General features: G+C 62.3%; 53 protein-coding genes and 1 other RNA gene (1 of these 54 only partly in view). 42 read left to right on the top strand and 12 right to left on the bottom strand.

Annotated features, from left to right (window positions below; genetic code table 11):
- Nucleotides 1-271: 271 nt before the first annotated feature.
- Nucleotides 272-643 carry a YraN family protein gene (locus tag AB7D48_RS11005; protein ID WP_427978895.1) on the top strand — a complete coding sequence of 124 codons (372 nt, stop codon included), beginning with the start codon at nt 272-274 and terminating at the stop codon, nt 641-643.
- A 79-nt stretch (nt 644-722) separates the two neighbouring features.
- Here the strand turns inward: AB7D48_RS11005 and AB7D48_RS11010 are convergent, their stop codons facing one another.
- On the bottom strand, nt 723-2,099 hold the full coding sequence (locus tag AB7D48_RS11010; RefSeq protein WP_427978897.1) for a dipeptidase: 1,377 nt from the start codon (nt 2,097-2,099) through the stop codon (nt 723-725).
- Between the two features lie 79 nt (nt 2,100-2,178).
- On the opposite strand from AB7D48_RS11010, the gene cysS reads away from it, so the two are divergent.
- From cysS to AB7D48_RS11030, 4 genes are all read left to right on the top strand, one after another.
- On the top strand, nt 2,179-3,528 hold the full coding sequence (gene cysS / locus AB7D48_RS11015; RefSeq protein ID WP_427978900.1) for a cysteine--tRNA ligase: 1,350 nt from the start codon (nt 2,179-2,181) through the stop codon (nt 3,526-3,528).
- 2 nt (nt 3,529-3,530) lie between these two features.
- On the top strand, nt 3,531-4,298 hold the full coding sequence (locus tag AB7D48_RS11020) for an RNA methyltransferase (RefSeq protein WP_427978903.1): 768 nt from the start codon (nt 3,531-3,533) through the stop codon (nt 4,296-4,298).
- Between the two features lie 182 nt (nt 4,299-4,480).
- Complete coding sequence (locus AB7D48_RS11025) at nt 4,481-4,690, top strand: cold-shock protein (RefSeq protein ID WP_427978905.1); 210 nt, start codon at nt 4,481-4,483, stop codon at nt 4,688-4,690.
- 151 nt (nt 4,691-4,841) lie between these two features.
- Nucleotides 4,842-5,891: an aldo/keto reductase gene (locus AB7D48_RS11030; RefSeq protein ID WP_427978908.1), complete on the top strand. Its 1,050-nt coding sequence runs from the start codon at nt 4,842-4,844 to the stop codon at nt 5,889-5,891.
- Nucleotides 5,892-6,045: 154 nt separating this feature from the next.
- Here the strand turns inward: AB7D48_RS11030 and AB7D48_RS11035 are convergent, their stop codons facing one another.
- Nucleotides 6,046-8,874, bottom strand: a complete 2,829-nt coding sequence (locus AB7D48_RS11035) for an AsmA family protein (RefSeq protein ID WP_427978911.1) — start codon at nt 8,872-8,874, stop codon at nt 6,046-6,048.
- Nucleotides 8,875-8,995: 121 nt separating this feature from the next.
- Here AB7D48_RS11035 and AB7D48_RS11040 point away from each other — a divergent pair, with 121 nt between their 5' ends.
- The 22 genes from AB7D48_RS11040 (at nt 8,996) to eno (ending at nt 32,848) form a co-directional block, all read left to right on the top strand.
- Entirely contained in the window at nt 8,996-9,784 is a 789-nt protein-coding gene (locus AB7D48_RS11040; RefSeq protein WP_427978913.1) for a TerB family tellurite resistance protein, read from the top strand.
- A gap of 12 nt (nt 9,785-9,796) precedes the next feature.
- Nucleotides 9,797-10,429, top strand: a complete 633-nt coding sequence (locus AB7D48_RS11045; protein ID WP_427978915.1) for a LysE family translocator — start codon at nt 9,797-9,799, stop codon at nt 10,427-10,429.
- A gap of 8 nt (nt 10,430-10,437) precedes the next feature.
- Nucleotides 10,438-11,112, top strand: a complete 675-nt coding sequence (locus AB7D48_RS11050) for an N-acetylmuramoyl-L-alanine amidase (protein ID WP_427978918.1) — start codon at nt 10,438-10,440, stop codon at nt 11,110-11,112.
- Nucleotides 11,113-11,125: 13 nt separating this feature from the next.
- Nucleotides 11,126-11,514, top strand: an RNA gene (rnpB, locus tag AB7D48_RS11055) — RNase P RNA component class A.
- Between the two features lie 152 nt (nt 11,515-11,666).
- The gene (locus AB7D48_RS11060) at nt 11,667-12,167 is read left to right on the top strand and encodes a division/cell wall cluster transcriptional repressor MraZ (protein ID WP_427978920.1); all 501 of its coding nucleotides are present in this window, start codon (nt 11,667-11,669) and stop codon (nt 12,165-12,167) included.
- Nucleotides 12,164-13,099: a 16S rRNA (cytosine(1402)-N(4))-methyltransferase RsmH gene (gene rsmH / locus AB7D48_RS11065; protein WP_427978923.1), complete on the top strand. Its 936-nt coding sequence runs from the start codon at nt 12,164-12,166 to the stop codon at nt 13,097-13,099. The genes AB7D48_RS11060 and rsmH overlap by 4 nt, the downstream gene beginning before the upstream one ends.
- Nucleotides 13,096-13,908, top strand: coding sequence for a cell division protein FtsL (ftsL, locus tag AB7D48_RS11070; RefSeq protein WP_427978926.1), 813 nt, complete (start codon nt 13,096-13,098; stop codon nt 13,906-13,908). Before rsmH ends, ftsL begins: the two co-directional genes overlap by 4 nt.
- A 77-nt stretch (nt 13,909-13,985) precedes the next feature.
- Nucleotides 13,986-15,953: a peptidoglycan D,D-transpeptidase FtsI family protein gene (locus AB7D48_RS11075; RefSeq protein ID WP_427978929.1), complete on the top strand. Its 1,968-nt coding sequence runs from the start codon at nt 13,986-13,988 to the stop codon at nt 15,951-15,953.
- Nucleotides 15,940-17,322: a UDP-N-acetylmuramoyl-L-alanyl-D-glutamate--2,6-diaminopimelate ligase gene (locus tag AB7D48_RS11080; RefSeq protein ID WP_427978931.1), complete on the top strand. Its 1,383-nt coding sequence runs from the start codon at nt 15,940-15,942 to the stop codon at nt 17,320-17,322. The genes AB7D48_RS11075 and AB7D48_RS11080 overlap by 14 nt, the downstream gene beginning before the upstream one ends.
- The gene (locus AB7D48_RS11085) at nt 17,319-18,653 is read left to right on the top strand and encodes a UDP-N-acetylmuramoyl-tripeptide--D-alanyl-D-alanine ligase (RefSeq protein WP_427978933.1); all 1,335 of its coding nucleotides are present in this window, start codon (nt 17,319-17,321) and stop codon (nt 18,651-18,653) included. The genes AB7D48_RS11080 and AB7D48_RS11085 overlap by 4 nt, the downstream gene beginning before the upstream one ends.
- Nucleotides 18,653-19,741 carry a phospho-N-acetylmuramoyl-pentapeptide-transferase gene (gene mraY, locus AB7D48_RS11090; RefSeq protein ID WP_427978936.1) on the top strand — a complete coding sequence of 363 codons (1,089 nt, stop codon included), beginning with the start codon at nt 18,653-18,655 and terminating at the stop codon, nt 19,739-19,741. The genes AB7D48_RS11085 and mraY overlap by 1 nt, the downstream gene beginning before the upstream one ends.
- A complete protein-coding gene (murD, locus tag AB7D48_RS11095; protein ID WP_427978939.1) occupies nt 19,738-21,027 on the top strand; it encodes a UDP-N-acetylmuramoyl-L-alanine--D-glutamate ligase in 1,290 nt (429 codons plus the stop codon). The genes mraY and murD overlap by 4 nt, the downstream gene beginning before the upstream one ends.
- Nucleotides 21,027-22,142: an FtsW/RodA/SpoVE family cell cycle protein gene (locus AB7D48_RS11100; protein ID WP_427978942.1), complete on the top strand. Its 1,116-nt coding sequence runs from the start codon at nt 21,027-21,029 to the stop codon at nt 22,140-22,142. Before murD ends, AB7D48_RS11100 begins: the two co-directional genes overlap by 1 nt.
- Complete coding sequence (gene murG, locus AB7D48_RS11105) at nt 22,139-23,245, top strand: undecaprenyldiphospho-muramoylpentapeptide beta-N-acetylglucosaminyltransferase (RefSeq protein WP_427978945.1); 1,107 nt, start codon at nt 22,139-22,141, stop codon at nt 23,243-23,245. Before AB7D48_RS11100 ends, murG begins: the two co-directional genes overlap by 4 nt.
- Nucleotides 23,242-24,678, top strand: coding sequence for a UDP-N-acetylmuramate--L-alanine ligase (gene murC / locus AB7D48_RS11110; RefSeq protein WP_427978947.1), 1,437 nt, complete (start codon nt 23,242-23,244; stop codon nt 24,676-24,678). Before murG ends, murC begins: the two co-directional genes overlap by 4 nt.
- On the top strand, nt 24,675-25,568 hold the full coding sequence (gene murB / locus AB7D48_RS11115; RefSeq protein WP_427978949.1) for a UDP-N-acetylmuramate dehydrogenase: 894 nt from the start codon (nt 24,675-24,677) through the stop codon (nt 25,566-25,568). The genes murC and murB overlap by 4 nt, the downstream gene beginning before the upstream one ends.
- Complete coding sequence (locus tag AB7D48_RS11120) at nt 25,568-26,470, top strand: D-alanine--D-alanine ligase (RefSeq protein WP_427979141.1); 903 nt, start codon at nt 25,568-25,570, stop codon at nt 26,468-26,470. Before murB ends, AB7D48_RS11120 begins: the two co-directional genes overlap by 1 nt.
- Nucleotides 26,458-27,477 carry a cell division protein FtsQ/DivIB gene (locus tag AB7D48_RS11125; RefSeq protein ID WP_427978952.1) on the top strand — a complete coding sequence of 340 codons (1,020 nt, stop codon included), beginning with the start codon at nt 26,458-26,460 and terminating at the stop codon, nt 27,475-27,477. Before AB7D48_RS11120 ends, AB7D48_RS11125 begins: the two co-directional genes overlap by 13 nt.
- Entirely contained in the window at nt 27,474-28,784 is a 1,311-nt protein-coding gene (ftsA, locus tag AB7D48_RS11130) for a cell division protein FtsA (protein ID WP_427978955.1), read from the top strand. Before AB7D48_RS11125 ends, ftsA begins: the two co-directional genes overlap by 4 nt.
- A 50-nt stretch (nt 28,785-28,834) precedes the next feature.
- Nucleotides 28,835-30,346 carry a cell division protein FtsZ gene (gene ftsZ, locus AB7D48_RS11135; protein WP_427978957.1) on the top strand — a complete coding sequence of 504 codons (1,512 nt, stop codon included), beginning with the start codon at nt 28,835-28,837 and terminating at the stop codon, nt 30,344-30,346.
- Nucleotides 30,347-30,597: 251 nt separating this feature from the next.
- Nucleotides 30,598-31,506, top strand: a complete 909-nt coding sequence (gene lpxC / locus AB7D48_RS11140) for a UDP-3-O-acyl-N-acetylglucosamine deacetylase (RefSeq protein ID WP_427978960.1) — start codon at nt 30,598-30,600, stop codon at nt 31,504-31,506.
- A 64-nt stretch (nt 31,507-31,570) separates the two neighbouring features.
- Nucleotides 31,571-32,848, top strand: a complete 1,278-nt coding sequence (gene eno / locus AB7D48_RS11145; protein ID WP_427978963.1) for a phosphopyruvate hydratase — start codon at nt 31,571-31,573, stop codon at nt 32,846-32,848.
- A gap of 41 nt (nt 32,849-32,889) precedes the next feature.
- On the opposite strand, the gene AB7D48_RS11150 is transcribed toward eno, so the two are convergent.
- Nucleotides 32,890-33,666, bottom strand: a complete 777-nt coding sequence (locus AB7D48_RS11150) for a tetratricopeptide repeat protein (protein WP_427978965.1) — start codon at nt 33,664-33,666, stop codon at nt 32,890-32,892.
- 221 nt (nt 33,667-33,887) lie between these two features.
- Between AB7D48_RS11150 and AB7D48_RS11155 the strand changes: the two genes are divergently transcribed.
- The 5 genes from AB7D48_RS11155 to AB7D48_RS11175 all read left to right on the top strand — a co-directional run bounded on the left by AB7D48_RS11155 (nt 33,888) and on the right by AB7D48_RS11175 (nt 37,595).
- Nucleotides 33,888-34,397, top strand: a complete 510-nt coding sequence (locus AB7D48_RS11155; protein WP_427978968.1) for a YbjN domain-containing protein — start codon at nt 33,888-33,890, stop codon at nt 34,395-34,397.
- Nucleotides 34,398-34,469: 72 nt separating this feature from the next.
- Nucleotides 34,470-35,276, top strand: a complete 807-nt coding sequence (gene proC / locus AB7D48_RS11160) for a pyrroline-5-carboxylate reductase (RefSeq protein WP_427978970.1) — start codon at nt 34,470-34,472, stop codon at nt 35,274-35,276.
- Nucleotides 35,277-35,337: 61 nt separating this feature from the next.
- The gene (locus AB7D48_RS11165; protein ID WP_427978973.1) at nt 35,338-36,270 is read left to right on the top strand and encodes a ribose-phosphate pyrophosphokinase; all 933 of its coding nucleotides are present in this window, start codon (nt 35,338-35,340) and stop codon (nt 36,268-36,270) included.
- A gap of 142 nt (nt 36,271-36,412) precedes the next feature.
- On the top strand, nt 36,413-37,030 hold the full coding sequence (locus AB7D48_RS11170; RefSeq protein ID WP_427978975.1) for a glutathione S-transferase N-terminal domain-containing protein: 618 nt from the start codon (nt 36,413-36,415) through the stop codon (nt 37,028-37,030).
- Between the two features lies 1 nt (nt 37,031).
- Nucleotides 37,032-37,595: a histidine phosphatase family protein gene (locus AB7D48_RS11175; protein ID WP_427978977.1), complete on the top strand. Its 564-nt coding sequence runs from the start codon at nt 37,032-37,034 to the stop codon at nt 37,593-37,595.
- A 159-nt stretch (nt 37,596-37,754) separates the two neighbouring features.
- Here AB7D48_RS11175 and xth read toward each other — a convergent pair whose 3' ends face one another.
- From xth to AB7D48_RS11215, 8 genes are all read right to left on the bottom strand, one after another.
- Nucleotides 37,755-38,564 carry an exodeoxyribonuclease III gene (xth, locus tag AB7D48_RS11180; protein ID WP_427978980.1) on the bottom strand — a complete coding sequence of 270 codons (810 nt, stop codon included), beginning with the start codon at nt 38,562-38,564 and terminating at the stop codon, nt 37,755-37,757.
- A 31-nt stretch (nt 38,565-38,595) separates the two neighbouring features.
- Complete coding sequence (locus AB7D48_RS11185) at nt 38,596-39,297, bottom strand: LolA family protein (protein ID WP_427978983.1); 702 nt, start codon at nt 39,295-39,297, stop codon at nt 38,596-38,598.
- Nucleotides 39,245-39,625 carry a MarR family transcriptional regulator gene (locus tag AB7D48_RS11190; RefSeq protein WP_427978985.1) on the bottom strand — a complete coding sequence of 127 codons (381 nt, stop codon included), beginning with the start codon at nt 39,623-39,625 and terminating at the stop codon, nt 39,245-39,247. Before AB7D48_RS11190 ends, AB7D48_RS11185 begins: the two co-directional genes overlap by 53 nt.
- A gap of 320 nt (nt 39,626-39,945) precedes the next feature.
- Nucleotides 39,946-41,343, bottom strand: coding sequence for a leucyl aminopeptidase family protein (locus AB7D48_RS11195; protein WP_427978987.1), 1,398 nt, complete (start codon nt 41,341-41,343; stop codon nt 39,946-39,948).
- Between the two features lie 189 nt (nt 41,344-41,532).
- A complete protein-coding gene (locus AB7D48_RS11200; protein WP_427978990.1) occupies nt 41,533-41,781 on the bottom strand; it encodes a cold-shock protein in 249 nt (82 codons plus the stop codon).
- Nucleotides 41,782-41,974: 193 nt separating this feature from the next.
- Entirely contained in the window at nt 41,975-42,424 is a 450-nt protein-coding gene (locus AB7D48_RS11205) for a GcrA family cell cycle regulator (protein ID WP_427978992.1), read from the bottom strand.
- Nucleotides 42,425-42,538: 114 nt separating this feature from the next.
- Nucleotides 42,539-43,111: an SH3 domain-containing protein gene (locus tag AB7D48_RS11210; RefSeq protein ID WP_427978993.1), complete on the bottom strand. Its 573-nt coding sequence runs from the start codon at nt 43,109-43,111 to the stop codon at nt 42,539-42,541.
- A complete protein-coding gene (locus AB7D48_RS11215; protein WP_427978997.1) occupies nt 43,093-43,848 on the bottom strand; it encodes a HesA/MoeB/ThiF family protein in 756 nt (251 codons plus the stop codon). Before AB7D48_RS11215 ends, AB7D48_RS11210 begins: the two co-directional genes overlap by 19 nt.
- A 137-nt stretch (nt 43,849-43,985) precedes the next feature.
- On the opposite strand from AB7D48_RS11215, the gene AB7D48_RS11220 reads away from it, so the two are divergent.
- Complete coding sequence (locus AB7D48_RS11220; protein ID WP_427979000.1) at nt 43,986-45,401, top strand: NAD(P)H-dependent flavin oxidoreductase; 1,416 nt, start codon at nt 43,986-43,988, stop codon at nt 45,399-45,401.
- A 6-nt stretch (nt 45,402-45,407) separates the two neighbouring features.
- Here AB7D48_RS11220 and AB7D48_RS11225 read toward each other — a convergent pair whose 3' ends face one another.
- Entirely contained in the window at nt 45,408-46,196 is a 789-nt protein-coding gene (locus tag AB7D48_RS11225; protein ID WP_427979002.1) for an AraC family transcriptional regulator, read from the bottom strand.
- A gap of 126 nt (nt 46,197-46,322) precedes the next feature.
- On the opposite strand from AB7D48_RS11225, the gene AB7D48_RS11230 reads away from it, so the two are divergent.
- The 9 genes from AB7D48_RS11230 to AB7D48_RS11270 all read left to right on the top strand — a co-directional run.
- Nucleotides 46,323-47,522 carry an MFS transporter gene (locus AB7D48_RS11230; protein WP_427979005.1) on the top strand — a complete coding sequence of 400 codons (1,200 nt, stop codon included), beginning with the start codon at nt 46,323-46,325 and terminating at the stop codon, nt 47,520-47,522.
- A 67-nt stretch (nt 47,523-47,589) separates the two neighbouring features.
- On the top strand, nt 47,590-48,444 hold the full coding sequence (locus AB7D48_RS11235) for a division plane positioning ATPase MipZ (RefSeq protein WP_427979008.1): 855 nt from the start codon (nt 47,590-47,592) through the stop codon (nt 48,442-48,444).
- 197 nt (nt 48,445-48,641) lie between these two features.
- On the top strand, nt 48,642-49,352 hold the full coding sequence (cobA, locus tag AB7D48_RS11240) for a uroporphyrinogen-III C-methyltransferase (RefSeq protein WP_427979010.1): 711 nt from the start codon (nt 48,642-48,644) through the stop codon (nt 49,350-49,352).
- Between the two features lie 307 nt (nt 49,353-49,659).
- Nucleotides 49,660-51,648: a methyl-accepting chemotaxis protein gene (locus tag AB7D48_RS11245; protein WP_427979013.1), complete on the top strand. Its 1,989-nt coding sequence runs from the start codon at nt 49,660-49,662 to the stop codon at nt 51,646-51,648.
- Nucleotides 51,649-51,696: 48 nt separating this feature from the next.
- Entirely contained in the window at nt 51,697-51,996 is a 300-nt protein-coding gene (locus AB7D48_RS11250) for an STAS domain-containing protein (RefSeq protein WP_427979015.1), read from the top strand.
- Nucleotides 51,993-52,358 carry a response regulator gene (locus AB7D48_RS11255; RefSeq protein ID WP_427979018.1) on the top strand — a complete coding sequence of 122 codons (366 nt, stop codon included), beginning with the start codon at nt 51,993-51,995 and terminating at the stop codon, nt 52,356-52,358. Before AB7D48_RS11250 ends, AB7D48_RS11255 begins: the two co-directional genes overlap by 4 nt.
- Nucleotides 52,359-52,375: 17 nt before the next feature.
- The gene (locus AB7D48_RS11260) at nt 52,376-54,544 is read left to right on the top strand and encodes a chemotaxis protein CheA (protein ID WP_427979020.1); all 2,169 of its coding nucleotides are present in this window, start codon (nt 52,376-52,378) and stop codon (nt 54,542-54,544) included.
- Nucleotides 54,541-55,005, top strand: a complete 465-nt coding sequence (locus AB7D48_RS11265; protein WP_427979022.1) for a chemotaxis protein CheW — start codon at nt 54,541-54,543, stop codon at nt 55,003-55,005. The genes AB7D48_RS11260 and AB7D48_RS11265 overlap by 4 nt, the downstream gene beginning before the upstream one ends.
- Nucleotides 55,005-55,740 carry the 5' portion of a CheR family methyltransferase gene (locus AB7D48_RS11270; RefSeq protein ID WP_427979023.1) on the top strand. It continues 152 nt past the right edge of the window, so only the first 736 of its 888 coding nucleotides appear in the window; it begins with the start codon at nt 55,005-55,007; its stop codon lies off the right edge, out of view. The genes AB7D48_RS11265 and AB7D48_RS11270 overlap by 1 nt, the downstream gene beginning before the upstream one ends.

Consider the following 55,740-nt stretch of genomic DNA (forward strand, 5'->3'; position numbering starts at 1 on the left):
CGCGTCGTTGCCTTATGCGGTTACGCTGGTCGGTGTGCTGGGCGGTGCGCTGGCATTTGGCGCGTTGGGAATATTCCTGGGACCGGTATTGCTGGCACTAGGTATTGCCATGGCCGAGGAATATGCCGGCCAGCCGCGTGGCACATGGCGGCAGCCATAAGAAATTTGGAAAAAATTAACTATTTTCTGGTGAAATCCCGGGATGCCGATACATCGACAACCCCTTCGCCAAGCGAGCCTCCCGGAGGCTTGTCTTCCGCTTTCCGTTCCGGTGTCTCCTCCCAGCCGGGCGCGGCGCCGTATCGCGGAAATATTGGGGCGGCGGGCGGAGGAAGAAGTTGCCACCCTGCTGCGGAGCAGGGGGTACGACATATTGGCGACGAGGCTGAAAACTGGAGCGGGCGAGATCGACATCGTGGCGGCGGATGCGCGCTGTCTTGTCTTCGTTGAGGTCAAGGCCAGGCATAGTCTTTCGGAGGCCGCTTATGCGCTTTCGCCTCGTCAGCAAGCCCGGTTGATCCAAGCCGCCTCTGTCGCCTTGGCTCAGCATCAGGCATGGGCGCGCCCGGAGATGCGTTTCGATGCCGCCCTGGTCGCAAATGGCGGCATCCAGTTCATCGAGGACGCCATCCGGATCAATTGACGGAAAGATCGGTCCGGTTATCAATCCAGTTATTTGGTGGTCTACTTGGCCATGGGGCGGGCGGCTTTGGAAGGCCGGGTCACCCCGCGAAGGCGCTGAGCAGCCGGGCATGCGCCCTGCTGCCGCGATGAAAGCAGGAGAGCTCGAATTTCTCATTCGGCGAATGAATGCAGTCGTCGTCCAGGCCAAATCCGGCCAGCAACGTGTCCAACCCCAATATGCTCTTGAACGCCTCCACAACCGGGATCGAGGCGCCAGAACCGATCAAGGCGGCTTCCTTGCCGAATTCGGCTTGCAGGGCCCCTTGGGCGGCTTTCAGGAATCGTGCGCTGGAATCCAGCCCGTAGCCGGGGGCGGCGCCGCCCCGGGTAAATTCCGCGCGCGCGTCGGGCGGCAGGCGCTCGGTCACGAAACGTTCGAACGCATTCAGGATTTTCACCGGATCCTGGCCCGCCACTAGCCGGAAGGTGAGCTTGGCCGTGGCGTGGGCGGGGATCACGGTTTTACTGCCATCTCCCTGATAGCCGCCATAAATGCCATTCAGCTCCGCCGTCGGCCGAGCCCAGAGCTGCGCGAGGGGGATTTGGTCCTGTTCGCCCGCTGGATGGTGCAGGCCGACATCGCCCAGGAACGCGTCGGCATTGAAACCGAGACCCGCCCAAGCCTTCTCCTGCTCCGGCGAGACAGGCGCGATGCCGTCATAAAAACCGGGGATCTGGATGCGGCCCTGCTCGTCCTTCATCTGGCCGAGAATATGCGCCAGCGCGTAGATCGGGTTGAGCGCGATGCCGCCGAACAGGCCGGAATGCAGATCGCGCGAGGGGCCATGCAGCCGCACGTCGATGGCCGCCAGCCCGCGCAGGCTCGCGGTGATGGCGGGGGTTTCGAAATTCCACATGTTGGTGTCGGCCACGAGCACGAAATCGGCTTGCAGGGTGTCGCGCTCATTGGTCAGCAATTCGGCGAGAGAGGGGCTGCCATTTTCCTCCTCGCCTTCCAGCAGGATGGTCAGGCGCACGGGCAGTTTGCCGTTCACCGCCAGATGGGCGCGGCAGGCTTCCATGAAGCTGACGACCTGCCCCTTATCATCGACCGCTCCGCGCGCGACGATGCGCTTGCCGCGCGGCCCCTCGACGAGTTGCGGTTCGAACGGGTCCGAGTGCCATAGCTCCAGCGGGTCGGCGGGCTGCACATCGTAATGGCCGTAGAACAAGACATGCGGCGCATCGGCGCCAGCGGAAAAATTCTGCGCGATGACACCGGGGTGCCCCTTGGTTTCCGAAAGCCGGGCGGTGAACCCCATCTCGGCCAGCGTGCCGCGTGCCCATTCGGCGGCTTTACGGCAATCTCCCGCATGGGCCGGCTGGGCGCTGATGGAGGGAATGCGCAGGAAGGCGAAGAGTCGCTCCAGAGAGGCGGGCAGGGCGGTATCCACCGCGTGCAGGATCTTTTCCATGGCAGGTATCAGAAACCCCGGCGCAGAAAAAATCAATGCGGCTTGATTTGACGTTAAAACAGGCCAAAAGAGCCGCATCATGACCCATTTGACGCTGTACAACACCCGCACCCGCGCCAAGGCGCCTTTCGTTCCGCTCGATCCGGCCAATGTGCGGGCCTATTTGTGCGGCCCCACCGTGTATGACCGCGCCCATATCGGCAATGCCCGTAACGTGGTGATTTTCGACGTGCTGATCCGCCTGCTGCGGCGGCTTTACCCGAACGTCACCTATGTACGGAACATCACGGACGTGGATGACAAGATCAATGTCCGCGCCAAGGAGCGCGGGGTTTCCATCGAGGAGGTCACGCAAGGGCCGATCCGCTGGTATCACGAGGATATGGGCGCGCTGTACACGTTGCCACCCGACATCGAGCCGCGCGCCACCGCGCATATCGGCGAGATTATCGCCATCATCGAAAAATTGATCCTGAACGGCCACGCTTACGCGGCGGAGGGGCATGTGCTGTTTTCCGTTGCCTCCGACCCCGATTACGGTAAATTTTCCGGCCGGACGCCCGACGAATTGATCGCCGGCGCGCGGGTGGATGTGGCCCCCTACAAGCGCGAGGCCGGGGATTTCGTGCTTTGGAAACCCTCCACCCCGGATCTGCCGGGTTGGGAGAGCCCCTGGGGCCGTGGGCGGCCGGGTTGGCATATCGAATGTTCGGCGATGAGCCATAAGCATCTGGGCGAGAATTTCGATATTCATGGCGGCGGGGACGATCTGATTTTCCCGCATCATGAGAATGAGCTTGCCCAAAGCTGCTGTGCCTTTCCTGGCTCGCATTACGCCAATGTATGGGTGCATAACCGCATGCTGCTGGTGAATGGCGAGAAGATGAGCAAGTCGCTCGGCAATTTTCTGGTGTTGCACGAGGTTCTTGAGAAGGCGCCGGGCGAGGCGGTGCGGTTCATGCTGATGCGCGCCCATTACCGGCAGACGCTGGATTTCTCCGATGCCGGGCTGATCGAGGCGCGCAAGGAGCTGGACAGATTCTATCGGGCGCTGGAGGCGCATCCCGGAACGGTTGCGGCGAAAATGGTGCCCGAAGAGGTGATGGACCCGTTGCTGGACGATCTCAATACACCCGGTGCCATCGCCGGGCTGCATGCGCTGGCGGACCAGGCCATCGCCGGCGACGCCGAAGCCGCGGCGGAGATGCGCGCGGCGGGGCAAGTTCTGGGGCTGTTCAACATGACACCGGAGGAATGGTTCGCGGGGGGAATCGACGAGGCGGTGAAAACCCTGGCCGAGGGGCGCATGGCCGCGCGCAAGGCCAAGGATTTCGCTGAATCGGACCGCATCCGCGACCTGTTGCTGAAAGAACATGGCGTGATCATCGAGGATGGCCCCGGCGGCACCTATAAGCTGCGGAAGGCCTGAACGTGACCGGCCGCAATGGGGGGGCGGAGCTGACGCCCCTGGACCCCTCGCCAGTGGTGATTCTGGTGCGCCCGCAAATGGCCGAGAATATCGGTTCCGTGGCGCGGGCCATGGGCAATGGCGGGCTGTTCCATTTACGCCTCGTCGCCCCGCGCGATGGCTGGCCGTTGCCCCGCGCCTGGATCACCGGATCCGGCGCGCACCGGATTTTGGACAATGCCGGGGTTTTTGAAACGGTGGCGGAAGCGGTGGCGGATCTGCACCGCGTCTTCGCCACCTGCCCGCGCCCGCGCCATATCATCAAGCCGGTGCTCACCGCGCGCGGTGGGGCGAATGAAATTGTCGCGGCGGGGGCGCGAGGGCTAAAAACCGGTATCCTCTTCGGCCCGGAGCGCACGGGGCTGGATAATGACGACATCGCGCAGGCGGATAGTCTGATCCGCTACGACCTCAATCCTGATTTCATGTCTCTCAATCTCGCCCAGGCGGTGATGGTGATGGGGTATGAATGGTGGCTGGCCCGGGGCCCGGAACAGCCGGCGCGTGAATTGCAGGTGAACGAGACCCTCCCCGCCACGAAGGGCGAGCTGGATAATTTCATGGCGCACCTCATCCGCGCCTGCGATGAGAGCGGTTTTTTACGCAATGAACAGAAGCGCCCTGGCATGGTGCGTAATTTGCGGCATTTCTTCCAACGCGGTGAGGTGACACGTCAGGAGCTGAACACGCTGCATGGGGTGATCACGGAGTTGCGGCGTGGACCAAGATAATCGCCCGGCCACTTGGTCATTTGCATCCCTCGCCAATCTGCACTATGCCTGGGCAATCGATCTTGCTGCTGAAATAGTGTTGCGTTTACGGCGCAGTCGCGGTCCCACGGAAAAATCGAATGGCTCCATTGCAGGGAATTGTCTTTGCGGTTGGGCGAACTGGAATGATTAGGAATTCTCTCATGGCTATCGGAACTGTTAAATTTTTCAACGCGACCAAGGGTTATGGCTTCATCAGCCCGGAAGAGGGCGGGCAGGACGTGTTCGTGCATATCTCCGCCGTTGAGCGTGCCGGGATGCGCACCTTGAACGAGGGCCAGAAGGTGAAGTTTGAAGTGGTGCAGGACCGCCGCAGCGGCAAGAACGCCGCCGACAACCTCGAAGCGGCATAAGCCAGCTTCAGGCGGTTACTGCCTTGCTAGGGCGGCCTCATGGCCGCCTTTTTCGTTATCGGGCGGGTACGTCAGACCGGAATGAAGCGGTTTCGCGCTTGCCCGAAGGGCTCGGCTTTCCCATATCTCCGCCGTTCAGGAGATTAATGGCATGAAATATAAGCAATTTGGCCGGACAGGCCTGTATGTCTCTGAGATCTGTCTCGGCACCATGACATTCGGGGGCAATGCGGATGCCGGGTGGTGGAAGGCCATTGGCCAGCTCCGTCAGGACGAGGTGGATGCGATCGTCGCCCGGGCGCTGGAAGCCGGGGTGAATTTCATCGACACGGCGGATGTCTATTCCATGGGGCAATCCGAGCGTCTGGTCGGCCAGGCGCTCAAAAATCTCGGCGTGAAACGCAAGGACGTGGTGCTCGCCACCAAGGTGTTTGGCGAGGTGGGGCCGGGGCCGAACGACCGCGGCGCCTCGCGCGGGCATATCATGGATGGGGTGAAGGAGAGCCTGGAACGGTTGCAGACCGACCATATCGATCTCTATCAGATCCATGGCGACGATACGATCACTCCCATCGACGAGACGTTGCGCGCATTGGACGATCTCGTGAGCCAGGGGCTGGTGCGCTATGTCGGCGTGTCCAACTGGGCGGCCTGGAAGATCGCCAAGGCGCTGGGGCTGTCAGAGGCCAAGGGGTATGCGCGGTTCGAGGCGTTGCAGGCTTACTATTCCATCGCCGGGCGTGACCTGGAACGTGAGCTGGTGCCTCTGATGAATGCAGAGACGCTGGGTCTGCTGGTCTGGTCGCCGCTGGCGGGCGGGTATCTGTCCGGCAAATACGGGCCGGGGGGCGAGCGGGCGAATGATTCGCGGCGCCTGACCTTCGATTTCCCGCCGGTGAATATCGAGCGCGCGGATGCCTGCATCGCCGCGATGCGCGAGGTGGGGGCGGCACATGGCGTTTCGGTGGCGCGGGTGGCCCTGGCCTGGCTGTTGGCGAAACCGCATGTGACCAGTGTGATCATCGGCGCCAAGACCACGGCGCAGCTCGATGATAACCTGGCGGCGGCGGCATTGATGCTTTCGCCAGAGGAGATCGCCCGGCTAGACGCGGTGAGCGCGCTTCCGGCGGAATATCCGGGCTGGATGCTGGCTCGCCAGTCGAGCCGTCGCGTGCCGGAGCCCTTTACGCCAGCTTCCTGATATTCCGCCCCTGAAATCAGGTGGAGTTCAGATTCGAGGGGCCAGGGCCGTTTCCCCTCGCATTGGTTCACGAGGAATGCCCTGGATTGCCGTTTAGCGCGCGATCTGTCCGGTCAGAAGCCGGCTGAACGGATGTCATTCTGAACGCCACCGGTCATTTCGCCGCGGGCGTCCAGCCATAAACGGGTTTGAGGTCGATGTCGCGGCGGGGATGGTCCCATGGCCCGATCAACCTGACGGTCAGGTCGAGAGGGGGCTTCACGGCGGGGCGTATATCGAGCTTCAGGGCCAGGGTGGAATCGAACAAATCGATCCCGCCGCTGGCGGCAAGAGTCCCCGCCGGAGCGGTCAGTTGCGCCTGGTTCAGCGTGCAGTTGCCCTGCGCGATGCGGCCTGCCAGGGTCAGTGTCGTAAATGGCGTGGTGCCATCGGTGAGCTTCCTGGCCAGGGGCGGGCGCTTCGCCAAGCCCAGCGCCGCCGTCAGCCCAGGCAGGTCCATGCCGTTCAATGTTCCGTCGCGGGCGGTGATGGTGGCGCTGCCGCCTAATGTCGCGGCCCAGGCCTTGGCGGTGTAGCCCGTGGCGTGAAGGCTGGCGGTGGCGCTGATCATGCCGGTGGAAAGGGTCAGGGGAAAAGTCTGCGGCAGGGTGAGGGCGCTGGCATCCACCCCCTCCGCCAGCAGCTTGGCGGTGAGGGCGGGCGGCGCGCTGGCGGAAAGCCGCAGGCTGGCACTGCCGGAGATGGCGCCATGGCCGATGCTGGCCTTGGTGAGTTTCAAGCTGGCTTCGCTGGGGGTGAAGGTCAGCGTTCCCTCGCTCTTTCCAAGGATGGGCAGCCCGGCATAGAGCACCCGCGCCGCCTTGAGCGTGAGGCTGCCGGACAATGGCAGGACGGACGGCATTTGCAGATTCATGGGCAAGGGCGGCATGGCGAACGTGCCGGAATCGATCAGCCCGGTCAGGCGGCCATGTTTTTCCAGCACTTGGCCAGAAGCGTTCAGCAGCCCGGCGCTGAGCACGAAATCGTTCAGCCCGCTCTCATCCGCCGACAAGGTGAAGCGGGCGCGCAGCGCCAGCACGCCCGGGCCGGGAAAGGCCAGAGCCGGATCGTTCGCGCTGGCGATGCAAGGCAGGCTGACTTTTTGAAACGGATAGCCGGGCAGAGGCGCCATGCTGGTGCAGCCGCCGCCGAAGCCGAGCAGTTTAAGCGCCGCGACGGCATTGGGATGGCGCAAGGAGACCGCGCCGCTGGCGCTGGATTTCACGAGGTTGATAACCGGCGCCGTGGTGAAGGTGAAATCCCCCAATCTGGCCACGGCGCTCGCGGCGAGCGCGTCCGGCGGTCCGGCGGCGGCCATCATCAGGTTCAGATGCGCCTTCAACAATTCGGGCGGTGGTTTGATGCTGGCGGGCAGCAGGGGGGCCAGTGGTTCGGCCGAGGGCAGGTCCAGGAAGGCATGGGCGGAGCTGACCGTGAAATTTTTATCCAGCGTGGCACTGCCGCCCGCGATGCCGCCATAAAGATCGGCGGTGGCGCGGCGAATGTTGAGCGTGTCGTCCAGGGCGGCGTCGATGAACAGATTGCTCAGCTTCACGGGGCCGGCATCGGCCTGCGCGGCGGTCAGCTCACCCGATGCGGTGAAAACCCCGCCTAGGGGGCGCTGCCCGAGCCAAGTCGCCAGTGGGGCCAGGGCGAGATGGTTGAAGCCGAGCCGGAACGCGGCATGCCCGGCGGAAAGCGCCACGAGCCCGTCGACATGATCCGTCCCCAACGTACCAGAGAGGGATTTGAAGACCGGGGCCGTGCGAGTGCCCGCGAGATCGGCCTGCAGGGACGCGGAGGACCAGCCGCTTTCAGCTGGCAGGCCAAGCCCCGTGGCGAGGGCCGTGAGGTCCGGCGCGGACAGGCTGAGATGGCCGGAGAGGTTGGCATCCGGCGTCAGGGCGAAATCGCCTTCCAGGCTGGCGCCGCCGGGCAGGCCGAGCGTCAGGTCATGCACGGCGAGGCCTTTTTTCCCGGTTTCCAGCTTGGCCTGCACGGCGGGCAATGTCTTGCCCGCGAATATCGGGTTCGTGGCGGACAGCGCGATGCTGGCTTTCAGATCCTGCGGCCAGATCGCCAGCAGCGCGCCGGATTTGCTGAAATCGACGTTCTGGCCGGTCAGATCGGCTTGCAGGGCCAGGGGGCTGAAGGAGAGGTTGGCCGTGCCGCCCAGGTTGGCCTTGCCCTGGGTTAGGGCCAGTTTGGTGGCGTTGAGACCATTGGCGTCGGCGTTGATTTGCGCCGTGCCCGCGATGCCGCCGGAAAGCTGAAACTGGAGTTGCCCGTCCAGCCGGCTGCGTGTGTCCAGCGTGCCGGAGAGGTTCGCCTTGCCGCCCTCGAACGTGGATTGGATGGAGATGGGCGCGGACCCGTCATCGGCGGTTTCACCGGCGGCGATGCTCAGCGATATGGGTTTGGCCGCCAGCTTGCCGTTGCCGGACACGCTGACGCTGCCGCCCGGGCCGGTGAACAGGTCGGCGTTGACACCGGTGAAATCCACGGAGCCGAACCGGATGAGGCCGTTTTCGATATGGGCATGCAAGGCTGCCAGCCAGGGGGGGGGCGCGACGGCGCCGATGCCCCCTGGCAAGGGCCAGGGATAGGAGATCGACGGCGTGTCGAGGTCGAGCGTGCGCACTTCAAGCTGCCCGCGCAGCAAGGAGGGCCAGGCCAGATTGAGGGACAAGGCCTTGGCCTTGATGGTTTCCTTGTGTGGGCCGGTGATGGTGATGCCCGAGGCGATGATCTCAGGCTGCGGCAGATAAGAAAGTGAAAGCCGGCCGCTGATATGCACATCCCGCCCGGTGAGCCGGGAGGCGAAGCTTTCCACCGCGGCGCGGTGCGAGGGGGAGGCCACGAAGTCCGGCAAGGCCAGCAGCAATGCGGCGGCGGCGAGCACGAGCGCCAGCGGCGCCGCCCAGAGGAGATGTTTTCGTCTCAAGATATGCCGCCGCCCCGACCCGTCCAGAACCGCCTGTTCATGTTTCCGCCTTACATGCTGCCCTGGTGAATGTCCCATTGTGTGGTTGGGTTCAAGGGCGCGGCTGTGCTAGGCAGATATCATGAGCTATTGGGGCAAGTTTATCGGAGGCATGGCGGGTTTCGCCATGGGTGGTCCCGTCGGTGCCCTGTTCGGGGCGGCGTTGGGTCATGCGGCGGACGAAGGCAAGCTGAACGCCTTCAAATCCGGTGTTTCCGGCTTTGCCGGGCGGGCGATGCCATTCGACCCGTTGAAGATGGCCTCGATGCTGGGACGGCGTGATCAGATTTTCGCCGTCGGGGTCACGGTGCTGGCGGCCAAGCTGTGCAAATGCGACGGGCCGGTAAGCCGGGCCGAGATCGACGCCTTCAAGCGCAGCTTCGCGATTCCGCAGGCAAGCATGTCCGAGGTGGCGCGGCTATTCGACAGTGCCCGGGAAAACGCCGCGGGATTCGAGACTTATGCCGCGCAGCTCGGCCAGGCTTTTTCCGACGATAAGACCGCCCTGGAGCAGGTGCTGGCCGGTCTGTACCAGATCGCCCGGGCCGATGGCCCGGTGAATGCGGCGGAGGCGGCGTTTCTCTCCCGCGTTGCCTTCGGTTTCGGGCTGCCGGAGGTGGCGGCCAGGCGGGCCGGGCAGGGGGTGCCGCCGCCAGCCCGGCCGGCGGAGGATCCGTATCTCGTGCTGGGCGTGGCACCTCAGGCGAGCAGTGAGGAGATCAGGGCGCGCTGGAAGCAATTGATGCGTGAAAGCCACCCGGACAGCATGGCGGCCAAGGGGGCCTCCGCCGCGGCGATCAAGGCGGCGTCTGAAAAAGTGGCGCGGATCAACGCCGCTTACGATGCCATCAAGCGCGAGCGGCGTTTATAGGGGGAGGGGCGCGTGTTCCAGCATTTGGGGGTGTTTTTCGCGGCGTCCGTGATGCTCGCATTGTTGCCGGGGCCGGGCATGACCTATGTGGTCAGCCGCAGCCTGGCCGGTGGCGTGCGTGAGGGGCTGGCCTCCAGCCTGGGTACGGGCACGGGCGGCCTGTTGCAGGTGGTGCTGGGCGCGGCGGGGCTTTCAGCCCTGGTGATGGCCAGCGCGGAACTCTTCACGATGCTGAAACTGGCGGGCGCGGTGTATCTGATCTGGCTCGGTATTGGCACGATCCTGCGGGCCAAGGCGGATGAGGCCACGCCGCTGGCGCCGCGCCGGGCGGGCATGCGCCGCGCTTGGCGGGATGGGATGGCGGTTGCCTTGTTCAACCCGAAAACGGCGGCGTTCTTCATCGCGTTTCTGCCGCAATTCATCAACCCCGGCGCGGGTCGGGTCGGGCTGCAATTCCTGGCGCTCGGCGCGGTGGCGGTGTGCGTTTATGCATTGTCCGACGCGATGATGGCCCTGCTGGCGGCCAGACTGAAGCGGTGTCTCGCCGGCCAGGGCGCCATGGCGGCGCGGATCCGCCAGCTTGCCGGTGGAATGATGATCTGCCTGGGGGTTGGATTGTTGTTCGCGCGCCGCCCCGCCGCATGAACGATCCCATGATCTGGGAGCCGTCGCCAAACGCCGATGAGCGGGACGGCCCGGTCTCCATGCTGGTGATGCATTATACCGGCATGCCGACGGCCCGCTCGGCGATCGACCTGCTAACATCGCCCCGCTCCAAGGTTTCCGCCCATTATGTCGTGGACGAGGATGGCGCGGTTTATCGCCTGGTGGCGGAAACGCGCCGCGCCTGGCATGCCGGTCTTTCCTGTTGGCGTGGCCGGCGGATGCTCAATGATGCCTCGGTCGGGATCGAGATCGTCAATCCCGGTCATGAATGGGGCTACAGACCGTTTCCGCCGGCGCAGATGCGCGCGGTGCTGGAGCTCTCCCAGGGCATTCTCGCCCGGCATGGCATAGAGGCACGCAACGTGGTGGCGCATTCGGACATCGCGCCCAACCGCAAGCAGGATCCGGGCGAGCTGTTCGACTGGCCCTGGTTGGCGGCGCATGGCGTGGGGATCTGGACGGAAGGGTTTGGCCCGCCGGGAGATTTGCGGGCGGATCTGGCCGCCATCGGGTACGACATGGAGCTTGCTGAAAAAGATGTCATCCTGGCCTTCCAGCGGCATTTTTTGCCAACGCATCTCAGCGGCTTGGCGGATGCCCCCACGGTGCGCCGCGCCGCCGCCTTGCGGGGGCTGGTTGACGGGGCGGGCAATCGGCCTTAGGCACCGCGCCGATCCAGACGGCTGGACGGCCGCTGGCGGGTAACCGCTGGAGGAAAGTCCGGGCTCCACGGAAATACGGTGCCGGCTAACGGCCGGCGGGGGCGACCCCAGGGATAGTGCCACAGAAAGCAAACCGCCGCGGCTTGCCGCGGCAAGGGTGAAAGGGTGCGGTAAGAGCGCACCGCCTCGCCGGTAACGGAGAGGGCATGGAAAACCCCACCGGGAGCAAAACCGAATAGGGGCGGCCGGCGTCCTGCCTCGCGGCAGGGACGCGAAGCTTATTCCGGCTTGCCGCCCGGGTTGGTTGCTAGAGGCGGGTGGTGACACCCGTCCCAGATGAATGGCCGTCCAGCGCCCGCTCGCGGGTGTGGACAGAACCCGGCTTACAGGCCGTCTGGATCCTTGGTTTCAAAACCCAAACGGGTTTTGAACACACCGGGAACGGATGAAGAAAAATCCATGAAAACCATCGAGCGTCCGGTCCGCCAGCAAGGCGGAAACGGCCCGATTCTCTTTGACGGGGGGATGGTGGCGTGATAGTGGATGTTAAACCCATGTTTTCCCATGAAGTGGTGGAAAAAGGGGGTGAGAGGTGTTTTGGCCTGGGGGCAATGAAGCAGTTCTTCGGCAGTCACGAGAACAAGCGCGACGCGAAGGGGCGGGTATCCGTTCCGGCGTCGTTTCGTGCTGCCTGGAAGGCTCATCAGGACATGACGCTGATCCTGCGCCCCTCCTTCATCGAGGGGTGCGTGGAAGCTTGGCCGTTGCCGAATTACGAGCGTTTCCAGGCCAAGGTGGATGCGATGCCGGAAATGAGCCGCGAGCAGGTCGGGCTGCAAACGCAAGTCTATTCCGACGCCGAGGAGGTGGAGCTGGACGGGCAGGGGCGCATTCTCATCACCGGCTATCTGGCCGAATGCGCGCGGCTTTCGGATTCAGTGTTCTTCATGGGCCGGGGCGATCATTTCCTGATCTGGGAGCCGGGTGCTGGCAAGGCGTTCCGCGAGGCCTCCCGCGCCATGGCGCCGAGACTTTCCTTTGGCGCGGCGTCATGACGGAATATTCACATATTTCCGTTCTGCGTGACGAGGCTGTGGCGGCGTTGGAGCCGGTGGATGGCGGCGTGTATCTGGATGGTACGTTCGGCGGTGGCGGCTATTCGCGGGTCGTTCTGGAGCGCGCGGCCTGCTGTCTTTACGCCATAGACCGCGACCCCGATGCCGTCGCCAGGGGGCGGGATCTGGCTGGGGCATACCCGGGCAGGTTTGAGATCATGCAAGGCAGGATCAGCGAGCTTTCCGTTCTGCTGGCGGCGCGCGCGGTCGTGGCGCTGGATGGGGCGGTGTTCGATCTGGGGTTGTCTTCTTATCAGATCGACGATCCGGCGCGTGGGTTTTCCTTTCGCCAGGACGGCCCTTTGGACATGAGGATGGGGGGCGAGGGGCGCGATGCGGCAACGCTCGTGAATCTTTGCGCCGAATCCGAACTTGCCGATATTTTCTTTAAATATGGTGAAGAAAAAGCCGCCCGGCGGGTCGCCAGGGCCATCGTTGAGCGGCGCAAGACTCAAAAATTTACGACGACGGCGGATTTGGCTGGCGTGATACGGAGTGTCGTGAGACCGGATAAATCGGGCATCGACCCGGCGACGAGAAGTTTTCAGGCGCTGCGCATCGCCGTGAATGAGGAATTGAGCGATATCGAAGCGGCCTTGGAGCAGGCCGCGGCGCTGTTGAGGCCGGGCGGGCGGCTTGTCGTCGTGAGCTTCCATTCGCTGGAGGACCGGATCGTGAAGCATTTTTTCGCGGGCTGTGCCGGGCGTTTGCCGGCGGCTTCCCGCCATGACCCGGCGGGGCTCGTTCCGGTCGCGGCGCCGCGTTTCAAGCTGGTCACCAAATCTCCCATTCTGCCCAGTGCGGCGGAAATCGGCTCCAATCCCCGTGCGCGCAGCGCCAAGCTGCGGACGATGGAAAGGCTCGCGGCATGATCGTCCGGCCCTTTACCTTTCTGACCGGTGTGCTGTTCGCGCTCTCCGGCGCTTATTTGTTCGTGGTCAAGCATCACAGCCAGTCGCTGGAGGACCAGCTTGAGCAGGTGGCCGAGACCACCCGGCAGGATGAGCAGGCCATCCGGGTGTTGAAGGCGCAATGGGCGCTGGAGGCGGATCCTTCCCGCATCGCCGCGTTGGCCGCGCAATTCACCGGTTTGCAGCCGATGAAGCCGGGGCAGCTCGTCACGCTGGCCTCGCTGGAAAGCCATTTGCCCGCTCCTGGCAGCGCGCCGCCATTCAGCAATCCGCAGGATGCCGTGCCGGCGATGCCGGTTGGCGGCGCCGGTCCGGCTGAACCTTCCGGCCCGGCGATCGAGGTTCAGGGCCATCTCGCCGATGCGGGGCAGGCCGGACAGACGGTTGCGGCCGCCGCCACGGAGCAGGTGGCGGATAATGCCTTGCCGCTGCCGTTGCCCCCGCCGAGCCGCCCCTCTCCGCCGGTGGCGGTCGAGCGTCTCGCCAGCGCGGGCGGCGTTCATGTCAGCCGGCCCGCGCCGCATCCGCAGCCTCGGCCGCAATCCCGGCCGGCTTCCTCCTTGTATGAGGAAGCCGCCGCGCGGACGGAGGTGCCGCCCCCACCCGTGCCGCCCAAGCACCAGGACAAGCTGGTTCCCATGGGCGCGCAGGTTGTGCGGGTACGCGCGGTGGCGGTGCCCCGGCCGGCGCCCTCGCCGCCGGTTTCGTCCAGGGCGCCCCTGGGCGGTGGTTCACTTCTTGGCATGGCGCAGACCGGGAGCCAGAATTGACCTTAAATCTGCGGCCTGACGGACCGCCCCCTTCCCGCAGGAAGGGTGGCGGCGGCCGCGATTCTGAGAAATCCTCCATGGAGACCGTGCGTGTCACCGGCCCCGATCTGATCCGGCGTGGCGCGATCGAGCGCGCGCGTGGCCGCATGGTGATCGCCGCGTTTCTGTTCATCGGGCTCTATAGCCTGGTGGCGCTGAAGCTGATCTGGGCCACGGTGGTCAACCCCATCCATCCCAGCCCGGCGCAGATCGCCGCGCTGACGCCCAAGCTGAGCGTGGCCCTGCCCCCGCCGGACAGGGCGGACATCGTCGACCGAAACGGCACCATTCTCGCGGTTTCGCTACCCGGCGCGTCGCTTTACGCCGATCCGAAGCAAGTGCCGGACCCGCAGGCGGCGGCGGCGATGTTGACCAATGCCCTGCCAGGCTCCAACGAGGCTTGGCTCGCCCACGCGCTGGGCGCCGGTGTGCCCAGGGAAAAGCGCAAGGAATTCGTCTATCTCGACCGCCGCTTGACCCCGCAGGAGGAGCTGGCGGTCAATTCACTCGGGATTCCGGGTATCTATTTCGAAAATCGCGAGGAACGCCATTATCCGGATGGCGATCTGGCGGCGCATATTCTGGGTGGCGTGAATATTGATTCCACCGGATTGGCGGGGGTCGAGAAATATTTCAACAAGCGGCTGGAGACCGACCCGCAGTCCCTGCAACTTTCGATCGATGCGGGCATTCAAAGCATCGTGCATGACGAGCTGGCCGCGGCGGTGAAGGAGTTCCAGGCGCCCGGGGCCTGCGCCATCGTGATGAACGTGCATACCGGTGAGGTGATGGCGATGGCCAGCCTGCCGGATTACGATGTGAACGATTACCGCTCGGCGACATCGAATCAGCAGTTCAACCGTTGTGTCAGCGGCCTTTACGAGCCCGGATCGGTCTTCAAGCTGCAAACCGTGGCCATGGGGCTGGATAGCGGCATGATCCATTGGTGGGATTATTTCGACACCACCCATCCCTTAAAGGTCGGGCGGTTCCGCATCACCGATTTCGAGCCGGTGCATAGCTGGATGGCGGTGCCGGAGATTCTCAACGTGTCCTCCAATATCGGCGCCTCGCGCATCGCCACCATATTGGGGCCGAAGATCGAGCAGGCCTGGTACCAGAAGCAGGGGTTGTTCGCGCCGCTGGATGTTCAGCTTCCCGGTCCGCCGATGCCGCTCTTTCCCTCGCCGAGCAATTGGGGGCTGGCGACGACGATGACGGTGTCCTTCGGCGCCGGCATCGCGATCTCCCCCTTGCAGCTCGTCACCGCCACGGCGCCCGTCGTCAATGGTGGCATACGGTACGACGCGACCCTGCTGAAGGTGGACCCGGATGGACCGCAACCCCAGGGCGTGCGGGTCATGAAGCAGAGCACGTCCGACACCATGCGGAAGCTGATGACCAACGTGGTGCTGTTTGGCACCGGCAAGAACGCCGCCGTGCCGGGCTATGTGGTTGGCGGCAAGACGGGCACGGCGCAGGTGGTGGGACCGAATGGCCGTTACCTGAAACATACCAACAACGCCTCCTTCATGGCGGCGTTCCCGATGCAGGATCCGCAATACATAGTTTATGTGCTGGTGATGCAGCCCAAGCCGGACAAGACCACGTTCGGCTTCACCACGGGCGGTTTCATCGCGGCGCCGACCGTGTCGCGCATCATTGCCCGGATCGGGCCGATGCTGGGCGTCATGCCTTCCACCGGGGATCAGCTCGCGCAGCTCGATGCTTCGTTGACCGTGCCGCTCAGCCCCACCACCCCGCCCGGTCAGAGCGCGTTGGGGCCGGGCAATCCGCTGCCGCCGGGCGCCAATGGCTTTGCTTATCTGCTGATGGGCAAGAAACCGCCCGCTTCGGCGTCGGCCGCGCAGCCAGCCAAGGGCGCGAAGGCCGAGCCGGCTGTCTCACGGGGGGCCAGCACGCGCCACGATGGGGTCATGGCGCCGGTTTCCCCGATGATGGGCAGCCACATGACCGCGCGGGACACTGGCAATGAACAAGGCTGAGATGCAAGGTGTGCTTGGCATAACGGCGGATAGCCGGGCGGTTGGGCCGGGTTATCTGTTTGCCGCCCTGCCGGGGGTCAAGGCCGATGGGCGGCGTTTCATCGGCGAGGCGGTGGCGCGCGGCGCCATCGCGGTGCTGGCGCCGGAGGGTACGGTCTGGCCGCCGGGCGTGCCGCCGCGCCGTTTGATCACGGCGGTGGATGCGCGGGCCAGGCTGGCTGAACTGGCGGTGGAGTTTTATGGCGTCCTGCCGGAACGGCTGGTGGCGGTGACGGGCACCAATGGCAAAACCAGCACCGTGGATTTTTTGCGGCAGATTTTCACGCTCGCCGGGCGCAAGGCGGCTTCCGTCGGCACGCTGGGGGTCATCGCGCCGGGGCATGAGCCCAGCGGCAGCTTGACCACGCCGGACCCGGTGGCGCTGGCGCGCACCCTCGCCGGGCTGGCGCGCGAGGGGGTGAGCGACGTGGCGATGGAAGCCTCCAGCCATGGGCTCGACCAGCACCGGCTGGATGGTCTGCGTTTCACGGCGGCGGGTTTCACCAATCTGACGCGCGACCATCTGGATTATCACGGCACCATGGAAGCCTATGGGCTCGCCAAGCTGCGCCTGTTCGAGGGGTTGTTGAAGCGCGGCGGCGCGGCGCGGGCCATGGCGGATCTGGACCCCGCCATTATGGCCAGGTTGCGGGCATTGGCCGCCGCTCAAGGGCAGGATTTCAGGGTGGTCGCGGTGGAGCGGGTGGAGCCGAGCCCGGGCGGGCAACGCCTATATGTGAATGGCCGGGCGGCGGAACTGCATCTGCCGGGGCGTTTCCAGGCCGATAACGCGGCGCTGGCCGCCAGTTTGGCGGAAGCGGCGGGGGTGAATGACCCGCTCGCATACCTGCCGCGTCTCACCGGTGTGCGCGGGCGGCTGGAGCGTGCCTTGGTGCTGCCCAACGGTGCCGCGGCCTATGTCGATTACGCCCATACGCCGGATGCCATTGCCCGGGTGCTGGCGGCGTTGCGCCCGCACGCCAGCGGCCGGCTGCATATCGTCTTTGGCGCGGGTGGAGACCGTGACCCCGGCAAACGTCCGTTGATGGGCGCGGCCGCCATGATAGGCGCGGACGTGGTTATCATAACCGATGATAACCCCCGCAACGAGGATCCGGCGCCGATCCGCCAGGCCATTCTGGCCGCTTGCCCGGGCGCGGTCGAAATAGCCGACCGCCGGGCCGCGATCGCCGCCGCCCTTGAGGGCTTGCGCGCGGGCGATGTGCTGGTGGTGGCGGGCAAGGGGCACGAGCAGGGGCAGATTGTGAAGGGCGAGGTGATTCCGTTCGACGATGTCTCGGTCATCCGTGAGCTGGGAGGGGCGCTATGAGCGTTCTCTGGAGCGCTGACGAATTGAAGGCCTTGTTCGGCGTGGGGTGGGATGTGTCCGGCATTTCCATCGACACGCGCAGCCTGCGGCCGGGCGATCTGTTCGTGGCGCTGCAAGGCGCGCGCGATGGACATGAGTTCGTGGAGGCCGCTTTCGCCAAGGGGGCGGCGGCGGCGCTGGTCTCGCGCCCGATGGCGGGCAATGCCATCCTGGTGACGGATGTGCTGAAGGCGCTGGAGGCGCTGGGGCAGGCGGCGCGAGCGCGCTCAGGCGCCAAGGCGGTGGCGGTGACCGGCTCGGTCGGCAAGACCACGGTCAAGGAGATGCTGCGGCGCACGCTCGCGGCCTTTGGCAAGGTGCATGCGGCGGAGGCGAGCTTCAACAACCATATCGGCGTCCCGCTGACCCTGGCGCGGATGCCGCGCGAGACGGATTTCGGCATATTCGAAATCGGCATGAACCACCCCGGCGAGATCGCGCCGCTGGCGGCGCTGGTGCGGCCGGATGTGGGTATCGTCACCTGTGTGGACCGGGCGCATCTGGGGCTGATGGGTTCGGAGCTGGCGATCGCCAAGGAGAAAGCCGGCATCTACGCGGCGCTCGCGCCGGCGGGCAAGGCGGTGATTCCGGGTGAGAGCGCCTATTTGCAGGTATTGCGCGAGGCGGTGCCGCCCGGCCATTGCGCGCTATTGTTCAACGGGCCCGAGGCCAGGCTGCTGGATATGCTGAGCGGGCCGGAGAATGCCGAGATCGCGGCGGAGGTTCTGGAGCGGAAGGTTTATTTCCGGCTCGCGGCGCCAGGGCGGCACATGGCCAGCAATGCGCTCGCGGTGCTGACCGCCGCCGCCGCGCTGGGGCTGGATGTGGAGGCGGCCGCCAGCGCGCTTTCGGGGTTCGCGCCTTATGCGGGGCGCGGGGCGCGGCGGATGCTGGCCCTGCCGGAAGGGGGGCGGGTTTTGCTGCTGGATGAAAGCTATAACGCTTCGGGCGCCTCCATGCGGGCGGCGTTTTCGGTGCTGAAGCTACAGCCCGGGCGGCATGTGGCGGTGCTGGGAGACATGCTGGAGCTGGGAGAGCACGCGCAGGGCGAGCATCTGGCCCTCGCGCCCGCGTTGCGGGAGAGCGCGGATGTGGTTTTTGCCGCCGGGCCGCATTGCGGGGCCTTGTTCGACTCGTTGCCGCGCGCCATGCAGGGCGCGCATGCGCCTGACGCGGCGGCGCTGGCACCCATGGTCAAGGCCGCATTGCGGGATGGCGACGCGGTGCTGGTGAAAGGCAGCCTCGGCAGCCGCATGCGCGATGTGATCTCTGCCCTGGAAAGTCCCGGCTGATGTTTTACTGGCTCCTGCTCCCGCTTGCCGGGCATATCCATGTTTTCAACCTGTTCCGGTACATCACCTTCCGGGCGGGCGGGGCATGCCTGACCGCGCTGATCATCAGCTTTTGGCTCGGCCCCAAGCTGATCCGCAAGCTGCGCGCCCTGCAACGCCATGGCCAGCCCATTCGCGCGGATGGGCCAGAGCGGCATCTGATCGAGAAAAAAGGCACGCCCACCATGGGGGGCACCTTGATTCTGCTGGCGCTTGGCGCCTCCACCTTGCTCTGGGCGGATCTGTCCAACGGGTATGTCTGGGCCACGCTGATGGTGACCTTTGGCTATGGCGCCATCGGTTTCGCGGATGATTTTCTGAAGCTGACCAAGCGCAACACCAAGGGTGTGTCGGGCCGCGCGCGGCTATTGGGCGAGGCGGCGATCGGGCTGGTGGCGGCCTTGTGGATGGCGCATCTGATGCCGCCGGCCATCGCCGATGGGGTGGCGCTGCCTTTCTTCAAGAATCTGCTGATTCCGCTGGGCTTCATGTTTCCCGTGTTCGGGTTGCTGGTGATGATGGGCTCGGCCAACGCGGTGAATTTCACCGATGGGCTGGATGGTCTCGCCACGGTGCCGACGATGATCGCCGCCGCCGTGTTCGGGTTGATCGCCTATCTCGTCGGCAACCGGATTTTCGCGGGGTATCTGGAAATCCATTTCGTGCCCGGCGTGGGGGAGCTGACCGTGTTCCTCTCGGCGCTGATCGGGGCGGGGATGGGGTTTCTGTGGTTTAACGCGCCGCCGGCGGCGGTGTTCATGGGGGATACGGGCTCGCTCTCGCTGGGCGGCGCGCTGGGCGCGGTGGCGGTGGCGACCAAGAACGAGATCGTGCTGGCCATCGTGGGCGGGCTGTTCGTGGTGGAGACCATTTCCGTCATCGTGCAGGTCTTCTGGTTCAAGCGCACCGGGCGGCGGGTGTTCCTGATGGCGCCGCTGCATCATCATTTCGAGAAGAAAGGTTGGGCGGAGCCGACGATCGTGATCCGTTTCTGGATCATCTCCATGATTCTGGGGCTGGTGGGGCTGGCCACCTTGAAGATAAGATGAGCGTTTTTTCCGGAAAATCCTTCGCGCTGGTCGGGCTGGGGCGAGCGGGGCTGCCCGCCGCGCGGCGCCTGCGCGAATTTGGCGCGCGGGTGCTGGTCTGGGACGATGGCGAGGCCAGCCGCGCGGCGGCGGCGGATGAGGGGTTTGAAGTGGGCCAGCCGTCCGAGGCCGGGCGCGCGTTCGACGCGCTGGTGCTCTCGCCGGGCATTCCCCATTGTCTGCCCAGGGCGCATCCGCAGGCCGCCTGGGCGGCGGCGCGGGGCATCGCCATCGTCACGGATGCCGAACTGCTCTACCAGGCTGTGCGGGGGCTGGGCTCCAGGGCGCGCTTTGCCGGTATCACCGGCACCAACGGCAAATCCACCACCACCGCGTTGCTGGCGCATATCCTCGACCAGGCGGGCATTCCCAACGCGGCGGGGGCGAATCTTGGCCCGGCGGCGCTTTCCCTGCCCATTCTGCCTGACGATGGCGTTTATGTGCTCGAAATGTCCAGCTATATGTTGGAGAGACTCGAAAGCCTGCGCTTCGATGCAGCGGCAATGCTGAATCTTTCGCCCGACCATCTGGACCGTCATGGCGACATGGCCGGCTATGAGGCCGCGAAGCGGGAGATTTTCGCGCGGCAGGATGAACGTTGCGTTGCCGTCATTGGCATGGACGACGCGCCCTCCCGCCGGATGGCGGCTTGGCTGCATACGCGCCCGGCCACGGTGATCGAAATTTCCGGCAAGGGGCATGAGACGGGCGCCAAGGCGCTGCGCGGGGAGCATAATGCCCAGAATGCGCTGGCCGCCGCGGCGCTGGCGCTGGCGCTGGGGGCAAGCGAGGAGGCCATCGCCAAGGGGATTTTGAGTTTCCCCGGGCTTGCCCATCGTGCCCAGGAGGTGGCGGTGCGCGAGGGGGTGCGCTTCGTCAATGACAGCAAGGCCACCAATGCGGACGCGGCGGCGCGGGCGATGGGCGTGTACGACCATTTTGTCTGGATCGCGGGGGGGGTTGCCAAGGCGGGCGGCATTGAGGATCTGGCGCCGCTGTTTCCGCGTATCGAGAAAGCCTTTCTGATCGGCCAGGATGGCGAGGCCTTCGCCAGGCGGCTGAGCGCCGCAGGAGTGGCGAACGACTATGTCGGCACGCTGGAAAATGCGGTGCCGGCGGCCTTCGCGGCGGCGAAGGCGGGCAGTGGGGTGGTTTTGTTCTCCCCCGCCACGGCGAGTTTCGACCAGTTTCCGAATTTCGAGGTGCGGGGCCAGCGTTTCGCCGCCCTGGCGAAAGGGGGTGCGTGATGCCGCAGCTTTCCCGGGCGGATACATCCCTCGTCGGCCGTTGGTGGTGGAGCGTGGACCGCGTGGCGCTGATGGCGCTCGCCGTGCTGCTGGGGGTTGGCTATGTGCTGGCGCTGGCGGCTTCCCCAGGGCTTTCGGCCCATATCACGGACCCGCGCACGCTGGCGATGATCAAGCAGATCATCTTTCTGCTGACCGGCGGGGTGATCATGTTGGGGCTTTCCATGCTCTCGCTGCGGCAGGTGAAGCTGGCGGCGCTGGGGCTTGGAATCGTGTTTTACCTGCTGACCGCTTTCACCCTGCTTCATGGCACCGAGGTGGATGGCGCCAAGCGCTGGCTCTCCCTGCCGGGATTCACCGTTCAGCCTTCGGAGTTCCTGCGCCCGGCTTATATCATCGTCACGGGCTGGTGCATCGCGGAATCGCGGCGCACGCCAGGGTTTCCGGGGCGGCGCGCGGCGGTTTGCGTTTTTCTCGCCACCGCGGCCTTGCTGAAAATGCAGCCCGACATCGGCATGACCTTTTTGTTCACCATGGTCGTGCTGTCGCAGTTCTATCTCGATGGGCTAGACATGAAATGGCTGCTCGTCGCGGGGGTGCTGCTGGTGTTGGCGGGGCTTTATGCCTTCTTCTTCATCAGCCATGTGCATACGCGCGTGATGATGTTCATCGACCCGCCCAAGGGCAGCCAGGCGCAGACGGCGCTGATGGCCTTCGGCAATGGCGGGATGTTCGGGCTTGGGCCGGGCGAGGGGCAGGTGAAGCAGTTTCTGCCCGATGCGCGGGCGGATTTCGTGTTCGCCGTGGCGGGTGAGGAGTTTGGGCTGTTCTTCTGCGCGTTCATCATCGCCGTGTTCGCCGCCATCGTGCTGCGCGCGCTGGTGCGGCTGCTGGCGGAGCCCAATTTGTTCGTCGTGCTTGCCGGCGGGGGCCTGGTGATCGCCTTTGGCTTGCAGGCCTTCGTCAACATGGCTTCCTCATTGTCGTTGATCCCCACGAAGGGGATGACGCTGCCCTTCATTTCCTATGGCGGTAGCGCGGTGCTGGCGACTTCGATCCAGATGGGGTTCCTGCTGGCTCTTACCCGCAAGCGACATGCGGGGGATGTGTCGTGAGGGCGCGGGCGCATCAGCCGATCATCATCGCCGCGGGCGGCACGGGGGGGCATTTCTTCCCGGCCGAGGCGCTGGCGGCGGAGTTGCAGGAGCGGGGCGAGCAGGTGGTGCTGCTGACCGATGCGCGTTCCGGCGGGTTGGCCTCGCCCGTTTTCGCGCGCACGCAGACGCATGTGGTGGCCGGCGCCGGGCTGGCCGGGCGCGGTTTCGCCCGTGCGGCCAAGGGGGCGCTGGTCCTGGCGCGCGGCGTGGTGCAAGCGCGTGGGATTTTACGCGGGCTGAAGCCTGGGGTGGTGGTGGCGTTTGGCGGTTATCCTTCCGTGCCGCCGGTGCTGGCCGCGGCGACGATGGGCGGGATGAAACCGCTGGTGGTTCTGCACGAGCAGAACGCGGTGCTGGGCCGGGCCAACCGGTTTCTTAGCCGTTTCGCCGATCTTCTGGCCTTGAATTTTGCCGATACGCGGCGTCTGCCGGAGACAGGGGAGAGGGTTGTGGTGGGAAATCCCGTCCGCCCCGTCATCGCGGCGCTTCATGGCCAGGGTTATGCGGCGCCGGCGCGGACGATTGAATTGCTGGTGGTTGGTGGCTCGCTGGGGGCGAAGGTGTTTTCGACATTGGTGCCGCAGGCCTTGGCGCAATTGCCGGCGGCCCTGCGCGCGCGCCTGCATGTGACGCAGCAATGCCGGGCCGATGACATTGAAACCGTCCGGCAAGTATTCGCGCAAGCGGGAATCGAGGCGGAGCTTTCGCCTTTTTTTACGGATATGGCGGCGCTTTTGACGCGCGCGCATCTGATCGTCGCCCGGGCCGGTGCGTCGACGGTGGCGGAGATCGCGGTGGCGGGACGACCGGCCATCTTCATTCCGCTGCCGGGCGCCATCGACGATCATCAACGCGCCAATGCCGATGCGCTGGCGATGCAAGGCGGTGCGCTGCGGCTCGATCAGGCGGGGCTGACATCTGAAATTTTAGCTGGGAAGATCGAGACTTTACTGATGGACTCTGAAGTTTTGACGAAAATGGCGGTGGCGGCGGCGCGGCTGGGAGAGCCGGCGGCGGCGGTGCGGCTGGCGAATCTGGTGATGGAAAGGGCGCGGGCATGAGGGCGCTGCCGCTTTCCATCGGGCCGATTCATTTCGTCGGTATCGGCGGTATCGGCATGTCCGGCATCGCCGAGGTGTTGCACGAGCTGGGGTATCAGGTGCAGGGGTCGGATCTATCGGAGAACGCCAATGTGCAGCGCCTGCGCGCCGCCGGGATTTCCGTGGCGGTGGGGCATGAGGCGAAAAATCTCGGCAATGCCCAGGTGGTGGTGATTTCCACCGCCGTGCCGAGGGATAATCCTGAGGTTGTCGCCGCGCGGGCCAAGCTGATCCCGGTTGTGCGCCGGGCGGAGATGCTGGCCGAATTGATGCGGCTGAAATGGTCCGTCGCCATCGCGGGCACGCATGGCAAGACCACCACCACCTCGCTGGTGGCGGCGGTGCTGGAGGGGGCCGGTTTTGACCCCACCGTGATCAATGGCGGCATCATCAATGCCTATGGCTCCAACACGCGTCTGGGCTCGGGCGATTGGATGGTGGTGGAGGCCGATGAATCGGATGGCAGCTTCCTGCGTTTGCCGGCGGTGATCGGCATCGTCACCAACATGGATCCGGAGCATCTGGACCATTGGGGGAGCAAGGAGGCGATGGAAGCCGGGTACCGGCAGTTCATTTCCAATATCCCGTTTTACGGTTTCGCGGTTTTGTGCATCGACCATCCAGCGGTACAGCAGATGATCCCCGATCTTTCGGATCATCGTCTGATCACCTACGGGTTTTCGCCGCAGGCGGATGTGCGCGCGGAGCGGATCATCTCCTCCAAGGACGGCGCGACCTTCGAGGTGCGCCTATCGGACCGCATCACCGGCCGGGCACGGCGCTTGGGGCCTTTCAAGCTGCCGATGCTGGGCAACCATAATGTCCAGAACGCGCTGGCGGCCATCACCGTGGCGCTGGAGATGGAGGTCGACGAGCCGCGCATCAAGGCGGCGCTTGCCAATTTCGCCGGTGTGAAGCGGCGTTTCACCAAGACCGGCGAAGCGGGCGGCATTACCGTGATCGATGATTACGGGCATCATCCGGTGGAGATCGCGGCGGTGCTGAAGGCGGCGCGTCAGGCGGGGGCGCGCGATGTGATCGCCGTGGTGCAACCGCACCGTTATACGCGGCTGCAAAGCCTGTTCGAGGAATTTTGCGCCTGCATGAACGATGCGGGCACGGTGATCGTCGCGGATGTGTATCCGGCGGGCGAACAGCCCATCGAAGGGGTGGACAAGGAAGCCCTGGTGGAGGGGCTGCGCGCGCGCGGGCACCGTTCCGTGGTGGCGATGGCCGATCCCGCGCATCTGCCCGAGATGGTGCATGCCATCGCCCGGCATGGGGATTATGTGGTTTGCCTGGGAGCGGGCAACATCACCCAATGGGCGGCGGCACTTCCACAGCAGCTTGCCGCGTTGCAGGCCCAGGCCTGGGCGGCGGGAGCGCGGCGATGATGACCGGCACGATCCCGGCCGCGCGCGGGCGCCTGAAGGAACATGAGGTGTTGGCGCCGTTCACGTGGTTTCGTGTCGGCGGGCCGGCGGAGTTCCTGCTACGCCCCGCGGATATAGAGGATCTGTGCGCGTTTCTGCGCGATTTGCCGTTGGAGATGCCGGTGACGGTGATCGGCGCGGCGTCCAATCTGATCGTGCGCGATGGCGGCCTCAATGGCGTCGTTATCAAGCTGGCCCGCGGGTTTGGCGATGTGGAGATCGAGGCGGATGGTTTGGTGGCGGGCGCGGCGGCCCTGGATGTGAGCGTGTCGGAGCATGCGGCCGCGGCGGGGTTGAGCGGGCTTGAGTTTCTCTCGGGCATTCCTGGCACCATTGGCGGCGCGGTGGCAATGAATGCGGGCGCCTATGGCGGGGACATGGCGGGGGTGCTGGACTGGGTGGATATCGCCACGCGGTCGGGCGAGTTGAAGCGGCTTTCCGTGCATGATCTCGGGCTGTCTTATCGCCATTCCAACCTGCCGGCCGATGCGGTGGTGGTGCGCGCGCGGCTGCGCGCGCGCCCTGGCGAGGCATCGCTGATCGGCGCGCGCATGGCTGAGATCAAATCCCGGCGCGAGGCCACCCAGCCGGTGCGCGCGCGCACCGGCGGCTCGACCTTCGCCAACCCGGAAGGGCAGAAGGCCTGGGAGCTGGTGGATGCAGCGGGCTGCCGGGGGCTCAAGCGTGGGAATGCCCAGGTTTCGGAACTGCATTGCAATTTTCTTCTGAATCTCGGCGGTGCCACGGCGGCCGAGCTGGAAGGGCTGGGGGAGGAGGTGCGCAGGCGGGTGCGGGAGAAATCCGGTGTTTCGCTGCGCTGGGAAATCAAACGGATCGGAGTGCCGGCGTGATGCGTGTTGCGGTGTTGATGGGGGGCATGTCCTCCGAACGCGAAGTGTCGTTGAATACCGGCGCGCAGGTTTCCGACGCGTTGCGCAAGGCTGGGTTCGATGTGCGCGAGATCGTTGTCACCGAGGATCTGGAAGCGTTGCTGACGGCGCTGAAGCCCCGGCCGGACGTGGTGTTCAACGCGTTGCATGGGCGTTTCGGCGAGGATGGCGTCATTCAGGGCGTGCTGGATTATCTGGGCCTGCCTTACACGCATTCCGGTGTGCGGGCCTCGGCCCTGGCGATGGACAAGGGGGCCGCGAAGGCGCTTTTCGCCGCCGCGGGATTGCCGGTGGCCGCGCATAGGATCATCGATGTTTCAGAATTGCTGGAGCGCCACCCGATTTCGCCGCCTTATGTGGTGAAGCCGGTGAATGAGGGGTCGTCCGTCGGTGTGTCCATTGTGAAGGAGGGCGATAATCATCGCGCTGAGATCGCCGCCAACTGGCATTTCGGCCCGGCGATGGTCGAGCAATATATTCCGGGACGGGAACTGACCGTGGGCGTGCTGGAGGACCGGGCGCTGACCGTGACGGAGATTCTGCCGGCCGAGACATTTTACGATTACCACGCCAAATACGCGGCCGGGGGCTCGCGCCATGAATTGCCCGCGAACGTGCCCGCCGAGATCGCCAAAAGCGCGCAGGAGATCGCGGTGGCGGCGCACAAGGCGCTGGGGTGCCGGGGCGCCTCGCGCGCGGATTTGCGCTATGACGAGGAAACCGGACGGTTGATTCTGCTGGAGGTGAATACGCAGCCGGGCATGACCGCGACCTCGCTGTTGCCGGAGCAGGCCGCGTATGAGGGCATGGATTTCCCCTCGCTTTGCGCTTGGATGGTGGAGAGGGCGGCATGTCGCGTGTAGAGACGCTGGAACGCCCCGCCAAGGCGCCGGCACGCGCGCGCTCCCGCACCGCGCGTGCGCGCAAGCCGGCCCCGCCGCAGGACCGGCTGACCCAGCGGACGCTGTTTTTTCGCCGTCTCAGGAAAAATCTGAGGCCAGGGCTCTGGATTTTGGGGACCGGCGCGGTTGTGCTGCTGGGTGTGGAACTGGTGCGCAGCCTGCCGAGCGCGCCGCAATCCGTGCCGGCTGCGCCCAGTGCCGCCAGTTCCGCCTTGCCGCCGCCCGTGGCGGCGCCAGCCCCGGTGGTGCAGCCGGGCTTGCTGGCCGATGCGCTGGCCAGTGTCGGTTTCCGGATCACTCAAGTCGTGACGCATGGCGCCGGGGCCACCGACGCGGCGGCCTTGGCCCAGGCCATCGGCGTGAAGGATGGCGACCCGACTTTTGGTTTTTCCTTACGGGGCATTCAGCAGCGGGTTGGGGCGCTGGGGCCGGTGCAGGCCGTGACCGTGGAGCGCATTCTGCCCGGCACGCTGGTGGTGAACATCACCGAGCGCGATGTCTATGCGATCTGGCAGACGATTCAGAATGGCAAGGTCGTGTTTGAGCTGATCGACAAGAAAGGCAATGTCATCGCTGACCAGGATGCCGCGGCGGCGAAGCGGCGCCAGCCTTCCTTGCTGCTGCTCTCGGGCGCGGGCGCGCCCGAGCAGGCGAATTTGTTGATACCCGAGCTGAAAGCGCAGCCCAGCGTGCTCTCGCATGTGGCGGCGGCGGAACGCGTGGACGGACTGCGTTGGAACCTGATCCTGAAGAACCAAACGGTGGTGAAGCTGCCGGCGCAGGATGAGGCCGGGGCGCTGGCGCAGCTTGCCTCGTTGCAGAAATCCATGCAGTTGCTCGACAGGCCGGTGGAGGCGATCGATCTGCGCCAGGCGGGGCGGATGGTCGTGCGCCCATATGATACCGCGCCACAGCCGGCCGATGCGCAGAAGAAGAACAAACCCGATAGACGGCAGGAGGGACAATGAACAGCATGACGCGCCGCCCGCCTATGTTGGATGGTGGGACGAAACCGCCGCCGGAGGAGATGTTGCGAAGCCGCAATGTCAAGTCTGGCCCGTTCGGGGTGCTGGATATTGGGTCCACCAAGATCGCCTGTCTTATCGGGCGGGGGGAATCCGACGGCAGGCTCCGCGCCTTGGGGTTTGGCTGGCAGAAGAGCCGGGGGATCAAATCCGGCGGGATCGTCGATCTCGACGAGGCCGAGCGCGCGATCCGCGCCGCTGTTGGTCAGGCCGAGGATATGGCGGATATGCGCCTGAAATCCGTGTATGTGAATCTGTCCTGCGGCCAGCCGGAATCGCGTTTGTTCAATGTGCAATGGCCCGTCGATGGCCGGGCGGTCAATACCGACGATATTCGCCGCGTGGTGCGTGAGGCGCGCATGCGCGCCGCCATGGAAGGGCGGGTGACGATCCATGCCTTGCCGTTGAATTTCTCCGCCGACGAGACGCCGGGGGTGACCGATCCACGGGGCTTGTTCTGCGACACGCTGACGGCGCAGCTGCATGTCGTGGATGCCAGCACGACGGCGCTGCGCACGCTGGCGGCCTGCCTATCGCGCTGCGAGCTGGATATTGCCGCGCTGGTTTCGGCACCTTATGCGGCGGGGTTGGTCTCGCTGGTGGGCGATGAGCGTGAGTTGGGCGCCACGGTTATCGACATGGGAGGCGGCACCACCACCATGGCGGTGTTTTTCGAAGGGCAGGTGGTGCATACCGCGCAACTTCCCGTTGGAGGCAACCATGTCACGACCGATATCGCGATGGGGCTGTCCACGCCGATTGCCCATGCGGAAAGGTTGAAGGCGCTTTATGGCAATTGCCATTCCTCGCCGGACGATGCGCGCGAGCTTTTGCCGGTGCCGTCCGTGGGGGAGGCGGAGCATCAAATCGCTCAGGTGCCGCGTTCGCATCTCATTTCCTGCATCAAGCCACGGCTTGAGGAAATTTTCGAAATGACGAAAGACAGGTTGGAGACGGCGGGGTTGGGCCGCGCCGGAAATGGCCGCGTGGTGCTGACGGGAGGCGCTTCCCAGCTTGGCGGCGTGCGGGATCTGGCCTCGCAAATTCTCGAAAGGCCGGTGCGGCTGGGGCGGCCCGGTGGCATGATCGGCCTGCCCGATTCGGCGAATGCGCCGAATTTCGCCACACTTATGGGCTTGTTGGCCTTCGCCTCCGGAGATGGCCAGACGATGCAGGACATAAATTTCGAGGCGGAGCGGCATTCCGGCTGGTTCAGCCGGTTTGTCGATTTTTTAAAAAATCGTGTTTGACATGAAAACGACGCGTTCTTTACCGATGCTGTTCAAGGAGAGAGAATCACATGGTTTTGCATTTGTCGGTCGATAAGCCCACGCATACGGATTTCACACCCCGCATCACCGTGTTCGGCGTCGGCGGCGGTGGGTGCAATGCCGTCAACAACATGATCGAGATGAATCTCCCCGGTGTGGAGTTTGTCGTCGCCAATACGGATGCGCAGCAATTGCAGCGCTCCCTGGCGGAAAAACGGATTCAGCTCGGGCCGCACCTCACCCAGGGCAATGGCGCGGGTGGGCGCCCTGACATCGGTAAACTCTCCGCCGATGAAGCCGCCGACGATCTGGCGCGGCATCTTGAGAACACGCACATGGTCTTCATCACCGCCGGCATGGGGGGAGGCACAGGCACGGGGGCCGCGCCGGTCATCGCGCGTATGGCCCGCGAGCGTGACATTCTCACGGTCGGTGTGGTGACCAAGCCGTTCGCCTTCGAAGGCAAGCGGCGCATGCGCGCGGCCGAGGAAGGCATCGTCGAGATGCAGGCCTATGTCGACACGCTGATCGTGATCCCGAACCAGAATCTCTTCAAGGTCGCCAATGAGCGCACCGGCTGGAAAGAAGCGTTCGAGATGGCCGACAACGTGCTCTATATGGGCGTGCGCGGCGTGACCGACCTGATGGTGATGCCCGGTATCGTGAATCTGGATTTTGCCGATGTCCGCTCCGTGATGCGCGAGATGGGCAAGGCGATGATGGGCACTGGCGAGGCCGAGGGCGAGGATCGCGCGATCCGCGCCGCCGAGGCCGCGATCAGCAACCCGTTGCTCGAAGACACCAACATGAAGGGCGCGCGCGGTCTGTTGATCAACATCACCGGCGGTTCCGACGTGACGTTGTTCGAGATCGATCAGGCCGCCAACCGCGTGAGCGAGGAGGTCGACACCGACGCCAATATCATGTTCGGCATGTCGCTCGACGAAACGATGTCCGGACGTATCCGCGTGTCGGTGGTGGCAACGGGCATTGATTCGATGCCCGTTGCCGTGCCGAACCTCAAGGTTGTGAATGGCGGCGCCGAAAACAATAATTTCGTGCAGGCCGTGGCGACGCAGAACGCGCAGCAGCCTGCGGCCATGGGAACCGGGGCTGGAGCTGGCGGGCGCCCCGCTGGCTATGTGCCCGAGCCGCCCGCCGCGCCGCTGGTCGCCAAGGCCTATGCCGAGCGTGGACAGGAAATGCCCGTGGCCCAGCAGGCCCCGGTCATGGAAGCAGCGCCGGTGATGGAAGCCCCGGCCCCGCGCCCGGCGGCCACGCTGCGCCCGGCCATGACGCAAGCACCGGCCCCCACGCCGGTGCGCGCGCCCGAGCCGCCGAAGAGCACGAGCATCTTTAAATCCGTGTTCGGGTTTGGCGCCCATAAGGCCGCGGCACCGGCGCCGCAGCCCCACCGCCAGGAGCCCGCGATGCGCGCGGACGAGACCGCCCAACCCGAAGCGCCCCGTGCGGCCGTGCGGCCCGCGCAGATGGATGAGGTCGGGTTGGAAATTCCGGCTTTCCTGCGCCGCAATCAGTAAGTTTCGCCTCATATTCATGCTGCAACCCCAGGCCTGGTGCCTGGGGTTTTTTGTTGCCGCGATAAAAGCGCGTCTTGACATGAAGGCGGGAATAAACGGGATATTTTCTGGGTAACATTGTTTAAAAACAAAAGGTTGTAACGAAATAATCAGAAATAATGATTTATTGGCCGTGTTGCGGTGCGGCGATTAAGTTTAATGCGTGATAAACGGACTGGATTCTCATGTCGTCTTTGCGTGACAGGTACAGCATGATTCAGCGTGACGCTGTTCCCCGCCGGACCTTGAAAGCCCCCATTTCCGCCGTGGGAAAGGGATTGCATAGCGGCGCGGATGTGCGGATCGTACTGCGCCCGGCGCCGTTGAATGCGGGAATTTTGTTCCGCCGGACGGATCTAGGCGCCGATATTCCGGCGCGGTTCGACAATGTCACCGATACGCGGCTTTGCACGCTGGTTTCGCGCGGTGAGGCCAAGGTGGGCACCATTGAGCATCTGATGGCCGCTCTGGCCGCCGCCGCCGTGGACGACCTGATAATCGAGGTGGATGCGCCGGAATTGCCGGTGTTCGATGGCTCCGCCGCATCGTTCCTGTTTCTGGTCGAGAGTGCTGGAACCGTGGAGCATGGCGGAGCCCGCCCGGTTCTGGATATTCTGCGCCCCGTGCGTGTCGAGCAAAACGGTGCGTTTGCCGAGCTGCGCCCACACCAGGATGGCGGGGATGGGTTCGATTTGTCGCTCTCCATCGAGTTTCAGGCCAAGGCCATCGGCGCGCAGGCTTATCATTTCCACCTTTCGGAAGCCGGGTTCGCTACGGAAATCGCCCGGGCGCGGACCTTCACCCTGCGCGGGGAGATCGAGGCATTGCACAAGGCTGGGCTGGCCCGGGGTGGGTCGCTTGCCAATGCCGTGGTGGTGGATGACGAAAAAATCATGAATCCCGAGGGGCTGCGCTATGACGATGAATTCGTCCGGCACAAGCTGCTGGATGTGATCGGCGATTTATATCTGGCTGGCGCGCCGATTCATGGCCGCTTCATTGGCAACCGGACCGGCCATGGTCTGAACAACCAGCTTTTGCGGGCGGTTTTCGCCGATCAGGCCAATTACCGTCTGGCGACCGGAGCGCTGGAAGCGCCATTGCAACTGACGGCCGCCTGACGGGGGCGTCTTGCACCGAGGCGGGGGCTGGTCTACCTCGCGGCAGCAACTTCAGGAGCTGCCCATGACCGCCATTGCTGACATTGTCGCCCGTGAAATTCTCGATAGCCGGGGCAACCCGACCGTGGAGGTTGATGTGCTGCTGGAATCCGGCGCCTTTGGCCGGGCGGCCGTGCCCTCCGGCGCCTCCACCGGTGCGCATGAGGCGGTGGAGCTGCGCGATGGCGATAAATCCCGCTATGGCGGCAAGGGCGTGCTGAAGGCCGTGCAGGCTGTCGAAGGCGAGATTCTGGATACGATCGGCGGGTTGGATGCCGAGGATCAGATCGGCATCGACAATATTCTGATCGATCTGGACGGCACGCCGAACAAGGCCCGTCTGGGCGCGAATGCCATTCTCGGTGTCTCCCTGGCGCTGGCCAAGGCGGCCGCGGTGGATAACGGGCTGCCGCTTTACCGTTATATCGGCGGTGTGTCCGCCCGGACCCTGCCGGTGCCGATGATGAATATCGTCAATGGGGGCAAGCATGCCGACAACCCGATCGATATTCAGGAATTCATGATCCAGCCCGTGGGCGCTGCGTCCGTCGCCGAGGCGGTGCGGATCGGCGCGGAAATCTTCCATACGCTGAAGAAGCTGCTGGCCGAGGGGGGACATAACACCAATGTCGGCGATGAGGGCGGTTTCGCGCCGAACCTGAAATCCGCCGACGAGGCACTGAGCTTCATCGCCAAGGCCTGCGAGATGGCTGGCTACAAGCCGGGTGAGGACATCACCTTCGCGCTGGATTGTGCCTCCACTGAATTCTTCAAGGATGGCGTTTATGACCTCGAGGGCGAGGGCAAGCGCTTCGATGCCGGGCAGATGATCGATTATCTGGCCGATCTGTGCGGGCGCTACCCCATTGCTTCCATCGAGGATGGCTGTGCCGAGGATGATTGGGAGGGCTGGAAGGCGCTGACCGACCGGCTCGGCGGTAAGTTGCAACTGGTGGGAGATGATCTGTTCGTCACCAACCCTGTGCGTCTGCGCCGGGGCATCGAGGCGGGCACGGGTAATTCCATTCTGGTGAAGGTCAATCAGATCGGCACGCTGACCGAGACGCTGGAAGCGGTCGAAATCGCGCATCGCGCGGGTTATACCGCCGTGATGTCTCATCGTTCTGGTGAGACGGAAGATTCGACCATCGCCGATCTCGCGGTGGCGACGAATTGCGGGCAGATCAAGACCGGTTCGCTGGCCCGCTCCGACCGGACGGCGAAATATAACCAACTGATCCGCATCGAGGCGGAGCTGGGTGGCACGGGCCGCTATTACGGCCCGATGATGCGCAAGGCCTAAGACGGCCATGCCCGGCGGGATCTGTCCCGCCGGGCATGATTTTACCAGCTATTATCGTTCAGATCGTCGCCACCGCTGTCGCCCCAGCCTGGGTCGCCGAGCAACCCGTCATCTTGATCGGGGGTGAAATCCTGCTGGGGAGGCGCGGCCTGGGCCTCGTGGCCCCCCATCAGCCCATCCACCACCCGTTCCCCGGCGGCAAAGCCAGCCCCCGCCGCAAGGCCGGTCATGATGGAACTGCCCAAGCCGCCGCCCATCGGCCCGTAGCCGGTGGGGCCGTAAGGGGGTTGACCGTTCGGGCCATAGGCGCCGTAAGGCGCGTTCGGGTTGCCTGGATAACGGCGATAGGCCGGGTTCATCGCGCCGCGGCGGAAGCCGGAGAACAGACGCAGCAGCACGAACAGCAGCACCAGCCCGCCTATGACCAGCAGCACCGGGCTGAAACCGCCGCCCGCGTGGCCCATGCCGGCGTTTTTCAGCCCGCCATTGATATGGGCGCGCAGGGCCTCGGCTTTCTGCTGATTGGCGAAGGGCAGGCCCGGCGCATATTGCTCGGCCTTGGCCAGAGCCTGGGCGGCGGCGTTTTCATTGCCGCGCGCATCCTGCGCCTCGGCCATCAGATACCAGGCCGTGCCGCTGTCGGGATGGTGCTGCAATACGCCATTCAGCGCTTGCGTGGCGCTGCCGGCCTGACCGTTATCGATCATGCTCTGGATCTGGCGTGGTGTCGGCCCTTCGGTTTGGGCGAAGGCGGGCAGGGCGGGAGCCAGCAGAAGGCCGCCGGCCAGCGCCATGGGGATGAGGGAAAAACGTGTCATATTCAGGAGTCCTTTAGGCTTCCTATTATAATCTGGTGAGGCCCGGGCCGAAAGTCCATTGCGGCTTATAGGGCACAGGCAGGAGAAACAAAGCGTAACGGAGCATTATTAATATACGCGGCGCACAAAATTGAATAAAATCCGATTCGTGGGGAGAAACACTGCGCGGGAGGCCAGAATCGTCTCACCCAGTCTCAAATGGTGACAAGGAGGCCCCTTGCATGCCCAGTCTGGCTCACGCCGAGGATGACGTAACCACAGTCTCCAACCCGCTCGATCTGGTGGAACAGGTCGTTTCCGCGAATGAATGGATGTTTGACCGCCGTTCCGAATCCGACCTCGCCGCCGAGGCGCAAGGCAAATGGTGCGATTACGGGATGTATTTTTGCTGGTCGGATGAGATTTCGGTCATGCATTTCACAGCCGCGTTCGACATGAAGGCGCCGGTGAAGCAGCGCGGCGCGCTGTATGAGCTGCTGGCCAAGGCCAATGAACGGCTCTGGATCGGCCATTTCGGCATGGATGAGGAAACGGGCATGCCGGTCTACCGCCACGCCATGTTGTTGCGTGGCACACCCAGCGCCGCGGCGGAATCGATCGAGGATCTGATCGATATCGCCATCACCGAATGCGAGCGGTTTTTTCCGGCGTTCCAGTTCGTGATTTGGGGTGGCAAGAGCGCCGAGGAAGCCCTGGATGCCGCCATGCTGGAATGTGCCGGCGAGGCCTGAGGCCGGTTTGCGCGGGTAAGTTTATCCGGCCGGATGATTTCATTCGGCCGGATGTTGCTCTAGAGCGGTGTCATGACCGCTCTTCCTTCCCTTCTGCTCATCGGCGGTGGCCGCATGGGCAGCGCCTTGCTCGCCGGATGGCGTGAGCAAGGCCTCTCCCAGGCTTTTGTCATCGACCCTTCGCCGGGCGCGCAATCCCTGGCCGGGCCGGGCGTGACGGTACTGAAGGATGCCTCCCAACTGCCAGCGGGGTTCATGCCGGAGGCGGTGGTGCTTGCGGTGAAGCCGCAAATGGCCGACGGCGCCTTGCCGGCCTATGGCCGTTTCGCGGCGACGGCCTTGTTCATCTCCATCATGGCGGGAAAGACCGTGCGGGGCGTGGCCGGGCTTCTGGGAGGCGCGCCCGCCATTGTGCGCGCCATGCCCAACACGCCGGCCGCCGTGCGCCAGGGCATTACCGTGGCGTTTGCCGGTGCCGAGGTTTCCTCCGCGCGGCGCGATCTCGCGGCGCGGCTGCTCGCCGCCGTGGGAGAGGTGGCCTGGGTGGAGGAAGAGGCCATGCTGGACCCGGTGACCGCCATTTCCGGCGGTGGCCCGGCTTATGTATTTTTGCTTACGGAGCTTCTGGAACAAGCGGGGCTGGACCAGGGGCTGCCCGCGGGGTTGGCCCGAATCATGGCCCGGCAAACCGTTATTGGCTCGGCGGGGCTGCTGGCGGCTTCTTCCGAGACGCCCGAGGCGCTGCGCGTGGCCGTGACCTCCCCCGGTGGCACCACCGCCGAGGCGTTAAAACTGTTGCGCGCGGATGACGCCTTGCCGAAAATTTTCAAGGCAGCCATTCAGGCGGCCACTGAACGCTCACGGGAGCTCTCCGCTTAATTTACTTTGCCCCCCCCCGGTTGCTACACCGCGCCCCAGCAGAACCCTGGGAAGACCTAGCATGAAAATTGTCGCCTGCAACAGCAACCGCCCCCTGGCTGAGGCTGTCGCTGCTGGTTTGAACCTGCCATTGGCGAAAGCCTCCATCCGGCGCTTCGCGGATATGGAAGTGTTCGTGGAGATTCACGAGAATGTGCGTGGCGAGGATGTGTTCGTCATCCAGTCCACCTCTTACCCGACCAATGACAATCTGATGGAGTTGCTGATCACGCTGGATGCGCTGCGGCGCGGTTCGGCCCGGCGGGTCACGGCCGTCATACCGTATTTCGGCTATGCGCGGCAGGATCGCAAATCCGGGCCGCGCACGCCGATTTCGGCGAAGCTGGTGGCCAATATCATTACCGAGGCGGGTGCGAGCCGCGTACTGACCATGGATCTCCATGCGGGGCAGATTCAGGGCTTCTTCGATATTCCGGTGGATAATTTGCCGGCCGCTCCGCTCTTTTCGCGCGATATTCAGGAGCGTTTCGAGGGGCGGACGCCGATGATCGTGTCGCCGGACGTGGGCGGTGTGTTGCGCGCGCGCATTATCGCCCGGCGGCTGAACACGGATCTGGCGATTATCGATAAGCGCCGGGAGCGTGCCGGTGTGTCCGAGGTGATGAACATCATCGGCGATGTGAAGGACCGCCACTGCATTCTGGTCGATGACATTGTCGATTCTGGCGGCACGCTTTGCAACGCCGCCGAGGCGCTGCTGGCCAATGGCGCCAAATCCGTCGAGGTTTATGTCTCGCACGGGGTGCTGTCCGGTGGCGCGGTGGCGCGGATCGCCGCTTCGCCGATCGAGATGATGACCATTACCGATTCCATCATGGCGACAGAGGCCGTGCGTCTGGCCCATAATATCCGCCAGCTCTCCATTGCGCCGTTGTTGGCCGAGGCGATGCGCCGCATCTCCACGGAAAGCTCCGTCAGCTCGTTGTTCGATTAACGGTGCGCCTCCCCATTGCCGGGGGGTAGAGCCATCTGATCTGGATCTGAGACCGCGTTCCGCCCTGGGCTGGACGCGGTTTTTAATTGTCTTAAACTCTCCTGGCGGCGCGCATGGCGCCATGAAAACGCCGGGAGCCACAATGAAACTTTTCTATTTCCCCAATGCCTGTTCGCTCGGTATCCATGTTCTGCTGGAGGAAATCGGCAAGCCGTTCGAATTGGTGAAGGTCGATTTCACGTCTGGCGCCCAGTATAAGGAGGCTTATGTCTCGTTAAACCCGAAATCCAAGGTGCCAGCCCTGGCCCTGGATGATGGTACGCTGGTGACCGAGTGGCCGGCCATCGCCTGGTATCTGGCCAAGACCAACCCCGAAGCGCATTTGCTGCCGGCGAGCATCGAGGGGGAGGTTCGTGTGCTGGAACTGCTCGATTATATGATCGCCACCCTGCATATGCGCGGCTTTACCCGTATTTTTCGCCCCGGCGCCTTTACCCCCACCAATTCCGACGAACCCGCCGTGCAGCGCACCGGGCGTGAGACGGCGGAGGCGGGGTTTAAGCTGCTGGCCCAGACTTTAGGCGCGAAGGCCTATCTGCTGGGGGATTTCTCCATTGCGGATGCGGCCTTGTTCTTCCTGACCTATTGGGCCGCGTACCGGGCCGATATGACCCTGCCGCAGCCTTTGGCCGCGCATCTTGAGCGGATGCGCGCCCGCCCGGCCGTGCAACGGGCCCTGGCCAGCGAGGAGTTGGCCTGAGATGGCGTTGCCGCGTGTTCCGTTCTGGTATCTGCGCCATGGTGAAACACGGTATAACGCCGCTGGCCTCAGCCAGGGGGCGTTGGATGTCGAGTTGAACGCCACGGGCAGGGCGCAGGCGGAACGCGCCGGACCGTTTCTGGCGGGGCGGGGGATCACGGGCATCGTCTCCTCGCCGATGCTGCGCACGCGTGAGACGGCGGATATCGTCAATGGCTTTCTGCGCCTTGGCATCAGCTATGAGCCAGGCCTGCGGGAAGTGGTGTTTGGCGGCATGGAAGGCAAGCCACTTTTGCCCTGGTTTCCCGAATGGCTGGAAGGGCGCTACGTCCCTGAAGGTGCGGAAAGTTTCGCGGCTTTGACGGTGCGGGTTGAAACGGCGATGGAAACTGTTCTGGCCGGGCGGCCTGGTCCGGTGCTGATCGTCGCTCATGGCGGGGTATTCCGCGCGCTGCGTGAATTGATGGGACTGCCAAGGGAAGGTGTCACCCGCAATGCCGTGCCGCTTTATTGCGAACCTGGAGAGCACGGGTGGCAAATCGTCAGCCCGGGGGAGGAGGATTAGTCCCTGTCTTGTTTGAGGGCCATGCTGGCGGCGAGCTGGGAGAATTGAAAAATCAGCGGCGGTTTAGGCGCATGTTATAAAAACGTCTGAAAGCCCGGGCTCTTTTTGGGAAAAGGCTGGTCGGCTCAAACCGCCCGGGCCGAAAGCGATATGGAAATTTTACGACGTGGGAAGGTTCAGCGTCAGGGCCACGGGGACATGGTCCGAAGGCTGTTCCCAGCTGCGGGCTTCACGCAGGATCTCATGGCTGTCCAGTGCGGGAACGAGGTCAGAGGAGACCCAGATATGGTCCAGCCGGCGGCCGCGGTTGGAAGCCGCCCAGTCGCGGTTACGGTAAGACCACCAAGTATAAAGCTTTTCTGAGTCTGGAACGAAGTGCCTGATGCCGTCATGAAACCCGGTATCGCGCCATGCCGTTAGCGCCTCGACCTCGACAGGTGTATGGCTGACGACATCGAGAAGCTGTTTATGGCTCCAGACATCATGTTCCAACGGGGCAATGTTCAGGTCGCCGACGAGAATGGCGCGCTGGGGCGGAGTTTTTTTGAAATGTGCCTTGGCCTCGGCCAGAAAATCCAGCTTATGCGCGAATTTCTCGTTGCTGCCACGGTCGGGAACATCGCCACCGGCGGGGACGTAGAAATTATGAAGATGCAGCGGGCCGTTGGGTGTTTCGATGGTTGCGCAGATATGGCGGCAATCGGTCTTGCCACACCAATCGGGCATGGATGAAGCCAGGGTCAGCGGCAGGCGTGAGAGCAGGGCCACGCCATTATAGCTTTTCATGCCGCGTTTCAGCACGTGCGGAAAGCCGATCTCAGCGGCGATCGCTTCTGGAAACAGCTCATCCGGCACCTTGGTTTCTTGCAGGCAGATGATGTCTGGCCGCAAGGCCGCCACCAGCTTGTGCAGATGTGCCTGGCGCAAGCGCAGGGAATTGATGTTCCAGGTGGCGACGGTCAGTTTCATGCGGCTTTTCTACAGCCTTTTCCGGGGCTGGCTATCCCCCGGTCGGTATCGGAGATGAGGAGGGCGTGAATTGGAACAGGGAATTCGGGAAAGGCCCGCCCGGCGCGATGTCGTACAGATGCACGCTGGTTTGTTTGCCTTGCGCATCGGTGACCACCCAGGCGCGCAATTCCAGCGGATCGGTCGAGAAAGACAGGGTCAGCGTGCCGGCGGCTTCCTTGCCCTTACGGGCCAGTGTCAGATTCACCTGGCCTGGCTGACGGTCGATATTGGTGACATAGACGCCCGCTGATTCGAGATTCACATGCGGGGCCAGCAAAATGCCAAGCGGCGTGGAGCTGAGCGGAATATTGGTGGTCTGCCCCAGCTGAGGGTCGTGATAGACCAGGATGCCAAAACCGGCGACGAGTAGTTGCGGATCCGGAGGGTCGTAGGCAAAGCGCATCTTGCCGGGCCGTTCCAGCCAAGCCTTGCCGGTGCGGGTCGAGCCGTCCGCGGCGACTTGCAGGAAGTTCGCCGTCAGCCCTTTCTGGGCGTTCAGATAGGCCTCGATCTGGGCGATCAATGCCTTGTCAGAAGCCGATAGGGGCTTTGGCGCTGTCTGCCCCCAGGCCGGAGCAGACAGCGAGACAGCCAGAAACAGCGCCGCCACGCCCAGGGAGCGGCGGCGGCAGGAGGGGTTAGCCGGCAGCGCGGCGGCTGGAGGCTTCGGTTTTGTTCGCAGCGAGAGCATCGACCATAATATGGCGCGTCTCGCGCAGAAATGCAGCCCCCTTCACGGTGCGCTGGACCAGAACGGAGCGGCGGTCCGACGGGTCGACCTTACGGCGGACATAATCAAGCTCCGTCAGACGGTCGAGCGCGCGGGTGATCGCGGGTTTCGAGACGTTCAGCTCCTGCGCCAAGCCACGCACCGTATGGCCACCCTCGTTCAAATAACAGGTGAGGAACACTCCCAGCTGCCGGGCCGAAAGATCGACGCCGTCCCGCCGTACCAGTGAAACGATGGTGTCACGGAGGATTCCAACCAGCTGGTCAGACGAAAGTTGTGGAGAAGCCATACTCTTAAAATTCCTTAGATAGCGAAAATCGCTTGAATTGTCAGCAAAAAGCCAAAGCTCTTCACCGCCTAAACGATTAGTGCACGATACTATAGGAATTTTCAAAGGCGCTTCAATATGAAAGCGGAAAAATCTTTGTCCGTACTACTAACAAAACCAAACTTTCCTGTCGGCTGTGTTACAAAACTGGCGCGGTGGTTGAACACGGAAGGGTTGTGTTGAAAAAAACAAGTCTATATCAATATGTTTTTTGATCTTTGTTATTTTCTGTTTGTAACGTCTCAACTTTCTGGTGTGACGCGAAATAACAAAAATCCTGGTCAAGCGGCGGTCAGTTTTTCCGTCGCCGCCAGCAATGCCCGCAATGTTTGCGCGTCCCCGCCTTCTGGTTTTCCCGGTCTGGTTGAGTCGTTCCAGGCATAAGTGTCGATATGAGCCCAGGAAACTTGTTTCGGAATGAAATATTGCAGGAAAAGAGCCGCTGTTATGGCGCCGGCAAAAGGTTTTGTAGAAATATTGCAGAGATCAGCGAAGGGGGTTTCCAGCCATTTGGCATAGCCGGCATGCAGGGGCAGGCGCCAGAGCGGGTCGTTCGCGGCGAGGCCGGCGGTGAGAATGGTGTCAGCCATGCTGTCGTTATTGCAAAACAAGGCTGGTAAATCAGGCCCTAACGCGACCCTGGCGGCGCCGGTCAATGTCGCTGTATCTATCAGCCAGTCAGGAGTGGTTTCGGAGGCTTCCGACAGCAGGTCGCATAGAACAAGCCGCCCCTCCGCGTCCGTGTTGCCAACTTCAACGCTCAGGCCGGCGCGGGTACGGATAATGTCGGATGGCCGCATCGCATGGCCGGACACGCTGTTTTCCACACAACCGATTCGCAGCTCAAGCCTGATGGGCAAATCGAGCGCCATGATCGCCGAGGCCAGTCCCAGGACAATGGCCGCCCCGCCCATGTCCTTGCGCATCAGCCGCATGGCGCCGCTGGGCTTTAAATCATATCCGCCAGTATCGAAACAAACACCTTTTCCACAGAGCGAAACAAGTTTTGCGTCATCTCCGGCGGCGGTGCCGCGCCAGCGGAGTATGACGGCGGCGGCTGGTCTGTCCGACCCCGCGCCAACCGTGTGGATCGCGGGGAAGCGTTCAGCCAGCGCGGCGCCTTGCACGCATTCCGTTTCGGCGCCATGGCGCTGGGCAAGGGCCATGGCCGTTTGCGCCAGTTCCTGGGGGCCGAGCAGGTTAGCGGGGGTATTGATCAGTTCCCGCGCCAGCATCATCGCGCCGGCAATGGTCCGCGCCCGGGGGGAGGCCGCCGTGAGCGAGGCGAGGGAGGGTTTCTCCGCGCGGCGTGAGACGTAGCGGTAGGCCCCGAGCAGAAAGCCGAGTTCGGCATCATCCTGTGAAAAATTACCCGGTTCGATCCGCCATGCGCTGCCCGCGGGCAAAGCAGCGGCGGCGGCTCCGAAACCTTCTAGGGGATCGCCGTCACCAAGCCCCAGCGCGGCGGCAATAAGCGCGCCTTGCGTGTCTGGTATGAGCAAGACACGCCCGGCCTGGGCGTCGAATTTCAACAGCCCGGCCTGCATGGCGGCGGTGGGAAGGTGCGACAGGGTTTCTCGCCAGTTGCCGGGTCTGACCGCGTGGAGCGGCAAGGCGGGGGTGCCGGTCATGTCCAGGCCGGCCGGTATGTCCAGGAAGTTCAGCGCTGAGGTGATCATGCTGAAATATGTAATGCCGGATCGCCGGCTTCGCCATGACCGATGACGACAAACCAAGCTTTATGGGATGATTGCCGCCATATAAATAACCATGAACCAGACGGCCCAGGATAGAGGGCTGTCTGGTTCATTCGCGCATTCGTCTTTTACGTGTCTGAAACGGCGCTGCCGCCAAGGTGGTGGGGCGGTTTAGTGCAGCCTTTCGATGCCAATGGCGGCGACACGGCCTTCCCGTTGTTGGAGCGCGAAGCGGACCCGCTCCCCTTCATTCAGCTTCCGCAAGCCCGCATGCTGCACGGCGCTGATATGCACGAATATATCGTTGCCGCCACGATCAGGGGCAATGAACCCATACCCCTTGCCGGGGTTGAACCATTTCACGATCCCGGTGAGGGAGTTTGTATCTTGTTCGACTGTGTTGTCCTGAATCGTTTCCATATCGACGCCTCTCTTTGCTCACGTCATGCGAGCCTGGGTCATTCATGCCGGGTATTGACCCGGTACTGGTTAGTCTAAGCCTATTTGAAATTTGCGATCAATTGGAAAGTTTGTGCTGCATTGCGGCATAAATTCAAAACAAAAGGCCGGGCGGCGATGCCGTCCGGCCTGGCTTGTTGGGTTTTGTCCTGGCTTAGGCTACATCTTCGCGTTTGTCTCGTACCCGGACATAAGCAATGGCCGCATGCTCCTCGCAATAGGGCTTACCGGTCACGGCGGCAGCGTTGCAGAAATGGAAACCCGGCCGCCCTGGTTCGCCGATGGGCCAGCAGCAGGGCAGGGCACGGGGCTGCTGCGGTTTCGGGGCCGGCGCGATGGCGCGCAAGACAGGCACGGGCGCGCTGACGGAAGCAGGCAAGGGCGGCAGGGTCGGCCCCTGTGTGCGTTTTGGCGTGGTCGGGCGTGGAGTGGCTTCCCCCGTGGTTCGGCGGATGGGGGAGGGGCGCGCGGGCAAGCTCAGGCGGTGTGCCTTGCCGACGACGGCATTTTTGGAAATATTGAGGCGTCGGCCGATCTCGGCGGTAGACAAACCTTCCGCCCACAATGCGCGCAGCCGCGCGATTGTTTCATCTGTCCACTCCATATTGTGGGCCCCCTTATTCAACCTACTAGATACAGTAGCTTCGGCGAGGCGTCCGGGCAATGTTTAGCAGCGCTTTCCCGAGTCCTTTTCTGTGGAAAACTTTTTTGGACGATGTCAGGGTTTAACCGTTTCGCCAGGAAACGCGCCCCAGAAATCACTGCGTGCCAGATAGCCGGTTTCAAACTTCGTGGCGACCTTGCAATAATCTCCGTTGGCCTGGCATCGTAGCAGCCGCCCGGAAACGCCATGCTTGAAGTAGGCGACGATATTGGCGCTGGGGTGGGGAGCGCTGCGCAGGGCGGCTTGCGGTACGGTGACGTAAAAACCGCGTCTGGCGCGTATGGTGGCCTCATGCACCCAGCCGGTTCCGCCATCCGGTGCCAGCACATGGCGCCAGACGTCGAATTCACCGATGATTTCCACGGGTAGCCCCTCGCGCTGATAAACCCAGTTCACCGGATATTGAAATCCAGGCCCGGCGCGAAAATTCACCTTGTCCGAGCGCAGGCTGACAAAGCGCGGTATGGGGAGCCCGGTCACGCTGCCGCGCGCCGGGCCGGGGCCGGTGCCGGGATCGGGCGGTGGTTGGCTGGCGGCCGCCCCAGCCGCTGGCGAGGGGGCGGAAACCGGCGCGGCGGCGCAGAGCAGCGGCGCCAGCAGCAGCAATATCAGCCGCAGACGGGGCATGCGGGATCCTTTCTCAGCCTGACCTTACGGAATTCCGAGGCGAGCGCGTCCCAGACCAGCAGATGGCCGGAGAGGGACTGGCCAATGCCGGTGATCTCCTTGATGACTTCCACCGCCTGCATCGCCCCCATCACGCCGGTGACAGCGCCCATCACGCCCGCCTCGGAACAGGCAGGCACCAACCCGTCCGGGGGCGGCTCGGGGTAGAGGCAGCGATAGCAGGGGCCGCCCTCATGCGGTTTGAAGGTGGAGATCTGTCCTTCGAAGCGCAGCACGGCGGCGGAGACCAGGGTTTTGCGCGCCGCCACGCATTCATCCGCGATCAGGAAGCGCGTGGTGAAATTGTCGGTGCCGTCGCAAACCAGATCATAATCCGCGATCAGCCGGGCCGCGTTCTCGCGGGTCAGCCGCGTGGCGTGGCATTCGACCTTGACCAGAGGGTTGAGCCGCCGCAGCGACTCGGCGGCGGATTCCACCTTCAACTGTTCCAGATTGTTGGTGCCGTGCAGAATTTGACGCTGAAGATTGGACAACTCGACCTTGTCGGCATCCACCAGCCCGAGCGTGCCGATGCCCGCCGCCGTCAGATAGAGCGCCAAGGGCGAGCCCAGCCCGCCCGCTCCCACCACCAGCACCCGTGCCGCCTTCAGCTTGGCCTGGCCGGTGCCGCCCAGTTCCGGCAGCAATATATGCCTGGAATAACGCTGGATTTCGGCTTCTGAGAAATTGAGGTCCATGGCGCGGCTTATATTATGCTTATCTTCCTTCGGCCAAACCGCGAAAACACTTCACGCCGTGTGTCAATCTGGTAATAGGGGCGGATAAGGCAAAATTGTGTTCCCGCGGGGCGAGACCCGGCTGTGAGGTTGTTTATATGACGGTGATCAATGCCATCCGCATGGGTGGTTTGGATATTCTTCCCCTGGTCGAGGGCGGCAAGGGCGTTGCCGCCTCCAACGGTGTCAGCGCGGGCCATTGGGCGCTCGCGGGAGGAGTTGGCACCTTCTCGGCTGTGAATGCTGACAGTTACGACGAGGCGGGGCATGTCATTCCCCAGATTTATCATGGCCGCACTCGGCGGGACCGTCATGAGGAACTGATCCGTTACGCGATCGAGGGCGGTGTCGCCCAGGCGCGGCGCGCCTGGGAGATTTCCGGCGGCAAGGGGCGCATCCATGCCAATATCCTATGGGAGATGGGCGGGGCCGAGCGCGTCATTAACGGGATTCTGGAACGCACCAAGGGGATTGTCAGCGGCATCACCTGCGGGGCGGGCATGCCCTATCGCCTGTCTGACATCGCGGCCAAGTTCAACGTGCATTATTATCCCATCGTTTCCTCCAGCCGGGCTTTCTCCGCGCTCTGGAAGCGGGCTTATTCCAAGGTGTCCCACCTTCTGGGCGGGGTGGTGTATGAGGATCCCTGGCTGGCGGGCGGGCATAATGGCTTGTCCAATTCCGAAAACCCGGAAAAGCCGGAAAGCCCCTATCCGCGCCTTGTGGCCTTGCGCAAGGTGATGCGGGAGTTTGGGCTGCACGACACGCCGATCATCATGGCCGGCGGCGTCTGGGCGCTGGAGGAGTGGAAGGATTATATCGATAATCCCGAAATCGGGCCGATCGCCTTTCAGTTTGGCACGCGCCCGCTGCTGACCAAGGAAAGCCCCATTCCACAAAGCTGGAAAGACCGCTTGCTGAAGCTTAAGCCCGGCGATGTGTTCCTCAACCGTTTTTCGCCGACCGGGTTTTATTCCTCGGCGGTGAATAATGATTTCATTCAGGAACTCAGGACCCGCAACGAGCGCCAGGTGGCCTATAGCCCCGAGCCGGTGGGCGAGCATCTGGTGGAATATGGCGTGGGCGCGCGCAAGCGGTCTGTATATCTTACCGCGCCGGATTATGCCCGTGCGAAGGAATGGGAGGATGAAGGGTTTACCGAGGCGCTGCGCACGCCGGATTCCACGCTGATTTTCGTGGGGCCCGAAAAGGCCCGTGAGATTCATGAGGATCAGGTGAACTGCATGGGCTGTCTCAGCCAGTGCCGCTTTTCCAACTGGTCGCAGCATGAGCCGAGTTTCGATAACGGCAAAAAGGCGGATCCACGCAGTTTCTGCATCCAGAAGACCCTGCAGGCCGTCGTGCATGCGGCGCCGGACGATGAGGCGGCCATGGATCACAATCTGATGTTCGCGGGGCATAACGCCCATCGTTTTGCCACGGACCCGTTCTATTCCAACGGTTTCATCCCGACGGTGAAGCAACTCGTGGAGCGTATTCTCACCGGCAAGTGAGATGTTTCAGGAATGCTCGTCGCCGCGCCGCAGATAATGGCGCGGCGGGACGCCCAGGCAGCGTTTGAACATCGCGGTGAAGGCGGCCGGGTTGTCATAGCCGAGGTCGAGGGCCACCTGCGTTACCGATTCCCCCGCGCCAAGACGGGGCAGGGCGGCATGCAAGCAGGCATGCTGCCGCCAGACGGCGAAGCTTTGCCCTGTTTCCCGCCGGAATAGCCGGGTAAAGGCGCGGCGGCTGAGACCCAGGCTGGTCGCCCATTCATCGATGGTGGCGTGCGGGGTGGGGGCCTTCAGGAAGTTTTGGCAACGCGTCAGAAGGGGATGGTGGCCCGTTGGCATCGGCAGGCCCAGGGGCAGGCTGGAGAGCCGGTGCAGCTCATGCAGAAGCAGGGTCATCAGGGCGGCGGCACGGCTGCTCAGCTCATATTCGGCGGGAATATCCAGCGCTTCGCGCATCAGGCCCTGCATGAAGGCCGGTATCGCCATGACCTGACAATCCTCTGGCATGTCCGATATGGCGGTCGGATCCAGATACAGGCTGCGCATGGGGACCTCACCCAGCATCTTCACGGCATGCTCGACCCCGGCTGGGATCCAGATGCCTTGTCCCGGCGGGATAACCCAACTGCCGCCAAGGGTGGTGACGATGACCGTGCCCGCCGCGCTGAACAGAAGCTGATGCCGCCGGTGCTTGTGGGCGGGAATCTCATGACCGTTCTTGTAGTCCGTGCCCAAGGCCAATAATGGCCGGGCGACATCTTCAAGAAACTCAATGCGGCTATTCCATACCATGGCCCGGTCTCGTAAATTTCCGGCCTGCTTGCGGTTGTAGGCTGGCTTGGTCCGGCATAGTTGCTTCTTTTGCCACAAGCAACAAAGCGAAAGGCTCCGCCCTATGCGGAGCGGGGAATCAAACGCATGAGTCAGACCATCGCGGCGCCTGAACGGGGCGCTGGCACGGCGGGGCCGGTATTGGCGGCCATCAGCCTGTGCCATATGCTAAACGACCTGCTGCAATCCTTGTTGCCGGCGGTGTATCCAATCTTGAAGGGCGGCTTCAATCTCAATTTCGGTCAGATCGGCGCGCTGACCCTGACCTATCAGATCACCGCGTCCTTGTTGCAGCCGCTCGTCGGGCTGTTCACCGACAATAAACCGCTGCCTTTTTCCTTGCCTTTCGGCATGGGGTTCACCCTGGCGGGGCTTGTGACCCTGGCTTTCGCGCCCAGCTATGGTCTGCTGGTGCTGGGGGCTGGGCTGCTTGGCATTGGCTCTTCCGTCTTTCATCCCGAGGCATCGCGGATCGCGCGGCTGGCTTCGGGTGGGCGCCACGGGCTGGCGCAGTCGGTCTTTCAGGTTGGTGGTAATTTCGGTCAGGCGCTGGGCCCTCTGATGGCCGCGTTCGTCGTGCTGCCGCATGGCCGTGCCAGCATCGCCTGGTTCGCCGTGGTGGCTTTTGGCGCCATCGCCATTCTTTCGGCGCTGGGGCGCTGGTACCAGGCCCAGGGTCACGCCAAGCGCGCGCCGCGCCGCGCCGCCGCCGAGGCATTGCCGCGCGGGCGCCTGATTCTCGCGCTGAGCGTGCTGCTGGCGCTGATGTTCTCCAAGTTCTTCTATATAGCGAGCTTCACCAGTTATTATATTTTCTATCTGATGCAGCGTTTTCACCTTGATGTGCAGGCAGCGCAGCTGCATCTGTTCGCCTTCATGGCGGCGGCGGCCATCGGCACCGTGGCGGGAGGCCCCATTGGCGACAGGATCGGGCGCAAGGCGGTGATCTGGGTGTCCATTCTGGGGGTGGCGCCGTTTGCCCTGGTGTTGCCTTACGCGGGGCTGCACCTGACCGTTGTGCTGACGGTGATCATCGGCCTCGTGCTGTCCTCGGCCTTTTCCTCCATTGTCGTCTATGCCACCGAATTGATGCCAGGGCGCGTCGGTGCCGTTTCTGGCCTGTTCTTCGGGCTGGCTTTCGGCATGGGCGGCATCGGCGCGGCGGTGCTGGGGGCCATGGCGGACCGCTATGGCATCGCGGAGGTTTATAAGCTTTGTTCTTTCCTGCCGCTCATCGGGTTGCTGGCGGCGTTTCTGCCGCCGATGGCGAGTGCTCGCCGCGCATGATTCATTGGGGCGAATCGCGGGATTCGGCTATTCTGGAAGCCTGACCAGCGGGATGAGGAGCAGCGGCATGACGGCGCAGGCGGGACGAAAGCCATATTTCATCGTGTTGGGGAACGAGAAGGGGGGCTCCGGCAAGTCCACCACCTCGATTCATATTATCGTCTCGCTGCTGCGGGATGGTTACCGTGTCGGCGCCATGGATCTGGATGCGCGGCAGGGCACGCTGGCTGGAACGCTGGCCGCCCGCCAGGCCTTTGTCGAGAGCAAGGGGATAGAGTTGCCCCTGCCGGCGTTCCGCCCGGTCTTTCGGTCCGAACTGGATAACAGGCAGGAGGTTGAGGCGCAGGAGCGCGAGCGTTTCGACCATGCCGTGTCCGAATTGGTGGAAGGCGGCGCCGAGGTGATCGTGGTCGATTGCCCGGGCACCGATAATTTTCTTTCCCGCTACGGCCATTCCTTCGCGGATACGCTGATCACGCCGATTAATGACAGTTTTGTCGATTTTTCGATGCTGGCCAAGGTCGAGCCGGATAATCACGACATCATCAAGCCCAGCATCTATTCCGAGATGGTATGGGAGGCGCGCAAGACCCGGTTCAACCGTGACCGGGGCAAGATCGACTGGATTGTGATGCGTAACCGCCTGGCCGCCGTGGAGGCGCGCAACAAACGCGATGTCGGTGAGACGCTGGAAAGCCTGGCCAAGCGCATTGGGTTTCGCACGCTGAAGGGATTTGGCGAGCGTGTGATCTTCCGCGAGCTATATTTGCAGGGGCTGACATTGATGGATGTGAAGGAAGCCAATATCGGCATCGCCATGGGGTTGTCTCATATCGCCGCCCGCAACGAGGTGCGGGCCCTGATCGCCGCCATTAAGCTGCCGCCCGCCATGGCTGGCGACCGCGCCGAATTGGTGGCCTGAAACGGAAACCCAAAAAAGATCCTCTAAATTCATGCTTGTTTCTGGTGTGCTTTGCCACGGAGAGCCGTGGGTGGGGCGGGTTTTGGCAAGAATTTGAATTATCTTTAAATTCTCAAGCTTTTTCAATTTGTTGTGTTGCGCTTGCCATTCCGGCCGCTTTGGCCAATGAGCATCCACACTGGAATGTGGAAGTAAGAATGGCACGTATATTCCTGGCCGGAGCAGGGCCGGGCGATCCTGATCTGTTGACGTTGAAAACCGCGCGTTTGCTAAGCCGCGCGCAGGTGGTGCTGCATGACAGCCTGGTTGGGCCGGAGATTTTAGCGCTCATCAATCCCGAGGCTGAGATTGTGGATGTCGGTAAGCGTTGCGGCCAGGCTTCCACCGCGCAGGCCGAGATTTGCCGCTTGCTGGTGGAAGCCGCCGGAACAGGCAGGCTGGTGGTGCGGCTAAAAGGCGGCGATCCGGCGATTTTCGGCCGTCTGACGGAAGAAATGGAGGCGCTGCGCGCGGCGGGGTTTGCCTTTGAGGTGGTGCCGGGGGTGACGGCGGCCTCGGCGGCGGCGGCGGCGTTGGAAACCTCGCTCACACAAAGGCGCACGGCCCGCTCGCTGCATGTTATCACCGGCCATGGAGCCGAGGATGGCCTGCCGGCGCATGATTGGGCAGCCCTTGCCAGGGCGGGGGGGACTTTGGCCATCTATATGGGGAGCAAGCATCTGCCCGGCTTGGTCGGCAGGCTATTGGACGCCGGATTGCCGCCGGAGCTGCCAGCCGTTGCGGTGGAGGCGGCCAGCCTGCCGGGGGAACGTGTGATTCGTGCCAATCTGGCGCAATTGCCCGCCTCCTTGGTCCGCGCCGCGCCCTCGGGGCCGGTTCTGCTGTTGGTGGGGGTGGCGCTGGCTTAGGGGGTGTTTCTGAGTCGTTACGAGCTGATGGTTTGAAATGATTACAATATTGGGGTTCTTTTTATAAAGAAGACCTCAAAAGCCGGAGTCTTTTGTAAAAAGAGCCAGCCTCAGGGAAACGTTCCATAATTTTTCGTGTTTTTTAGAAGTTCTTAAGCTGTTCTAAACTGGGCGGACGCGTACGGGCCAGGATATTTGGTTGACGCGTCCTGCGAGAGTTGAGCCACTCTTGCCGCCATCCGTGTCCAGAATGTTTTTGGCAACCAATCCTTAAAGTTCAACGGTCATAAGAACGATGGCGGCGCGCATGGCCGCCGCCGCGAAGCGTCTGGCCGTTCCATCCTTGAGGACCAATATGAAAAATCTGCCGATCATTGCTAAAATTCTGGCTATTCTAGGGGTGCTCGGTGCGTTCATGATGGTTTCCACCGGCATGTTGTCCATCCAGATGTCCAGAATCGCGAAGCACGGCACCGAGATCAACGGCAGCGATGTTCAGGCCGCGTTCAACATGGCGGAGGCAAATGCCGCGCTTCAGAAGGAGCAGGCGGGGCTTGAAGCATTGATGATTAGTGTCGATGGCCGGTTGAACGCGCAGCATGATCAAGAGATGAAGAATGCCGCCGAGACCTTCAGTCAGGAAATGTCCCTGGCGGCCAAGTTGGCACCAGACCAGGCGGATGAAATTCATGATCTTTTGGTCAGGAGCAATGAGGTTTTTGGCAAGGCTTGCCTGAAAGCGCGCGATCTCGCGATTAACGCGACGGATATCATGGGTAACGCGCAGGCGCAGTCTGAATTCAACATGAACTGCGCGCCACTATTGCCACCTTTGACCAAGGCTGTGTTGACGCAAAGTCAAAAATTGCAAAACATCGCGGCGCTGAAGGTCAAGGGGCTGGAAAAGCAGGCGATCCGTATCGTCTGGATTTCCGGTGGGCTTGTGTTTCTCGTCCTGATGATTGTGATCCTGGTGGCGTTTTTCGTCATTCGCGGTGGAATTGTCAGGCCCCTGACCGCGCTGCGCGATGCGATGACGAGGCTGAGCGGTGGCGATTTGTCGACCGATGTGCCTGAAAGCGACCGCAAGGATGAGATCGGTGAAATGTCGCGCGCCGTCTCGCTGTTCAAGGAGGCTGGACTTGAAAAACAGCGTGTCGAGGAGGTTGCGAGGCGCAACGCCGCTCAAGTGGAAGCAGAGCGTGCCAGAGAGCAGAGCGCGCGGGAAGCGGCGGCGGCGGTCCAGGCGCATGTGGTCCAGACGCTGGCCAACGGGTTGGAGCGGCTTTCCGATGGGGATCTCATTTTCAGAATCAAGGATGAATTTGCCAGCGAATATGAAAAACTGAGGAAGGATTTCAACAAGGCCGTCGAAACATTGCAAAGCACATTGCAGCAGATTTCCACCAATGCGCAAGGTGTGCGGGCGAGTGCCGGAGAGATCACGCAGAGTTCTGACGATCTGTCGCACCGCACGGAGCAGCAGGCGGCGAATTTGGAAGAAACGGCGGCGGCTTTGGATGAAATCACGGTGACCGTGCGCAAGTCCTCCGAGGGGGCGAGCGAGGCAAGCCAATTGGTCGATGAGGCGAAGAGCGATGCCGAGCGTTCAGGAAGCGTGGTCAATGAAACCGTCACGGCGATGGGTGAAATCGAGGCCTCCTCGAAGAAAATTTCAAATATCATCGGAGTGATCGACGAGATTGCTTTTCAGACCAATCTACTGGCGCTGAATGCCGGGGTGGAGGCCGCCCGCGCGGGCGATGCTGGGCGTGGCTTTGCCGTTGTCGCCACCGAAGTACGGGCATTGGCACAGCGTTCCGCCGATGCGGCCAAAGAAATCAAGGCGCTGATCAACGCATCCGGCTTGCAGGTGCAGACAGGGGTCAGGCTGGTGAATGAAACGGGTCAAGCGCTTACCAGAATTGTTGAACAGGTTAGCCGGTTGAATATTTTGGTAACGGATATGGCCTCGTCAACCAAGGAACAGTCCATGGCCTTAGCCGGGGTCAATGATGCAGTAAACCGGATGGACCAAGTCACCCAGCAGAATGCGGCCATGGTTGAGCAAAGCACCGCCGCCTCTCACGCCTTGGCAAACGAGGCTGACGAGTTGGCCAGGCTTGTTGGGCAGTTCCGTATTGGTGAGGGCATGCCGCAAGCCAAGCCAGCAGTGACCAAATCGGCTAAGCAGGAAACGATTCAGAAGGTTGTCCCGATGCCTAACAACGCAGTGTCACCAGGAAAATTCAAGAAAGTTATGCCGGTTGAAGCCGATGACTGGGATGAGTTCTAACTTGGTCCGTTAAAATATCGTCATTAAATGGTGGTGAAAGTCATAACCATGAAAGAGGAAATTGAATTGCCGGCGGTAATGGACATGGTAGCCGCTTCAGGATTGTTGGAAGATTTTCTGCGTCAGAGAGGCCATGAAATTTTAGTTGAAGCTGGACAGGTTCAGCGTTGCGGAGCCCAATGTTTGCAAATTCTGCTGGCGGCACGGGCGGCCTGGGTGGCGGATGGACAGTTGTTCTTAATACAGAATCCTTCCGATGAGTTTACGGCAACTCTAGAATTAATGGGAATCTCTCCAGGAGAGCTTGGATATAAGCCAGATGTTGAGAGCGGAGAAAAAGCCAAATGAGTATGACGGTCCTGACAGTTGATGATTCACGCGCCATGAGGGATATGCTTCGTCAATCTCTTGTTGCCGCGGGGTTTCGTGTCATCCAGGCGGAGGATGGAGTCCATGGACTAGAAGTTTTGGCTTCCGAAATGCCTGATGTTATCGTAACCGACATCAATATGCCGCGCATGGATGGTTTTGGTTTTATTCAGGCGGTTCGACAAGATGAAACTCGTCGCGGAACGCCGGTTCTAGTTTTGACGACGGAAGTTGATACGGAAAAGAAAAATCGCGCGAGGGAAGCTGGCGCGACGGGATGGATTGTTAAACCATTTGACCCAGTGAAGTTGGTGGATGCCATCCGCCGCGTTATGGCCTGATAAATCTGGAGGAATTCATGGAAGATCCGTTGGCGGCCATCCGTGTCACATTTTTTCAGGAATGTGAGGAACAGCTAGCCGAGCTGGAAAGTGGTTTAATCGCCATGGAAAATGGCACAGCTGAAACAGAGACGGTAAATGCTGTGTTTCGTGCCGTGCATTCCATGAAAGGTGGAGCCGGAATTTTTTCCTTGGATTTTCTTGTTCGCTTCGCGCATGTATTCGAAACAGCCTTAGACAAGGTGCGTTCCGGAGCGCTTGTTGCATCTCCAGCCGTGGTGGCGGTGTTTTTGCGAGCCGCTGATTTGCTGGCGGATCTTGTACGCGCCGCACGGGAAGAAGGTGCAGTCGATGAGGCGCGTATTGCCGCAATGGCAAGAGAGTTTGAACAGATTGACGGCGTGGCTGCGGGCAATGAGAAAGATACGCCAAAACCAGAAGAGACAAAAAAAACAGCGAAAATTGTAAGCTGGAATATATTATTCACGCCGTATACGGGCCTTTATGCCAAGGCAAACGAGGCTGCCGTGCTGCTGCGGGAATTGCGGCGCTTGGGCGAAACGAAGATAGAGCTGGATAGTAGCCATTTGCCAGAGTTGCATGAGCTAGATCCGGAAGGGGCTTATCTAACCTGGAATATCGTTCTTGAATCGGAGTGCGGCAAGCAAGATATCCGTAATATATTTGAGTTTGTCGAAGATGATTGCAAACTTGAAATTTCAGAACAGAACGATGAATCGATGACACCTGGAACGGTTATCACGGGAGATAACGGATTTAAGTTTGAATTTTTCGCTCCCATGGAACCAGAGGAAGCAGGAGAATCAAAAGAGGAAGAGCCCGCTATGTCATCTCCTGGCATGGATAAGCAAGAGGTGGAACATATCCATCAGGCACAACATTCACCACTGAATCCAACAGTTCAGGTATTGGCCGCAAAAGTGGAAACAACGAATGTAGTAGGTACGACCATTCGTGTGGACCTTGATCGTGTCGATAGAATGATTGACTTGGTTGGCGAGCTTGTCATCAATGAGGCGATGTTAAGCCAGCGTGTGATGGAAGCGGGCATAGCGCGGGCTTCCGGTGTGGCCATGGCCCTTGAAGAATTGGAGCACCTGACACGGGAAATTCAGGATAGCGTGATGGCCATCAGGGCTCAGCCGGTGCGGTCTGTTTTTCAACGTATGCCAAGATTGGTGCGTGAAGTTGCGGCGCTAACCGGTAAGCAGGTTCATCTTGTTTCAGAAGGTGAGGCAACGGAAGTAGATAAAACGGTAATTGAGCGTATCGCTGACCCATTGACCCATATGATTCGAAATGCCATCGATCATGGGTTGGAATCCACCCAAGTTCGCATCGAAGCCGGGAAGCCGGCTGAAGGTACGGTGAAGCTGACGGCGGTGCATAGATCGGGTCGAATCGTTCTGGAGGTTTCAGACGATGGCGGTGGTATCAATCGTGCACGGGTTCGACAAAAAGCCATTGAAAATGGTCTTATCACTCCTGATACGCAGATGACCGATGAAGAAGTCGATAATCTGATTTTCTTGCCAGGATTTTCCACGGCATCCAAGGTGTCCGATATTTCAGGCCGTGGCGTGGGCATGGATGTCGTCCGGCAATCAGTCCAGGCGCTTGGGGGGCGGATTTCAATTTCTTCGAGGCCAGGCGTTGGGTCGACATTTACCCTGTCCTTGCCGCTGACCCTCGCGGTTTTAGATGGCATGGTGGTTTCCGCCAAGGGCCATACGTTGATTATTCCTCTGGGTGCCATTGTGGAAACATTAAAACCAAGGTCGGAGGATGTGTTTCCCTTGGATGGAGATTTGAACATGCTAGCACTGCGCGGTGGCTATGTTCCGATTGTCGATGTTGCATTTTGCCTTGGATATAGCAAAAAGTTCATAGAGCCAGAGCAAAGTGTTGCCTTGCTGGTAGAAGGCGATGGTGGAGCCCGCGCTGTGCTTTTGGTGGACGCGATCCATGGTCAAAGACAAGTCGTTATCAAAAGCCTGGAGGCGAATTATCGCGCTGTTCCTGGAATAGCGGCGGCAACGGTAATGGGCGATGGGCGTGTGGCCTTGATCGTCGATGTCGATATGGTTGTTCGGGATGCGGGGGCGGATACCAGTATCTGGCCAACGGAAAAAGCTAAGCTCGAAGTTAACGGGAGGGCAGCATGATGAAGGGCGATGAAGCTCTTTCCGAGGGCCGGGAACTCATAGCATTTCGTGTTGGAAAACAGGAGTTTTGTATCAACGTCATGATGGTCCGTGAAATTCGTGGTTGGACGGCTGCGACCGCATTGCCGCGTGCTCCGCGCTATGTAAAGGGAGTCATAAATTTACGTGGCGCGGTATTGCCCATCGTGGACCTGGCTGTACGGCTTGGCATGCCAGGCGGTGAACCGACGGAACGAAATGTTATTATCGTGGTACAGATTTTCCAACGTCAGGTTGGACTTTTAGTCGATGCGGTTTCTGACATATTGACGGCGAATGACAATATTATCCAGCCTTTGCCGGATGTGACATCCGAACTAGTCAAAAGCTTCGTCAAGGGGCTGTTGCCCATGGATGGGCGGATGGTCAGTCTCATTATGCTGGATAATGTGCTGCCTGTGGAAGAGATGGAAGTGGCCTAATGATAGGGCATGAGGTGTTAAAAAACCAAACTCTTGTGGAAAAGGCGGAGTTCTCCTTCACGTCGAAGGACTTGGCGGTCATTTCCAAAATCATGATGAGTGAGGCCGGAATCGTCTTGTCGGAAGCAAAGGCGAATTTGATTTATTCGCGTTTGGCAAAGCGTGTTCGCAAGTTAAGCATGAAGGGTTTTTCAGAATATTGCGCATTCGTTGAAACGCCAGATGGTGTTGAAGAACGTCGTGAGCTTATTGCTGCTTTGACGACGAATGTAACGAGGTTTTTTCGAGAGCCGCATCATTTTGAGCATCTTCGCAGCAAATTGCTTCCTGACCTGATTGGAAAGGCAAAAGCTGGTCATCCGGTACGTTTATGGTCGGCGGCCTGTTCGTCTGGCCAAGAGCCATATTCCATGGCTTTGACTTTGTTGCGTGAGCTGCCAGATGCTTTGCGTTATGACATCCGCATCTTGGCGACGGATATAGATCCGAATGTGCTTGCTGTTGCCCAAGCTGGAATTTACTCTGAAAATGCCTTGGAGCCTGTACCTTCCAATCTAAAGCAAAGCTGGTTCAAATCTTTGCAAGATGATCCAGGTCATTGGCAGGCCAAAGAGGAACTGCGGCAAATCATTTCGTTTAGAAAGCTGAATCTAATTGGCAATTGGCCCATGAAAGGGAAATTTCAGGCGATTTTTTGTCGTAATGTCGTCATCTATTTCGACAATCAAACTCAAG

It is taken from the genome of Acidocella sp. (assembly GCF_050253495.1).
In the GTDB taxonomy this organism is placed as follows: domain Bacteria; phylum Pseudomonadota; class Alphaproteobacteria; order Acetobacterales; family Acetobacteraceae; genus Acidocella.

What these genes read in the sequence shown, in the direction of transcription:
- AB7D48_RS11010 (WP_427978897.1), bottom strand. Translation starts at nt 2,099, where the DNA reads ATGGAAAAGATCCTGCACGCGGTGGATACCGCCCTGCCCGCCTCTCTG.
- cysS (WP_427978900.1), top strand. Translation starts at nt 2,179, where the DNA reads ATGACCCATTTGACGCTGTACAACACCCGCACCCGCGCCAAGGCGCCT.
- AB7D48_RS11025 (WP_427978905.1), top strand. Translation starts at nt 4,481, where the DNA reads ATGGCTATCGGAACTGTTAAATTTTTCAACGCGACCAAGGGTTATGGC.
- AB7D48_RS11030 (WP_427978908.1), top strand. Translation starts at nt 4,842, where the DNA reads ATGAAATATAAGCAATTTGGCCGGACAGGCCTGTATGTCTCTGAGATC.
- AB7D48_RS11040 (WP_427978913.1), top strand. Translation starts at nt 8,996, where the DNA reads ATGAGCTATTGGGGCAAGTTTATCGGAGGCATGGCGGGTTTCGCCATG.
- AB7D48_RS11050 (WP_427978918.1), top strand. Translation starts at nt 10,438, where the DNA reads ATGATCTGGGAGCCGTCGCCAAACGCCGATGAGCGGGACGGCCCGGTC.
- AB7D48_RS11060 (WP_427978920.1), top strand. Translation starts at nt 11,667, where the DNA reads ATGTTTTCCCATGAAGTGGTGGAAAAAGGGGGTGAGAGGTGTTTTGGC.
- rsmH (WP_427978923.1), top strand. Translation starts at nt 12,164, where the DNA reads ATGACGGAATATTCACATATTTCCGTTCTGCGTGACGAGGCTGTGGCG.
- ftsL (WP_427978926.1), top strand. Translation starts at nt 13,096, where the DNA reads ATGATCGTCCGGCCCTTTACCTTTCTGACCGGTGTGCTGTTCGCGCTC.
- AB7D48_RS11075 (WP_427978929.1), top strand. Translation starts at nt 13,986, where the DNA reads ATGGAGACCGTGCGTGTCACCGGCCCCGATCTGATCCGGCGTGGCGCG.
- AB7D48_RS11080 (WP_427978931.1), top strand. Translation starts at nt 15,940, where the DNA reads ATGAACAAGGCTGAGATGCAAGGTGTGCTTGGCATAACGGCGGATAGC.
- AB7D48_RS11085 (WP_427978933.1), top strand. Translation starts at nt 17,319, where the DNA reads ATGAGCGTTCTCTGGAGCGCTGACGAATTGAAGGCCTTGTTCGGCGTG.
- mraY (WP_427978936.1), top strand. Translation starts at nt 18,653, where the DNA reads ATGTTTTACTGGCTCCTGCTCCCGCTTGCCGGGCATATCCATGTTTTC.
- murD (WP_427978939.1), top strand. Translation starts at nt 19,738, where the DNA reads ATGAGCGTTTTTTCCGGAAAATCCTTCGCGCTGGTCGGGCTGGGGCGA.
- AB7D48_RS11100 (WP_427978942.1), top strand. Translation starts at nt 21,027, where the DNA reads ATGCCGCAGCTTTCCCGGGCGGATACATCCCTCGTCGGCCGTTGGTGG.
- murC (WP_427978947.1), top strand. Translation starts at nt 23,242, where the DNA reads ATGAGGGCGCTGCCGCTTTCCATCGGGCCGATTCATTTCGTCGGTATC.
- murB (WP_427978949.1), top strand. Translation starts at nt 24,675, where the DNA reads ATGATGACCGGCACGATCCCGGCCGCGCGCGGGCGCCTGAAGGAACAT.
- AB7D48_RS11120 (WP_427979141.1), top strand. Translation starts at nt 25,568, where the DNA reads ATGCGTGTTGCGGTGTTGATGGGGGGCATGTCCTCCGAACGCGAAGTG.
- AB7D48_RS11125 (WP_427978952.1), top strand. Translation starts at nt 26,458, where the DNA reads ATGTCGCGTGTAGAGACGCTGGAACGCCCCGCCAAGGCGCCGGCACGC.
- ftsA (WP_427978955.1), top strand. Translation starts at nt 27,474, where the DNA reads ATGAACAGCATGACGCGCCGCCCGCCTATGTTGGATGGTGGGACGAAA.
- ftsZ (WP_427978957.1), top strand. Translation starts at nt 28,835, where the DNA reads ATGGTTTTGCATTTGTCGGTCGATAAGCCCACGCATACGGATTTCACA.
- lpxC (WP_427978960.1), top strand. Translation starts at nt 30,598, where the DNA reads ATGATTCAGCGTGACGCTGTTCCCCGCCGGACCTTGAAAGCCCCCATT.
- eno (WP_427978963.1), top strand. Translation starts at nt 31,571, where the DNA reads ATGACCGCCATTGCTGACATTGTCGCCCGTGAAATTCTCGATAGCCGG.
- AB7D48_RS11150 (WP_427978965.1), bottom strand. Translation starts at nt 33,666, where the DNA reads ATGACACGTTTTTCCCTCATCCCCATGGCGCTGGCCGGCGGCCTTCTG.
- AB7D48_RS11155 (WP_427978968.1), top strand. Translation starts at nt 33,888, where the DNA reads ATGCCCAGTCTGGCTCACGCCGAGGATGACGTAACCACAGTCTCCAAC.
- proC (WP_427978970.1), top strand. Translation starts at nt 34,470, where the DNA reads ATGACCGCTCTTCCTTCCCTTCTGCTCATCGGCGGTGGCCGCATGGGC.
- AB7D48_RS11165 (WP_427978973.1), top strand. Translation starts at nt 35,338, where the DNA reads ATGAAAATTGTCGCCTGCAACAGCAACCGCCCCCTGGCTGAGGCTGTC.
- AB7D48_RS11170 (WP_427978975.1), top strand. Translation starts at nt 36,413, where the DNA reads ATGAAACTTTTCTATTTCCCCAATGCCTGTTCGCTCGGTATCCATGTT.
- AB7D48_RS11175 (WP_427978977.1), top strand. Translation starts at nt 37,032, where the DNA reads ATGGCGTTGCCGCGTGTTCCGTTCTGGTATCTGCGCCATGGTGAAACA.
- xth (WP_427978980.1), bottom strand. Translation starts at nt 38,564, where the DNA reads ATGAAACTGACCGTCGCCACCTGGAACATCAATTCCCTGCGCTTGCGC.
- AB7D48_RS11185 (WP_427978983.1), bottom strand. Translation starts at nt 39,297, where the DNA reads ATGCTCTCGCTGCGAACAAAACCGAAGCCTCCAGCCGCCGCGCTGCCG.
- AB7D48_RS11190 (WP_427978985.1), bottom strand. Translation starts at nt 39,625, where the DNA reads ATGGCTTCTCCACAACTTTCGTCTGACCAGCTGGTTGGAATCCTCCGT.
- AB7D48_RS11195 (WP_427978987.1), bottom strand. Translation starts at nt 41,343, where the DNA reads ATGATCACCTCAGCGCTGAACTTCCTGGACATACCGGCCGGCCTGGAC.
- AB7D48_RS11200 (WP_427978990.1), bottom strand. Translation starts at nt 41,781, where the DNA reads ATGGAAACGATTCAGGACAACACAGTCGAACAAGATACAAACTCCCTC.
- AB7D48_RS11205 (WP_427978992.1), bottom strand. Translation starts at nt 42,424, where the DNA reads ATGGAGTGGACAGATGAAACAATCGCGCGGCTGCGCGCATTGTGGGCG.
- AB7D48_RS11210 (WP_427978993.1), bottom strand. Translation starts at nt 43,111, where the DNA reads ATGCCCCGTCTGCGGCTGATATTGCTGCTGCTGGCGCCGCTGCTCTGC.
- AB7D48_RS11215 (WP_427978997.1), bottom strand. Translation starts at nt 43,848, where the DNA reads ATGGACCTCAATTTCTCAGAAGCCGAAATCCAGCGTTATTCCAGGCAT.
- AB7D48_RS11220 (WP_427979000.1), top strand. Translation starts at nt 43,986, where the DNA reads ATGACGGTGATCAATGCCATCCGCATGGGTGGTTTGGATATTCTTCCC.
- AB7D48_RS11225 (WP_427979002.1), bottom strand. Translation starts at nt 46,196, where the DNA reads ATGGTATGGAATAGCCGCATTGAGTTTCTTGAAGATGTCGCCCGGCCA.
- AB7D48_RS11230 (WP_427979005.1), top strand. Translation starts at nt 46,323, where the DNA reads ATGAGTCAGACCATCGCGGCGCCTGAACGGGGCGCTGGCACGGCGGGG.
- AB7D48_RS11235 (WP_427979008.1), top strand. Translation starts at nt 47,590, where the DNA reads ATGACGGCGCAGGCGGGACGAAAGCCATATTTCATCGTGTTGGGGAAC.
- cobA (WP_427979010.1), top strand. Translation starts at nt 48,642, where the DNA reads ATGGCACGTATATTCCTGGCCGGAGCAGGGCCGGGCGATCCTGATCTG.
- AB7D48_RS11245 (WP_427979013.1), top strand. Translation starts at nt 49,660, where the DNA reads ATGGCCGCCGCCGCGAAGCGTCTGGCCGTTCCATCCTTGAGGACCAAT.
- AB7D48_RS11250 (WP_427979015.1), top strand. Translation starts at nt 51,697, where the DNA reads ATGAAAGAGGAAATTGAATTGCCGGCGGTAATGGACATGGTAGCCGCT.
- AB7D48_RS11255 (WP_427979018.1), top strand. Translation starts at nt 51,993, where the DNA reads ATGAGTATGACGGTCCTGACAGTTGATGATTCACGCGCCATGAGGGAT.
- AB7D48_RS11260 (WP_427979020.1), top strand. Translation starts at nt 52,376, where the DNA reads ATGGAAGATCCGTTGGCGGCCATCCGTGTCACATTTTTTCAGGAATGT.
- AB7D48_RS11265 (WP_427979022.1), top strand. Translation starts at nt 54,541, where the DNA reads ATGATGAAGGGCGATGAAGCTCTTTCCGAGGGCCGGGAACTCATAGCA.